54 protein-coding genes and 1 riboswitch (1 of these 55 cut by a window edge) are annotated in these 57,671 nt (G+C 37.6%); of the genes, 16 read left to right on the top strand and 38 right to left on the bottom strand.

Annotated features, from left to right (window positions below):
- From IX38_RS14900 to IX38_RS14860, 9 genes are all read right to left on the bottom strand, one after another.
- Positions 1 to 832, bottom strand: the 5' portion of a protein-coding gene (locus IX38_RS14900; protein ID WP_034706296.1) for an MFS transporter. The gene continues 335 nt to the left of window position 1, outside the view; the window shows 832 of its 1,167 coding nt (coding positions 1-832); the start codon lies at positions 830 to 832; its stop codon lies off the left edge, out of view.
- Positions 829 to 2,361 (bottom strand): GMC oxidoreductase, encoded by a 1,533-nt coding sequence (locus IX38_RS14895; RefSeq protein ID WP_034706295.1) that lies wholly within the window; start codon positions 2,359 to 2,361, stop codon positions 829 to 831. The genes IX38_RS14900 and IX38_RS14895 overlap by 4 nt, the downstream gene beginning before the upstream one ends.
- A 296-nt stretch (positions 2,362 to 2,657) precedes the next feature.
- A complete protein-coding gene (locus IX38_RS14890) occupies positions 2,658 to 4,061 on the bottom strand; it encodes an MFS transporter (protein WP_034706294.1) in 1,404 nt (467 codons plus the stop codon).
- Positions 4,061 to 4,576 (bottom strand): nuclear transport factor 2 family protein, encoded by a 516-nt coding sequence (locus IX38_RS14885; protein ID WP_034706292.1) that lies wholly within the window; start codon positions 4,574 to 4,576, stop codon positions 4,061 to 4,063. The genes IX38_RS14890 and IX38_RS14885 overlap by 1 nt, the downstream gene beginning before the upstream one ends.
- A 106-nt stretch (positions 4,577 to 4,682) precedes the next feature.
- Positions 4,683 to 6,533 carry a glycoside hydrolase family 13 protein gene (locus IX38_RS14880; protein WP_034706289.1) on the bottom strand — a complete coding sequence of 617 codons (1,851 nt, stop codon included), beginning with the start codon at positions 6,531 to 6,533 and terminating at the stop codon, positions 4,683 to 4,685.
- A 157-nt stretch (positions 6,534 to 6,690) separates the two neighbouring features.
- Complete coding sequence (locus tag IX38_RS14875) at positions 6,691 to 8,847, bottom strand: glycoside hydrolase family 97 protein (protein ID WP_034706288.1); 2,157 nt, start codon at positions 8,845 to 8,847, stop codon at positions 6,691 to 6,693.
- 73 nt (positions 8,848 to 8,920) lie between these two features.
- Positions 8,921 to 10,030 (bottom strand): SusE domain-containing protein, encoded by a 1,110-nt coding sequence (locus tag IX38_RS14870; protein ID WP_084680288.1) that lies wholly within the window; start codon positions 10,028 to 10,030, stop codon positions 8,921 to 8,923.
- 19 nt (positions 10,031 to 10,049) lie between these two features.
- The gene (locus IX38_RS14865; RefSeq protein ID WP_084680287.1) at positions 10,050 to 11,651 is read right to left on the bottom strand and encodes a RagB/SusD family nutrient uptake outer membrane protein; all 1,602 of its coding nucleotides are present in this window, start codon (positions 11,649 to 11,651) and stop codon (positions 10,050 to 10,052) included.
- 12 nt (positions 11,652 to 11,663) lie between these two features.
- Positions 11,664 to 14,417 (bottom strand): SusC/RagA family TonB-linked outer membrane protein, encoded by a 2,754-nt coding sequence (locus tag IX38_RS14860; protein WP_034706286.1) that lies wholly within the window; start codon positions 14,415 to 14,417, stop codon positions 11,664 to 11,666.
- Positions 14,418 to 14,743: 326 nt separating this feature from the next.
- Between IX38_RS14860 and metG the strand changes: the two genes are divergently transcribed.
- Positions 14,744 to 16,777 (top strand): methionine--tRNA ligase, encoded by a 2,034-nt coding sequence (metG, locus tag IX38_RS14855; RefSeq protein ID WP_034706284.1) that lies wholly within the window; start codon positions 14,744 to 14,746, stop codon positions 16,775 to 16,777.
- A gap of 73 nt (positions 16,778 to 16,850) precedes the next feature.
- On the opposite strand, the gene IX38_RS14850 is transcribed toward metG, so the two are convergent.
- The 6 genes from IX38_RS14850 to IX38_RS14825 form a co-directional block, all read right to left on the bottom strand.
- Entirely contained in the window at positions 16,851 to 17,555 is a 705-nt protein-coding gene (locus tag IX38_RS14850) for a class I SAM-dependent methyltransferase (RefSeq protein WP_034706282.1), read from the bottom strand.
- A 399-nt stretch (positions 17,556 to 17,954) separates the two neighbouring features.
- On the bottom strand, positions 17,955 to 19,547 hold the full coding sequence (locus IX38_RS14845; RefSeq protein WP_034706280.1) for a transporter: 1,593 nt from the start codon (positions 19,545 to 19,547) through the stop codon (positions 17,955 to 17,957).
- 225 nt (positions 19,548 to 19,772) lie between these two features.
- Complete coding sequence (locus IX38_RS14840) at positions 19,773 to 20,891, bottom strand: HlyD family secretion protein (RefSeq protein WP_034706279.1); 1,119 nt, start codon at positions 20,889 to 20,891, stop codon at positions 19,773 to 19,775.
- Positions 20,892 to 20,914: 23 nt separating this feature from the next.
- The gene (locus IX38_RS14835) at positions 20,915 to 22,225 is read right to left on the bottom strand and encodes a TolC family protein (RefSeq protein WP_034706278.1); all 1,311 of its coding nucleotides are present in this window, start codon (positions 22,223 to 22,225) and stop codon (positions 20,915 to 20,917) included.
- Positions 22,226 to 22,314: 89 nt separating this feature from the next.
- Positions 22,315 to 23,160, bottom strand: a complete 846-nt coding sequence (locus IX38_RS14830; protein ID WP_034706277.1) for a helix-turn-helix domain-containing protein — start codon at positions 23,158 to 23,160, stop codon at positions 22,315 to 22,317.
- Between the two features lie 38 nt (positions 23,161 to 23,198).
- On the bottom strand, positions 23,199 to 24,266 hold the full coding sequence (locus tag IX38_RS14825; RefSeq protein WP_034706276.1) for a DUF2891 domain-containing protein: 1,068 nt from the start codon (positions 24,264 to 24,266) through the stop codon (positions 23,199 to 23,201).
- Between the two features lie 149 nt (positions 24,267 to 24,415).
- Between IX38_RS14825 and IX38_RS14820 the strand changes: the two genes are divergently transcribed.
- Positions 24,416 to 25,300 carry a DUF4349 domain-containing protein gene (locus IX38_RS14820; protein ID WP_034706275.1) on the top strand — a complete coding sequence of 295 codons (885 nt, stop codon included), beginning with the start codon at positions 24,416 to 24,418 and terminating at the stop codon, positions 25,298 to 25,300.
- A 72-nt stretch (positions 25,301 to 25,372) separates the two neighbouring features.
- Here IX38_RS14820 and IX38_RS14815 read toward each other — a convergent pair whose 3' ends face one another.
- The 5 genes from IX38_RS14815 to dnaA all read right to left on the bottom strand — a co-directional run bounded on the left by IX38_RS14815 (position 25,373) and on the right by dnaA (position 29,317).
- Positions 25,373 to 25,750, bottom strand: a complete 378-nt coding sequence (locus tag IX38_RS14815) for a hypothetical protein (protein ID WP_034706274.1) — start codon at positions 25,748 to 25,750, stop codon at positions 25,373 to 25,375.
- A gap of 327 nt (positions 25,751 to 26,077) precedes the next feature.
- On the bottom strand, positions 26,078 to 26,776 hold the full coding sequence (locus IX38_RS14810) for an SAM-dependent methyltransferase (RefSeq protein ID WP_034706273.1): 699 nt from the start codon (positions 26,774 to 26,776) through the stop codon (positions 26,078 to 26,080).
- A 1-nt stretch (position 26,777) separates the two neighbouring features.
- Positions 26,778 to 27,281 (bottom strand): nuclear transport factor 2 family protein, encoded by a 504-nt coding sequence (locus tag IX38_RS14805; protein WP_034706485.1) that lies wholly within the window; start codon positions 27,279 to 27,281, stop codon positions 26,778 to 26,780.
- Position 27,282: 1 nt separating this feature from the next.
- Positions 27,283 to 27,732: a low molecular weight protein-tyrosine-phosphatase gene (locus tag IX38_RS14800; RefSeq protein WP_034706272.1), complete on the bottom strand. Its 450-nt coding sequence runs from the start codon at positions 27,730 to 27,732 to the stop codon at positions 27,283 to 27,285.
- A 130-nt stretch (positions 27,733 to 27,862) separates the two neighbouring features.
- Positions 27,863 to 29,317 (bottom strand): chromosomal replication initiator protein DnaA, encoded by a 1,455-nt coding sequence (dnaA, locus tag IX38_RS14795; protein ID WP_034706270.1) that lies wholly within the window; start codon positions 29,315 to 29,317, stop codon positions 27,863 to 27,865.
- A gap of 136 nt (positions 29,318 to 29,453) precedes the next feature.
- On the opposite strand from dnaA, the gene IX38_RS14790 reads away from it, so the two are divergent.
- The 5 genes from IX38_RS14790 to IX38_RS14770 all read left to right on the top strand — a co-directional run bounded on the left by IX38_RS14790 (position 29,454) and on the right by IX38_RS14770 (position 34,946).
- Positions 29,454 to 29,864, top strand: a complete 411-nt coding sequence (locus tag IX38_RS14790; protein ID WP_034706268.1) for an acyl-CoA thioesterase — start codon at positions 29,454 to 29,456, stop codon at positions 29,862 to 29,864.
- 111 nt (positions 29,865 to 29,975) lie between these two features.
- Positions 29,976 to 30,824, top strand: coding sequence for a prephenate dehydratase (pheA, locus tag IX38_RS14785; RefSeq protein WP_034706265.1), 849 nt, complete (start codon positions 29,976 to 29,978; stop codon positions 30,822 to 30,824).
- Positions 30,825 to 31,190: 366 nt separating this feature from the next.
- Positions 31,191 to 31,898 carry a hypothetical protein gene (locus IX38_RS14780; protein ID WP_034706263.1) on the top strand — a complete coding sequence of 236 codons (708 nt, stop codon included), beginning with the start codon at positions 31,191 to 31,193 and terminating at the stop codon, positions 31,896 to 31,898.
- A 102-nt stretch (positions 31,899 to 32,000) separates the two neighbouring features.
- Complete coding sequence (locus tag IX38_RS14775; RefSeq protein WP_034706261.1) at positions 32,001 to 34,208, top strand: DUF2339 domain-containing protein; 2,208 nt, start codon at positions 32,001 to 32,003, stop codon at positions 34,206 to 34,208.
- 297 nt (positions 34,209 to 34,505) lie between these two features.
- A complete protein-coding gene (locus IX38_RS14770) occupies positions 34,506 to 34,946 on the top strand; it encodes a hypothetical protein (protein ID WP_034706258.1) in 441 nt (146 codons plus the stop codon).
- 54 nt (positions 34,947 to 35,000) lie between these two features.
- Here the strand turns inward: IX38_RS14770 and IX38_RS14765 are convergent, their stop codons facing one another.
- On the bottom strand, positions 35,001 to 36,278 hold the full coding sequence (locus tag IX38_RS14765) for a replication-associated recombination protein A (protein WP_034706484.1): 1,278 nt from the start codon (positions 36,276 to 36,278) through the stop codon (positions 35,001 to 35,003).
- Positions 36,279 to 36,381: 103 nt separating this feature from the next.
- Between IX38_RS14765 and yidD the strand changes: the two genes are divergently transcribed.
- Both yidD and lgt read left to right on the top strand, forming a co-directional pair.
- Positions 36,382 to 36,633: a membrane protein insertion efficiency factor YidD gene (gene yidD / locus IX38_RS14760; RefSeq protein ID WP_034706256.1), complete on the top strand. Its 252-nt coding sequence runs from the start codon at positions 36,382 to 36,384 to the stop codon at positions 36,631 to 36,633.
- A 424-nt stretch (positions 36,634 to 37,057) separates the two neighbouring features.
- A complete protein-coding gene (gene lgt, locus IX38_RS14755) occupies positions 37,058 to 37,924 on the top strand; it encodes a prolipoprotein diacylglyceryl transferase (protein ID WP_034706483.1) in 867 nt (288 codons plus the stop codon).
- Between the two features lie 56 nt (positions 37,925 to 37,980).
- Here the strand turns inward: lgt and IX38_RS14750 are convergent, their stop codons facing one another.
- The gene (locus IX38_RS14750) at positions 37,981 to 39,498 is read right to left on the bottom strand and encodes a bifunctional ADP-dependent NAD(P)H-hydrate dehydratase/NAD(P)H-hydrate epimerase (RefSeq protein ID WP_034706254.1); all 1,518 of its coding nucleotides are present in this window, start codon (positions 39,496 to 39,498) and stop codon (positions 37,981 to 37,983) included.
- A 242-nt stretch (positions 39,499 to 39,740) separates the two neighbouring features.
- Here IX38_RS14750 and mscL point away from each other — a divergent pair, with 242 nt between their 5' ends.
- The gene (gene mscL / locus IX38_RS14745) at positions 39,741 to 40,121 is read left to right on the top strand and encodes a large conductance mechanosensitive channel protein MscL (RefSeq protein WP_034706252.1); all 381 of its coding nucleotides are present in this window, start codon (positions 39,741 to 39,743) and stop codon (positions 40,119 to 40,121) included.
- Between the two features lie 47 nt (positions 40,122 to 40,168).
- On the opposite strand, the gene IX38_RS14740 is transcribed toward mscL, so the two are convergent.
- The gene (locus IX38_RS14740; protein WP_034706251.1) at positions 40,169 to 41,128 is read right to left on the bottom strand and encodes a D-2-hydroxyacid dehydrogenase; all 960 of its coding nucleotides are present in this window, start codon (positions 41,126 to 41,128) and stop codon (positions 40,169 to 40,171) included.
- A gap of 99 nt (positions 41,129 to 41,227) precedes the next feature.
- Positions 41,228 to 41,632: an LNS2 domain-containing protein gene (locus IX38_RS14735; protein WP_034706249.1), complete on the bottom strand. Its 405-nt coding sequence runs from the start codon at positions 41,630 to 41,632 to the stop codon at positions 41,228 to 41,230.
- A gap of 951 nt (positions 41,633 to 42,583) precedes the next feature.
- Between IX38_RS14735 and idi the strand changes: the two genes are divergently transcribed.
- From idi to gcvT, 3 genes are read left to right on the top strand one after another with little or no spacing between them, the layout of a single operon-like run.
- The gene (gene idi, locus IX38_RS14730; protein WP_034706482.1) at positions 42,584 to 43,093 is read left to right on the top strand and encodes an isopentenyl-diphosphate Delta-isomerase; all 510 of its coding nucleotides are present in this window, start codon (positions 42,584 to 42,586) and stop codon (positions 43,091 to 43,093) included.
- A gap of 3 nt (positions 43,094 to 43,096) precedes the next feature.
- On the top strand, positions 43,097 to 43,567 hold the full coding sequence (locus IX38_RS14725) for a hypothetical protein (protein WP_034706246.1): 471 nt from the start codon (positions 43,097 to 43,099) through the stop codon (positions 43,565 to 43,567).
- Between the two features lie 9 nt (positions 43,568 to 43,576).
- A complete protein-coding gene (gcvT, locus tag IX38_RS14720; RefSeq protein ID WP_034706245.1) occupies positions 43,577 to 44,653 on the top strand; it encodes a glycine cleavage system aminomethyltransferase GcvT in 1,077 nt (358 codons plus the stop codon).
- A gap of 59 nt (positions 44,654 to 44,712) precedes the next feature.
- On the opposite strand, the gene IX38_RS14715 is transcribed toward gcvT, so the two are convergent.
- The 3 genes from IX38_RS14715 to IX38_RS14705 form a co-directional block, all read right to left on the bottom strand.
- On the bottom strand, positions 44,713 to 44,901 hold the full coding sequence (locus IX38_RS14715) for a hypothetical protein (RefSeq protein WP_131368689.1): 189 nt from the start codon (positions 44,899 to 44,901) through the stop codon (positions 44,713 to 44,715).
- 96 nt (positions 44,902 to 44,997) lie between these two features.
- On the bottom strand, positions 44,998 to 45,342 hold the full coding sequence (locus IX38_RS14710; RefSeq protein ID WP_034706243.1) for a hypothetical protein: 345 nt from the start codon (positions 45,340 to 45,342) through the stop codon (positions 44,998 to 45,000).
- A 4-nt stretch (positions 45,343 to 45,346) separates the two neighbouring features.
- Positions 45,347 to 45,694, bottom strand: coding sequence for an arsenate reductase family protein (locus IX38_RS14705; RefSeq protein WP_034706242.1), 348 nt, complete (start codon positions 45,692 to 45,694; stop codon positions 45,347 to 45,349).
- Positions 45,695 to 45,815: 121 nt separating this feature from the next.
- Between IX38_RS14705 and IX38_RS14700 the strand changes: the two genes are divergently transcribed.
- The 3 genes from IX38_RS14700 (at position 45,816) to IX38_RS14690 (ending at position 48,572) form a co-directional block, all read left to right on the top strand.
- The gene (locus IX38_RS14700) at positions 45,816 to 46,283 is read left to right on the top strand and encodes an acyl-CoA thioesterase (RefSeq protein WP_034706240.1); all 468 of its coding nucleotides are present in this window, start codon (positions 45,816 to 45,818) and stop codon (positions 46,281 to 46,283) included.
- 2 nt (positions 46,284 to 46,285) lie between these two features.
- On the top strand, positions 46,286 to 47,155 hold the full coding sequence (locus tag IX38_RS14695) for a sugar phosphate isomerase/epimerase family protein (protein WP_034706239.1): 870 nt from the start codon (positions 46,286 to 46,288) through the stop codon (positions 47,153 to 47,155).
- Positions 47,156 to 47,168: 13 nt separating this feature from the next.
- A riboswitch (Fluoride riboswitch) is annotated at positions 47,169 to 47,236 on the top strand.
- A 31-nt stretch (positions 47,237 to 47,267) separates the two neighbouring features.
- Entirely contained in the window at positions 47,268 to 48,572 is a 1,305-nt protein-coding gene (locus IX38_RS14690; protein WP_185097682.1) for a voltage-gated chloride channel family protein, read from the top strand.
- Between the two features lie 137 nt (positions 48,573 to 48,709).
- On the opposite strand, the gene IX38_RS14685 is transcribed toward IX38_RS14690, so the two are convergent.
- The 11 genes from IX38_RS14685 to rny all read right to left on the bottom strand — a co-directional run bounded on the left by IX38_RS14685 (position 48,710) and on the right by rny (position 57,466).
- On the bottom strand, positions 48,710 to 49,516 hold the full coding sequence (locus tag IX38_RS14685; protein WP_034706238.1) for a GLPGLI family protein: 807 nt from the start codon (positions 49,514 to 49,516) through the stop codon (positions 48,710 to 48,712).
- Positions 49,517 to 49,523: 7 nt separating this feature from the next.
- The gene (locus IX38_RS14680) at positions 49,524 to 50,180 is read right to left on the bottom strand and encodes a hypothetical protein (protein ID WP_034706237.1); all 657 of its coding nucleotides are present in this window, start codon (positions 50,178 to 50,180) and stop codon (positions 49,524 to 49,526) included.
- A gap of 1 nt (position 50,181) precedes the next feature.
- Positions 50,182 to 51,036, bottom strand: coding sequence for a vitamin K epoxide reductase family protein (locus tag IX38_RS14675; protein WP_034706233.1), 855 nt, complete (start codon positions 51,034 to 51,036; stop codon positions 50,182 to 50,184).
- Between the two features lie 27 nt (positions 51,037 to 51,063).
- Positions 51,064 to 52,062, bottom strand: a complete 999-nt coding sequence (locus IX38_RS14670) for a hypothetical protein (RefSeq protein ID WP_034706232.1) — start codon at positions 52,060 to 52,062, stop codon at positions 51,064 to 51,066.
- Entirely contained in the window at positions 52,037 to 52,237 is a 201-nt protein-coding gene (locus IX38_RS14665) for a hypothetical protein (RefSeq protein ID WP_034706230.1), read from the bottom strand. The genes IX38_RS14670 and IX38_RS14665 overlap by 26 nt, the downstream gene beginning before the upstream one ends.
- Positions 52,234 to 53,199, bottom strand: coding sequence for a grasp-with-spasm system ATP-grasp peptide maturase (gene gwsG, locus IX38_RS22025; protein ID WP_051884779.1), 966 nt, complete (start codon positions 53,197 to 53,199; stop codon positions 52,234 to 52,236). Before gwsG ends, IX38_RS14665 begins: the two co-directional genes overlap by 4 nt.
- Before the next feature lie 79 nt (positions 53,200 to 53,278).
- Positions 53,279 to 53,467, bottom strand: coding sequence for a hypothetical protein (locus IX38_RS14655; RefSeq protein ID WP_034706227.1), 189 nt, complete (start codon positions 53,465 to 53,467; stop codon positions 53,279 to 53,281).
- 278 nt (positions 53,468 to 53,745) lie between these two features.
- Positions 53,746 to 53,925: a hypothetical protein gene (locus tag IX38_RS14650; RefSeq protein ID WP_034706224.1), complete on the bottom strand. Its 180-nt coding sequence runs from the start codon at positions 53,923 to 53,925 to the stop codon at positions 53,746 to 53,748.
- 327 nt (positions 53,926 to 54,252) lie between these two features.
- Positions 54,253 to 54,438, bottom strand: coding sequence for a hypothetical protein (locus IX38_RS14645; RefSeq protein WP_034706221.1), 186 nt, complete (start codon positions 54,436 to 54,438; stop codon positions 54,253 to 54,255).
- Positions 54,439 to 54,583: 145 nt separating this feature from the next.
- Positions 54,584 to 55,825, bottom strand: coding sequence for an MFS transporter (locus IX38_RS14640; protein WP_034706219.1), 1,242 nt, complete (start codon positions 55,823 to 55,825; stop codon positions 54,584 to 54,586).
- Between the two features lie 75 nt (positions 55,826 to 55,900).
- Positions 55,901 to 57,466, bottom strand: coding sequence for a ribonuclease Y (rny, locus tag IX38_RS14635; RefSeq protein ID WP_034706218.1), 1,566 nt, complete (start codon positions 57,464 to 57,466; stop codon positions 55,901 to 55,903).
- Positions 57,467 to 57,671: the final 205 nt, after the last annotated feature.

The following is a 57,671-nucleotide window of genomic DNA, read 5'->3' as shown; positions in this document are numbered from 1 at the left end:
AGAATAGGAATAGGTAAGACAGATCGTTATTTTTTGAGAAAATTCCGAAAAGCAGACGGTTTAAAGCTATTCCGCCCCAGAATAATGACAGTCCCAAACTCGCTTTATTATTATCCAATCCTTGATTTTTAAGAATTATCGCTCCAAAACTTCCGAAAGTTCCTTCAATAAAGCCGTACAGAACGATTGCGATAAAGAAAATCCACAACTTGGATGGAATTTTAAAGTGTTTGGGAAGCTCGAAAAACGTTCCTTTTTCCAGTTTTAAAAATAAAAAAAGGACAAAAATTATTGAAACTAAAACAAAGATACTTACAGGAACGTACATCCAGTTTTTTACATTTCCAATTAAATTCATCATCATTGGAGAAGTTGAAGTTCCCAGTCCGACTAAAAACTGTAATATTAAGATCGCAGAAGATTTATTATTTTCAAATAAACTTGCGGCTAAAGGATTTAAAGTTGTGATTGACAGTCCAAAACCCGAACCCGTGAACGCCACCAGAATCATTAAAACCGGAAACAGCAACGATTTATCATTCATGAAAAACTGAAGCATCCACAAAATTCCTGTTGAAGTAATCATTAATAATAATCCGGCCACCAAAATGATCTTCGGACCGAATTTATTCACCAAAAAAGGAGCTCCTAAACACGAAATGATAATACAAATCACCTGCGGAATGAATAAATTCCCGAACTGCGAAGATGAAAGCCCAAAAAGCGAAGAATCTGTGAAAGCCGTTCCCAGAGCTGGAAACACGACAAAATTAACTCCCGTAAAGAAAGCTAATAAAAAGATGATGACGATTTGAACTATTCTGGAATTCATGATTTCAGAACATTATTTTTAAGATGATCTCCCACCTTTAAAGCCATTGCAATAATTGTCAAGGCAGGATTTACAGCTCCGCTTGAGACGAAAAATCCGCCATCGACAATGTACAGATTTTCTAAATCGTGCGCTTTACAATTGGGATCTACCACCGAAGTTTTGGGATCAAGTCCCATTTTTGTGGTTCCGTTTTGATGGGCAGGTGACGCGATATCCATTCCTTTGCTGAAATAAATTCCTTTAAATAAAAAGCTTTCAAATTTACCGGAAGCTTTGAGGGCTTTAATGAGTTCCGCTTTTAACAATGCATGTCCTTTTTCATTATTTGGGCTGTAAGTGATTTTAATTTGTCCGTTTTCAACCGTTACTCTATTTTCAGGATCAGGGAGATCTTCTGAGGTCAGCCAAAAATCTACGGCGTGTTGTGCCATTAATTCAAACGTAAAACCGGGTGCGGCAACGGGGCTGTCTGCTTTGATCTGATGCTCGTCCGATTTTCCGAGCATCTGGATGTGTCCCAGCGGAAATTCATAATCTTTACTGGCGTGGTAAAAATCATTAATTCCGAATGTTTTTCCGAATTTTGTATGATTGGATTCTGTGTATAATGCGACCAATGCGGTGTTTTGATGAAACATATAATTTCGCCCGACCTGATCTGAAGAATTAGCAAGTCCATTGGGGAATTTATCATTTTCACTTTCTAAAAGAAGTGCAGCAGAATTGATTGCACCTGCCGAAAGAACAATCAAATCTGAGGTCAGGGTTTTTGTTTCACCATTTTGTTCAACAACAATATCGGTGATCTTGGTTCCATCTTCGTTTGTATTTAATCGCAACACTTTTGTATTGACCATTAATTCTACATTCGGATATTCCAATGCTTTTGTTAATGAACAAAGATGGGCATCGCCTTTTCTTTCGGCTGCATCGGGAAAACCATCGAAACGGTCTAATGTGTAAGGTGCATTTGCGGTTTCATGAGGTTTAAAATTAACTCCGACCGGTAAATTAAACGGATGCCATCCGTAATTAATCAATTCATCAACAACTTCCTGAATTCTCGGCTCATGCGGTAAGGGCGGATTCGGATAAGGCTCAGAATCAAAAGGTTCGGTAGGATCTGAGCCTCTTTTACCATGAACGTGAAACAGCTTTTCTGCTTCGAGATAATAATCCTTCAAATCCTGATATTGAATGGGCCAAGCCGGAGAAATTCCGCCATAATGCTGTATTTCTTTAAAGTCCTCTTCTCTCAAACGAAATAAAGCGGCTCCGTAAAATTTGGTATTTCCGCCGACGTTGTAATGCATTCCGGGACGAAAAGGTTTATTGTGTTTATCAAGCCACAAATCTGTCGTTGTATATCTGTTTTTCTCGAAAACTTCTACAGAATCCCAGTTTTCTTTTTCTACGGGCACAAAATCTCCCCTTTCAATGACAAGGATTTTTTTTCCTGTATCTGCCAGCCGATAAGCCATTGTTGCGCCTCCTGCTCCGCTTCCTATTATAATGATATCGTACATTTTTCTTAATTTGATCCATCTAAATTAAAGATTTAAAACTTTGACGAGCTTAATAAAAAATTAAATTTCAATAGATTGTGTGAATAGATATTGAAAAATGGTATCGTAAATAATATGAAATTTGATATATGAGTTTGGGCTAAAGCCTTCGTTGGGATTCATGAAAAAGCGGGCTAAAGCCCGCTCCTATTGATGTTTAAAAATTTTGGTTAATCTTAATGAATTTTTAGTATTGATTCTATTAATTCTTCAAGAAGGGGAATTTTGAGTATTATCAAAACCCTAATTCCTAAAAATTAAAAATGTACCTGCTGAATTTCCTCTTCGATTTCTTTCGGTGTTTCGTCTTCTGATTTAATGAAAATCATGGTAACGACTGCTCCGATCAGCATACAAACACCACCGACCACTACATAATCCATTGCCTGATTTCCGAAAATATTGCTTACGATCGGACCGCCGAAAATTCCGTTAATAATTTGTGGAATGACAATAAAAAAGTTGAAAATCCCCATATAAACTCCCATTTTCCTTTGCGGAATCGAGTCAATTAGCATCGCATAAGGCATTGCTAAAATGCTTGCCCAGGCAAAACCCAAGCCGACCATTGAAATCCAGAGATTGTTGATATCTTTAATGAAATACATTGAAATCAAGCCCAATCCGCCACAAGTTAAAGCTAATGCGTGCGTTTGTTTTTTACCTATAAATTTAGCAATCGGCGTCAAAGCAAAAGCAAAGAAAATGGCGTAGAAATTATAGCTTCCGAATAAACTTCCCGTTAAATCTCCAGCTTTATTAAACTCTGCGGAATGTGTATCATCAGGCGAAAGCATGAAATGATGAGTCGCCAAAGCACTTGTCGTAAAAACCCACATCGTAAACAAAGCAAACCAGGAAAAAAACTGTACAATTCCCAATTTCTTCATTTGAGAAGGAGCATTTTTAAAATCTTTAAAAATATCTGAGAATTTCGATTCATTTTTTACGATTGGTTTTCCGCCTTCAAACGAGGCAAATTCTTCCGGTGAATATTCCTTGGTGGTGATAATTGTGTATAAAATTGATAAAATTAAAACCGCCGCGCCGATGTAAAAGGCATAAATTACATTATCTGCCACAAAGCCTTTTGGAGCAACGTTTGAAACGCCCCATTTTGTTAACCAATTCGGTAAATCAGAACCGATAACTGCCCCGATTCCTATTAAAATAGTCTGAACGGAAAACCCGATTGTTGCCTGATGTTTTGGAAGCATATCTCCCACCAAAGCACGGAAAGGTTCCATTGCAACATTGATGGAAGCATCCATCATGGCCAGAAAAATTACCGCCAACAATAACACATTGGCCGCCATCATTTGGGTTGCAGAAGCTGCATTTGGAAGCATAACCAAACCAATCGCGCACAAAACTGCACCAATTAGAAAATAAGGCTTTCTTCTGCCAAGCGGACTCCAGGTGTGGTCGCCCATATGACCAATGATCGGCTGAACAATCAAACCTGTAATTGGAGCAACCAGCCAAAACCATGATAATTCGTGCACATCTGCTCCGAAATTAGCTAAAATCCTACTCGCATTTCCGTTTTGTAAACCGAAAGCCATCTGGATTCCCAAAAATCCCATGCTCATATTAATGATCTGGGCCATAGAAAGATTCGGTTTTTTTCTTCCTGAAAGTGAACTGTGTGACGGCTCCATTATTCTGATCTTAATTTTTCGATTAATACATCTTCAATCTTAGTTTTTTCCACAACCACTTTATCCACAATTTCATTGGGAACGGTTACAGAAAGAACATACTGCTTCACTTTCCAAACTCCGCTGATTTTTTCAACGACCCCTGAACCGCGACAGATTTTCATTTGAGTATCCAATAATTCGTCAAACCAGGCCAGTTTTCCGTCTTTGCTGAAATAGATATTTCTTTTAAGGGAAGTGAAATTCCAGGTTTTCTTTTTATCAAAATAAGGTTTTGCCCAAACCATAAAAGCTTTTTTATCCCAAACTTCTGTGGCATCTGTTCCTATAAATGTGGATTCGTCGGCATAAAAATTAAAATAAGCCGTAAAATCAGCTTTGGCGGCAGCGATATTGAAATCATCCAGCATTTTGCTGATTTCTGTTTTTTCTTTTTCAAATTTTGACTGAGCTGATAGGGTTGTAAAGCTCCATACAAATAAGATGAAGGTAAATAATATTGTAGTTTTTTTCATGTTTAAATTAATTTTAACGCAAAGTTTTTCTTTTTACTACTAAGCTTTTTTAAGTTCGCAAAGGCATTTCACTCAGCAAATTTCAAAGGAGAAGTATGTGTGCTGTTTATTTTAATTCGATAACCATCGAAGTTTTTGAGGGTATTGTCAAACTATTTTGTAAAGTCAGTTCTTTTCCTGAAATGATATCTTTTCCTTTTTTTATGTTACTCAAAGATTCAGCAAAACGTTTTAAATCTAAAGACTGTTCTTTTTCATTATTGTTAATTACCACCATCACACTCTCTTTTTCATTGTAGCGGAAATAGACATATACATTATTTTCGGGTGCAAAATGCTTTGTTTTTCCGGTATGAATAACAGGTTTATTTTTTCTCCAGTTCAAAAGTTTTTTTGTAAAATCAAAATAATCTTTCTGAACACCTGTTCTGCCGCTTTCGGTAAAGGCATTTTGCTTATCGTCTTTCCATCCTCCGGGAAAATCTCTGCGGATATCTCCGTCTCCAACTGTTTTGCTGCCCTGCATTCCTATTTCGTCTCCGTAATAAATTTGTGGAATTCCTCTCATTGTGGCAATCATTGAAAGCACAAGTTTATACTTTCCAATATCACCTTTAAAGGCATCATTTATCCTATTGACATCATGGTTTCCTACTAAAATCAAGAGGTTATTGATATCGGGGTATAAAAAATCGTTGGTCAGCACATCATAAACTCTCACGAGTCCTTTATCCCATTCTTCTTTTGATTCGTTAACTGCAGTTGCCATGATATCGTGTAACGGAAAATCCATGACAGAAGGTAAATATGAATTGAATCCTTCAATCGCTCCAACTTTACTGTCTTTCTGCCAATAGGCAATATGAGCAGGACTGTGCATCAGTGTTTCTCCTACGATATTAAAACCAGGATATTCATTCATTACACGTTTTGTCCATTGGGTAACGCCTTCACGGTTATTATACGGATAGGTATCAACACGGATTCCGTCGAGATTGGCAGCTTCCGTCCACCAAATTGCATTTTGAACCAAATAATTGACTACTAATGGATTACTGTCATTCATATCCGGCATCGTAGTATCGAACCAGCCATTGACACATCCTTCTATATCTGATTTTGATGCATTGGGATCAAAATGTGCAGCCTGTCTGTAATTGCTTCTTTTGAATCCTTTTTCACCATCATTCCAGTAATGAATCCAGTCTTTGGAAGGCAGATCCTGTATCATCCAATGATGCAGCCCCCAATGGTTCGGGACAAAATCCATAATGAGCTTCATATCTCTTTTGTGAAGCTCATCGGAAAGACGGAAAAAATCTTCATTGGTCCCAAAACGTGAATCTATTTTATATAAATCACTTGAGGCATAGCCGTGGTAAGAATAGGTTTTCTCATTATCCTCAGTTAATGGAGTCGACCAAAATGTGGTAGCCCCCAGTTCTTTTATATAATCCAGATTCTGAATAATCCCCTGTAAATCTCCGCCGTGTCTTCCACCGTCAAAATTTCTGTCGGCTTTTTCAAAAACATCGGGCTGGCTATCATTTTTAGGATTTCCGTTCGCAAAACGATCCGGAACAACAAGATAAATCACATCTGAACTGCTAAATCCTTTTCGACCGGCAGAATTTGCATTTCTCTGTTTCAGTTCGTAAGGATAAGAATCAATGATTTTGTTTTTATTTTTGATATTGATTTTAAATTTCGGAACATTGATCTCACTTGTGTTTACCGTAAGAAAAACATAGTTTGGATTTTCAACTTTCTGAATATTTTTCACTTTGATTCCGTCTGAAAGCTCAATGTCATTACCGGCGATATTTTTTCCGTATACTAAAATCTGAAGCTCAGGATTTTTCATTCCTTTCCACCAAAAGGCAGGTTCTACTTTCTGAATCTGGGAAAAAGCGACAGAAGCTGCTGAAAGGGCAAAAATTGTGTATATTTTTTTCATTTGTAATTGTATTCTGATTTAAAAACCTTACAGAAAAGCTTTATCTGTAAGGTCTTATAAGTTTTGGCTAAAGCTGTTCTACATTTCGTTTATTCTAAAGTGGGCTAAAGCCTACTCCTATTGATTTGTACTGACTTAATAGAGATTCAAAACAAAATTATTTTACAGGTTTAATAGAAACAGCGAAACCGCCGCTTCTTACCATTTTAAAATTAATTTTAGACTTGCTTGTGATCTCCTTTTTGTAGATGTTATAGCTTTGAGGATTGTCGATATAATCTGCATCTTTTCCATCTTCGTAAACGGTGATCTCATATTTTTTGCCTTTATCTAAGAAAGAGAAATCTACGGTATATTCACGTTTATTTTCATCGGTAATACCTCCTACAAACCAATTGTCAGTCCCTTTCGCTTTTCTGGCTGTGATGACATAATCTCCGGGTTCTGCCGATAAAATTTTTGTATCGTCCCAGTCAGCTGCCACATCTTTGATAAACTGGAAAGCATCCATGTGCTTTTTATAGTTTTCAGGAAGATCTGCCGCCATCTGGAGAGGCATGTACATGGTTACATATAAAGCAAGCTGTTTGGCAAGTGTAGTTTTCACGAAACGCTTATCTCCAGGGAAATAATAGTCTAATTTGGTCTGGAAAATTCCCGGCGTATAATCCATAGAACCACCCATCCATCTTGTGAACGGAAGAACGGTCTGGTGATCGGGTTTATTTCCCCCGAATGCTTCATACTCCGTTCCTCTGGCTGCTTCTGCAGAAATGTAGTTCGGATAGGTACGGCTTTCTCCCGTCGGACGCACAGATTCGTGAGAATTGACCATGATTTTATACTCATTTGCTTTTTCAGCAATTCTGTAGAAATGATTGATTGTCCATTGAGAATAATGATGCTCTCCTCTTGGAATGATGTCTCCAACATAACCTGTTTTAACTGCATCGTAACCGTATTTGTTCATCAATTGGAATGCTTTGTCTGCCCATCTTTCATAGTTCGTTGCAGAACCCGAAGTTTCGTGGTGCATGATGAGCTTAATTCCTTTAGAATGAGCATATTCATTTAACATTTTAATGTCAAAATCAGGATAAGGTGTAATGAAATCGAAAACAAATTCTTTGGAATGACCGAACCAGTCTTCCCAACCGATATTCCAGCCTTCAATTAAAAGACCCTGAAAACCGTTTTCAGCCGCGAAATCAATATATTCTTTAACTTTTGTATTGTTAGCAGCGTGTTTTCCGTTCGGGGTAAGTTTTGAGAAATCTGTTTTGTCCAGATGTACATTTTCCGCGGTAGAATAAGCCCACTGGGATTTCCCGATGATCATTTCCCACCATACCCCCATATATTTTGTAGGGTGAATATAGGAAGTGTCTTTATATTTTGTAGGTTCATTAAGATTAAAGATCATTTTGGATTCCATCACCTCTTCTGCTTTCGGGGAAACGATAATGGTTCTCCATGGCGTTACTGAAGGGGTTTGGATATATCCTTTTGCTCCCTGCCTGTCTGCAGTAAGGTGTGTTTTGAATTTAAAATTCTGAGCATCCACTTCAAGATGGGAAGCGGGATAATCTAAAACAGCTGCTTCTGCAACATTAACATACAAAGGATCTTTACCTTCTTTTTTAAGCATCAATGGAGACTGTACAGCATTTTTAACGAGAGCCTGTGAGGCATTGGCATCGAATGCTTTATCCCATTGGGAAGGAATTTCAGAGATCTTCGTTTCCTGGTATTGGTATTCCTGGGAATCATAGTCTGCAACAATCCACCATGCTTTCATGTCCGTAGGAAAGTCGATTTCGGAATCTTCTTCTCTGATCACGAAATAATTCAGGTTTTTCTGCTGCGGAAATTCATATCTGAACCCAAGACCATCATTAAAAAGCCTGAATTTTACAACAATACTTCTGCTTGTAGAAGCCTGATCAAGGGTAACCGCCAGTTCATTGTAATGATTGATATAGTTTTTCTTTTCCCCGAGCACCGGCTGCCAGGTTTCGTTTTTGGAGTCACGTTTTTCATCTGTTTTCGTGAACCCTTTGTTCAGGTCAAATTTTGCATCTTCAGCTTTCGCAATTTCGGAAGCAAATTTGATGGCTGAGTCTTTAAATAATCTTAATCCTAACTTAGAATCTTCTACCACTACAGCACCATTATATTTCAGATTGTAATAAGGTACTCCCTGTTTCAGCTGGAAATTCATTTCAAACTTCCCATCCGGTGATTTCAAAGACTGTGCATGTACACCTACAAACATCATTGAGAGCAAAAGTGCTCCAACTGTAATTTTCTTCATAATGATTATTTATAAACTTAAAAATAGATAAAGTGCTGCGGTAAAGCAACACTTTATCAAATTATTTTATGTCTTACAACTTTGTAATAGTCAGCTTGTAATATGCTGAATTATGCAAATCCAATTCTATTTTATAATTTCCTGCTTCAGATACTTTATAGCCCGGATCACCATCTACTGTATTTTCAGCATTGAAGTAGCTTTGCACAGCTTTTCCTGAAACCAGAGTCTGATCATCTTTTTTAGGCTGGAATTTCAATGCCCAGTCATCGTTTGCCCTGAATTTAAACAGTCCTGTACTGTTCAGCATAATGGAATTGATCACATAAGTTTTGGTAGCCGGATTATATACAAAATCTGTATCTGAGTTCCATCCAGTAGGAGTAGCATCTCCAATAACCCCAAATTTGGCAAGAACTGAGGAATAGGTATTGGCAGCCCAATCCACTTTAACATAGTATGTTCCTGCTGTTGCCGCTTTTACATTCACTTCTCCTGTTTCTAATAACTTTCCTGTGAAAGTTCCGTCGTCTCCTTTATCGCCTGCCCAATCCTGATTGATGGTGAATTTATACTCGCTGTTAGGTGCTGTTACATAAATAAATCCTCTGTACTGATCGTTTTTAGCAGGTGAGAATAAATTTGGAGAATTTCCCGGAGTCCAATCTGCATAGCCCGCTGCTCCTGCATAACTTCCAGGTACATTGATTTTAGGATAGACTAAATCCGGGTTTGGAGTATAAGGTGTTACTTTAAGTGCTATAACATTTGAATAGAAAGCTGCTGATCCTACTGATGTTTTTAGTCTTGCTTCAATATCATTTACAACATCCGGCACTGCTCCAATATTGAACATTGCTGCATTCATTGCTGCATGGGTAACCGCTACCGATTTTACATCATTGGAAAAATTGACAGCAGCAGTTTTTTTAAAATTGTCTCCCTTGATTCCAAATTCTATTTCCTGACTTGGAACTACAGCAATATTAAACGTCGGCTTTGTCCATGTAAAATTGATTACAGCATCGTTGGCAATGAGCTCATTAAGAATTATTGTGTTTTTGTCGGAAGAAATTTTACCGGTGGCTGTTTCATTAATAACCGCCTGATCTTCATCTTTTTCGCAGGAAACCATCAATACCCCGATGCAAGCTACAGCTAGTATTTTAAATAAATTTTTCATTTTTTAACAGTATTAAAAGTTAGTAACCAGGATTCTGAATCAGATTAGGATTGGCTATAATATCTTTATTTGGAATAGGGAAAAGATTTCTATAGCTTTCTACAGCTTTTCCATCTTTTACATTTCCTTTCCATGGCCATAGGTAATCTCCTGTGGTATACTTGTTGAAACGGACTAGATCTGATCTTCTGGTTGTTTCCCAAGACAGTTCTCTTGCTCTTTCATCTAAAATGAAATTCAGATTTATTGAGGTTACATTTCCACTTGTATTACCGTAAGCACGTTCTCTTAACTGATTAACGTAAGTGACTGCCGTCGCCTGGCTACCACCGCCACCGCCTCTAAGAACGGCTTCAGCATACATCAGATAGATATCTGCCAATCGGTATAGAGGAATATCAGCTTCTACCCAGTTGTCATGTGCACCAACTGTTCCGGTACTTTTAACATTTTTATATTTGATAAATGCATAACCATCAGTAAAAGATCCGAGATCATTAATTTCCAAATTCTGTCCTGCTGTAAAAAATCTTCCTCTTTTATCAGTTCCATTAATTGGAAACAGGTTTACAAATGCCTTGGTAGTTCTGATACCACTCCAGCCTCCGTTGATTCCAAAATCAGAAGCCTTCATACCTCCGCCTACTGCTGCGTGTACCAAATAGGTTGTTCCGCCATTGGTCTGAGTATTGATCCCGTCAAAATTTACACTTAGGATTTGTTCAGGATTACTTATATTATTATCAGCAAGAAACAGATCATCATATTTTGGCTTTAAAGAATAGCCTGCCGCAATTACTTTGTTACAGTAAGTAATACAATCGGTATTTCTCTGTGTTCCTGTATATACTTCTGCATTTAAATATAATTTTGCCAATAATGACCATGCAGCCGCTTTATCTGCTCTTCCATACTCATTGGTTTTAGGATCTTTCAACTCTGCTGCTACCGCAACCAATTCAGATTCAATAAAATTAAATAATGATTTTCTGTCTATTCTCTGTGGTGGATTTGCTGATCCCGGAAGATAGGTTTCATCTACAAAAGGAACATTCCCGAACATATCTATAGCATGGTAATAGGATTGTGCTCTCAGGAAACGGGCTTCTGCTCTCATTAATTTTGCCTGAACAAGGTTATCTCCGGTAATATTATTTGCAGCTAATTTTTCGTCTGTAACATTTCTCAGGAATTCATTACAAAAAGCAATTTCCGTGTAAACTCTGTAATACATGGCTGCAATAAATTCATTGGAAGCATCCCATGTCATTTTATGAAGCGTATGCAGGTTTCCATCATTCCAGCCTATTACAGCTTCATCGGTAGTGATTACATTAAGGGTATATAATAACCTTGTATATTGTGAAAAACCTCCGTTAATCCCATTAATATCACTATCCGGCTGATCACCATCCCCACTTATCTGTCCCCCCATAGCAAGACCTCCATAAAGTTTTGCTAAAATATTTTTATAGTTTGAAAAATCCTTATAGATACTTGCAGAAGTAACATCTGTTATTGGTTCTCTTTCCAAATCATTAACGCATGACGCTGTAGTCAGTAAAAATGCGGCAGAAAGAGGCAGTACTATATTTTTAAGTTTGATTGTATTTAGTTTCATCGCAATTATTATTTAAAATTGAAAATTAAAGCCTAAAGAATATATTCTAGGCATCTGATAATATCCGTTGTCTATATTTCCAAAAACTTCAGGATCTACTCCTGTATATTTGGTAACTACAAAAACGTTCTGAGCCATACCGTATACTTTCAGATTGCTTCCTTTAGAGAAAATTTCCCCGAAATTATAGCCAATATTGATATTATCCAATCTTAGGAACGAAGCATTTTCAACATAAATATCTGATTTATATTGAGGTAAAGAGAATTTATATTCCGGAGCAGTGGAGAATACATTTTGAAGATATTCATTGCTAGAAGAAGACTGTAAGGAGCTATTGGATGCCATATTGTTATAAACATAGTTTCCTATTACTGCTCTTGCACTAAGCGCAAAATCCCAGTTTTTATGAGATACTTTAGTGGAAAAACCTAAAATCATATCCGGAGTAGTGGACTTGTAATAGTACATATCTTTTGTATTGATTACGCCATCTGAATTTCTGTCTACAAACGCTCCGTCTACAGGCTTTCCGTTAGTATCATATACCTGCTGATACACCCAGAATGAATTGGGAGCATATCCCACAGCATTTGCCTGAATCCTGTTTCCGGCACCTCCCTCAATACCGCCAACTTCCATATTGAATGATTCATCTGCTCTGTCTTTCAATTTAGTTACAATTGGTTTGTAATGGGTTGCATTAAAGCTTACTTCCCATGTAGTTTTTTCATTTTTAACAGGAATTACGGTGATACTTCCTTCAATACCTTCATTCTTCATATCTCCTACGTTCTGCCAGCTGGCATTACTTAAGCCTCCAGCCGCTTCATCAGCATATACCAATAGATCCTTAGTGTCTTTTCGGAAAAGGTCGATAGATCCGGTAATTCTACTTTGAACAAAACCAAAATCCAATCCTATATTTTTCGTAGTGGTTGTCTCCCAGGTAAGATTAGGATTATAATTAGCAGGTCTGAACATAAAATAGTACTCATTCCCAAATTGATAGCCAGCTCCCGGATAACTAGGATTGTACGAGGCAAACGCAGGATAATTATTGGGCTTATTTCCATTAACTCCCAGTGCAGGAAGCTCCTGCTGTCCTGTTTTCCCCCATCCTACCCTCAGTTTCAACGTACTGATTGCGGAAATATTTTTGATGAAATTTTCTTCGTTAAGCTTCCAGGCTAAAGAAACCCCTGGAAAGACACCCCACACATTATCTCTTGTCCCGTTAAAGAATCTGGAAGAACCGTCTCTACGTGCAGATCCTGAAATAATGTATTTGTTGGCTACCGTAAAAATTGCTCTTCCATAAAAAGAGACCAGTGTGTTTTGTGTTTCAAAATTCAGGTCCTGCGCATTGATTCCGGTCCCTTTATAGGTAATAGCTCCTGGAATATTCAAACGGAAATCCTGATAAGCATATCCTGCTGTAATGTCAACACCAGTATTGATTGCACTTATATTTTTAACATAATTAAAGTAGGTTTCCAAGAGTTTGTTTTTCTTTTCCATCGAGTAGAAATTCGAACTTCCCTTATCGCCATAACCAGGTCTGTAAATTGCATCTTTAAATTTATGTCCTTCACTTTTTGTGTAATCATAACCTGCATTTACGTTAAAATGCAGATCAGGAAGAAAGTGGAGTTTATAATCTAACTGAATATTTCCCAATCCTCTCGTCACAGATGATACATCTCGTACACCGTTAATTAATCCAAGAGGATTGGTATTGGCATTCACATTATATCCTGTTGCTGATCCTGAATCCAACCATTCATAATATCCTCCGTAGTTGGAATTCCCTGAATACACAGGCTGTGTAGGATCAAAATAAGTAGCGGCTTTGATGACTCCGCTGTCTACAAATCTGTTATCTGTAAAAGTTCCCTTTGCATTCACATTTACTGATAAATGATTATCTAAAAATTTAGGATTTAAGTTCAAGCCTACTGAGGTTCTGCGGAAAGAATTTGATCTTACAATACCATTCTGCTCATTATACCCTAATGATAAACGGTAAGGCAAACCTTTGATACCTCCTGAGAGAGCTACGTTATTGTCTGTTCCCCATGCTGCCTGGTATATTTTGTCCTGCCAGTTAGTATCTGCATTTCCAAGTTTAGTTTTATAGTTTGCCGGTGCATAGGTATTAACAAAGTCTCTAAACTCCTGTGCTGTCAGTACATCTACATTTCCCATTTTGGTAGAAACCGAGGTCACCGTTGAGAAATTTACCTTAAACTTTCCTGCACTTCCTTTTTTGGTTGTAATCAGGATAACCCCGTTGGAAGCTCTGTTACCATAGATAGCGGTAGCGGAAGCATCCTTCAGAATATCAAATGTTTCAATATCATTGGGATTGATCAGGGATAGGGGATCGGAAACCCCATTCATTCCTACAAAATCCTGAGGAACTCCGTCAATAACAATCAATGGAGAGTTTTCACCACTTAAAGAAGATGTTCCTCTGATCCTGATTTTGGTTCCTGATCCCGGAGCACCACTGTTGTTGGTGATCTGTACACCAGGTGTTTTGCCCTGAATCAGCTGACCTGCAGAAGTGGCCCCTCCGTTGAAGTCTTTTGCACTAACAGAAGTAATGGAACCTGTAAGATCAGACTTTTTCTGCTTACCGTATCCGATCAATACAACTTCCTCTATTTTCTTTTCTTTGGTTATAGAGTCCTGCGCATGCATTATTGAACTGGCCAATAAAAAAGCGGGAGCAATTTTTAGTACCGTTGTAAAATTTTTCACAATATCATTTTTTAGTTTCGTTTTTTTAAGTGCTGTACAACCAGCCTTGCAATTTAAAAAAAAATCAGAATTAATATAATATTATCGAAATTTTAGATAATTTTACGTAAATTATAGCTCTGTTATTAACCAAACGTCTGTTTTTCATAACATTACGTTAACATATGCGAAACATAGCATATTGAGAAAACTGACGAAAAGTTAAACAAATGCTTAACCGGATATAATGTCTCAGCCTTTCATACCGTCTTATAAAGTTATTATAACCGGATATGAGACACTTTCGTGAGATAATTCTTATCTTTGTACTTAAAACTTTACTATAAATGTCAAACAGAAAAATGATTACGGCAGCTTTGCCTTATGCAAACGGACCGGTTCATATAGGGCATTTGGCAGGTGTTTATATTCCTGCGGATGTTTACGCAAGATTTCAGAGAAGATCAGGAAAAGATGTCGCGTTTATCTGTGGTTCAGATGAGCACGGAATTCCTATTACCATAAGAGCCAAAAAAGAAGGAGTTACTCCACAAAATATTGTAGATCAATATCATGAGGTCATTAAAAAATCTTTTTCAGATTTGGGGATTTCTTTCGATGAATATTCGAGAACGACTTCTAAAAAACATTATGCAACAAGTCAGGACTTCTTTAGAACCCTTCATGATAAAGGAAAATTCACGGAAGAAGTTTCTGAGCAATATTTTGATGAACAGGCCAATGAGTTTTTAGCCGATAGATATATCGTAGGAACGTGCCCGAATTGCGGTAACGAAAACGCTTACGGAGATCAGTGCGAGAGATGTGGCTCTACCCTTTCACCGTCAGAACTGATCAATCCTAAATCAATGTTGAGCGGAAATGTTCCTATTTTAAAAGAAACAAAAAACTGGTATTTGCCATTAAATGAATACGAAGACTTCCTGAACGAATGGATCATTGAAGGTCATAAGGATGACTGGAAACCCAACGTTTACGGGCAGGTTAAATCGTGGTTAAATGATGGTTTGAAGCCTCGTGCCATGACCAGAGACCTGAACTGGGGAGTTCCTGTTCCGCTTCCGAATGCTGAAGGGAAAGTACTTTACGTTTGGTTTGACGCGCCAATTGGATATATTTCGTTCACCAAAGAATGGGCAGAGAAAAACGGAAAAGACTGGAAAGATTACTGGCAAAGCGAAGAGAGTGACCTGGTTCATTTTATCGGAAAGGATAATATTGTTTTTCACTGTATTATTTTCCCTGCCATGATGAAGGCTCACGGAGATTATATCATGCCGAAAAATGTTCCTGCTTTTGAATTTTTAAATCTTGAAAACGATAAAATTTCAACGTCAAGAAACTGGGCAGTCTGGGCACACGAATATGTTGAAGATTTTCCGGGACAGCAAGATGTACTGAGATATGCTTTATTATCTTCTGCTCCGGAAACAAAAGATAATAATTTTACGTGGAAGGATTTTCAGACTAAAAATAATTCTGAATTGGTTGGGATTTTTGGAAATTTCATCAACAGAGTTGCGGTTTTAGTTCATAAATATTATGACGGTGTAATTCCTCAGGGTGATGTGAATTCGCCTGAATTAAAAGAAATTAATAAGTCGGCAAAAGAAATTTCAGGATTCCTGGAAAATTATGAATTCAGAAATTCTTTAACGGCTTTAATGAATCTGGCTCGTTTCGGAAATCAATATCTTCAAACGGAAGAACCCTGGAAAACAATTAAAGATAATCCTGCAAAAGCGGCACAATCTTTATTTGTAGGATCTCAGATTGCTGTTGCTTTAGCTCAGTTATGTGAACCGTTTATGCCTTTCAGCTCTGAAAAGCTATTGAATATGTTCAATGTTGAAAAATCAAACTGGAGCGATGTTGAAACAAAATCTGTTTTAATTGAAACTGGACATAAAATCAACGAATCATCCCTTCTTTTCTCAAAAATTGAAGACGAAGTAATCGAAGCCCAAATCCAGAAACTGGAAAATACAAAACAAAACAATAAAAAGACAAACCCTAACGCAAATCCTATGAAAGAAGAAATCTCTTTTGATGATTTTACGAAAATCGACCTGAGAACGGCTACCATTTTAGAAGCTGAAAAAGTAGAAAAAGCTGATAAGCTGCTAAAACTTAAAGTAGATACAGGTGTAGACGTAAGAACGGTTGTTTCAGGGGTTGCAGAAAGCTTCACTCCGGAAGAGGTGATCGGAAAGCAGGTAATGATCTTATTAAATCTTGCTCCAAGAAAAATCAGAGGAATTGAATCTCAGGGAATGTTATTATTAACCACAAAAGCAGACGGAAAGTTATCTTTTGTAACTCCTGATGAAACCGTGGAAAACGGTATTGAAATAGGATAATTTTTCAACATTTCAGATATAAGAAAAGACGCATGATTTATGCGTCTTTTTGTTTTTTATTGCGAACAGACAGTTATTTCTTCATAAGTTTTGCCAGATAAGAATCTTCATCCTGCAAAACTTTTTCAATCGCAAAACCATTATTTTCTGCTGCATTTTTTAATGTATCAAAATCGAGATACAGCCATTTTATAGGATCTTCCGACTCACCTTTGTAATGAACAATATAATCCAATTCACCGTAATATCCGCCTGCTGGAATTAAAACTCCGCCGTCTTCATCGCGATCGAACATATATAAAATATCTGTACTGTCAATTAAAATCTGACCGTTTTCATTTAATAAAGAATATAATTTTTTAAGATAAGCATCAATTTTCGTTAAGCTTTCAAAAATTCCTGTCCCATTCATCAGGAGTAAAACAGTATCGAAAGCATCGCCTGAAAAATCAAGAATATTTGTGCAGATTGTTTTTTGAACACCTCTTAATTGACAAACCTCAATAGATTTTGGTGAAATATCCAGTGCCAAAATATCCAGATTCCTTTCATTCTGAAGATACAGAGCATGGGAACCCGCACCGGCACCAATGTCCAGCACTTTTCCCTGAGCAAGCTCCAGCGCTTTCTGCTCAATATCATTCATATCTTCAAAATCTCTGAAAAGATAGTCTACCGGAAGCTCGTCCAGTTCGGAAATTGAAGTTTCTGTCTGCAGATCTTCAGGATTTTCGTTGTGAAAATAATCCCGGACCGCCTTACCCATTAAATCTTTCATTGCTGTCTTTAAAAGTGCAAAGATAAGAGTTTTCTGAATGATGAAGTGATGGTTGATACAGATAAACCCTGATTTAATGGTCAGTAATGCGTTCTTTCTGATGACTTCCGGAACAATTCGTCCTTTTAAAATTTAGAGGCTGTTTAAATTTTTAAAATCTCGCTGATTTGACAGATTATGCAGATTTTTAAAACTGAAATAGATCTGCGAAATTTCCTTAATCTGCGTGACAAATATTAATAATTATTTTTCATAATTATTTTCATTAAATATGAATTTAAACAGGCTCTTAGCTAAAACTAATCAATAAAGGCCTGTAATTTCTTGTTTCTATCCATAAAACGTAAGACCCCGGACTTCGTAAAGCCCAGGATCTTACTCGTGAAAAACAAGGTATCTTTATATCGCAGGTCCGGCTGCGTCTTTTATTTCTTCTATTATTTTTTTTCTTTCGCGGAGTCTTCTTCTTGCAATGACAGACTTACCGCCAAGAACTCTGATGAATCTCAAATACTGGAATCTCTCCCTTCCGAAATGATGCGTCATTACATAAAGCAATACTCCGAAACCTGTCAAAATAATATATCCGAAGATCTTTTTGCCGGATATGATAATGGCATTCAGCTGAAGCAATTTCATATTCGCTGCTAAAGTCTGGGGTGTAACCGTCATTCCATCAATATAAACCGCGAGATCTCCTACCGCTGTTACCTGGAAACGGTACTGAAACCATGAATACAATGCTGAAAAGAATCCCACCGCCAGAAAAGTTCTCCATACAAGCACCAATCCAATGGCAGCCAGCATGTTATCCAATTCAAGTTTGTCCAGGGTATAGAACCACACTGAAATGAACAGTGAGCCCATTCCGTATCCTTTTAAAAACATGGGCAGATACCAGTTCTCATAATTGAATTCCAAAACCATCGAAAAGTACATAATCAATGCATACCCCATCATCGCCGAAAACCCCGAGAAGATGTACATTTTCAATGGTATTTCTTTTTTGAACCAGAATACGGCAAGCACTCCTGCCAGGATAATTCCGGGAATCATGAGCATATTCAGTCCTGCATTCGTAAGCTGATCATATCCCAGCACTCCTACTGCAAAGATATTCTGAAGTGAAGTCGTTCCCAGGAACATTCCCAGCCACAACAGCATAAACAGACCATGCTGCACATTATTTTTTGTAAAGATCTTGAATGATAAATAAGGCCTTTTTAAGGTAAACTGGCGGATCACCAACAAAGCAAAGCTTACAAAAGCAGCCATACTTGAATTGATAATATTCCTTGAATTCCACCAGTCCTGCTGTTTCCCGAAAGAAAATACATAAGCAGAAAACATAAACGTAGAAACGAATAACATGATACTCATCCAGTCGATATAATGCAGCGGAACTTTTAAGGCAAAATACTTATCATGCATAAAGATCCAGTGGATCAGGGCAAGGATAAAACACAATACCGCTGCAATTACATAGAAATGCTGCCAGTTATAATTAATGGAAACTACTACTGCATAATACGCCACCACCTGATTCATCACCAAAACAAAGGTGTAAAACAGCCCGTAAAACATCCCCCTGTTCCCAATCATCATCATTAACGGAAGGAACAGCTCTATTGTCACCATCATCTTTAAAAAGCCGATAAATAAAGCCGTAAATACGAAAACCATTGGCTGCATCGTAGTTCCGTTGATATAGCTCAGTATTCCCAGAAGAACAAGCAATACCGTCATTTTATCTCTCACCTTGAATCTCATCTTCATTCTGAGAACGATCGGCATACAGGCTCCCATTCCTATTGTTGTGGCATAATTCGCCCACATAAAATATTCTGTCATGGCCCCGGTACCGTTCACCAGATAACTGATGTTTCCGGTATACACCCCGCCAAGCGGCATCACCACTGCCAATAGCAGTACGATGAGCAGCAGCTGTACGGGTTTGGGTACCCAGTCGTTATATAATCCTTTGTTGTACATGAATTTAGAAATTAGATATTAAAGGTTAGAGGAAGGACTAAAGCCAGAGGATAGGAGACGGAAGTTTCTCTTTGTCAGCATACTTCTGCATTCCAAATAAGTTCTGTTTGAAAAATTAAAAATTATCCGGGAGGAACCGGAAGTGATTTCCGCCTGCATCACCTTCCATTTTCTGACCTCCGGTTTCCCTTCTAAAATCTTTCAATCATTAAATTTTTAAATCTTTCAATCCTGATTAATATTCACATTCATATTCATCCCCGCGCTCAGTTTTTCCAGGTCTTCTTTTTTGTTGGAAGCTGTAAATTCTATTCTTACGGGAATTCTTTGCTGTACTTTAATGAAATTACCCGTGGAATTATCTGTAGGAACACTTGAATATCTTGAACCTGTCGCCGCGGAAATAGCTGTTACAACGCCTTCAAATTTCTTTCCTCCCAAAGCATCAGCGGTCATCATCATCTTCTCCCCGATCCTAATATTCGGCATCTGGCTTTCCAGGAAATTGGCCGTTACCCATTTCTGACCGTTCAGAACGATGGTGGCTACCTGCTGGCCCGGCTGTATCAATTGGCCTTCAGAGATTGTTCTGCGTCCCATAATTCCGTCATACGGCGCTGTGATCACCGTATAGGAAAGATTGATCTTTGCCATATCCAGTGCAGATTTTGTTCTTTTGATCTCTGCATCATTAATTCCTAATTTGCTTTTAACCTCAGTTGTGGAAAGATTAGCAGACTGTTTCTGATTCACTAAGGTCTCATACGATGCTTTCTGGGCATCATATTCTGTTTTGATCTGATCGTATTGCTGTCTGGTCACCGCTTCTGCCGCAAGAAGATTTTTATACCTGTTTAAATTCTGTTCTGCATTCCATAATCTGGCTTTGGCACCAGCTATATTAGATTCCATGACACTGACATTGTTCGAAACAGTATTAACAGACGAACTGGTTGCCGATCTCTGTGCCATTGCATTCTGATAAGCAGCTTCCGCCTGGCCTAACTGGGTTAATAATTCATTTTTATCCAGAATAACCAGGGTATCCCCTTTTTTAACCTTCTGGTGTTCGATGAATTTTATGTCTTTGATATAAGCTGAAACCCTTGTATTAATTGGGTTGATGAATTCCTCTACCTGTGCTGCTTCCGTATACGTTTTGTCTCCGATGTGGAAATATTCGCGGACCAGCCAGAAAAGCCCGAATCCTATGATCAAAAACACACCAATATTAGAAATTACGGCCCTGATCTTATTCTTTTTATTCTGTTTTTTTTTAACGGCTACCCCTGACTGTGCCGGTGCGACCTGAGTATTTTGAGTGGTTTGTTCCTTGTTTTCCATTATCTTGATTTTCAGTTTTAAAATTAAAGCGTCCCTGCAGCTTTCAGCAGGTTATAATATTGATACAGTACATTGATCTCTGCATTGGCATAATCCAGTTCCGACTGGAGCTTCTGATTCTGCGCATCTATCATTTCAGCCTGTACCGCCAGTTGGTTTAAATACTTGGCTTCTGTGATCTTGTAGTTTTCTTCTGCCAGTCTCTTTGAATCATTAAGAATGTCGGCTTGCTGAATAGATTCCTGATACTTTACATAAGCTGCATTTACTGCCATATCTACGTTCTGCTGAACCAGTGTCACGGCATCACCTGCCTGTGTTTTCTGCAGTTCACCAAGCTTTACTTTTTCTTTTGTTTTATATAAATTATCAATATTATAGCTCAGTGAAACGCCTGCCTGCCATCCTCCTGAATACATATCCAAAACAGGATTTCTTGTCGTAACCGGACGCTGTAAAGTATATCCTCCGAATCCGGAAAGTGTAGGCAGCTGATCCGTTTTAATGATCTCTATGTTTTTATCAGCAACATCAATGTTTTTCTTTGCCGATTTCAGCTGAGGATTGCTGTCGTGGGCAAGATCCATATAGTAATCCATACCGATACCGGATTCTTTATCCTCCAGGCTTTCAACGGGAACGATCTCTGTATCGGAAGGAAGTCCTAATGCGATATTCAAATTATAATTAAGAATCTTTTTATTGTTTGTAAGGGTCAGAATTCCCTGATCCAGATTTTTAATGGCCAGTTCTCCACGGATGACCTCGTTACGGGTTACCATGCCCTGCTGGTAGAACTTCTGGATATTTTTCAGCCGTTCCTGAGCCAGTTTTTTGTTATTTTGAAAAACAGTTTCCTGATTGACCATTTTGTAGACATCCAGATAATTGGAAATCACGAGAAATTTCACATCAAGCTTGTTTTTTTCCAGATCCAATTCTGAAAGCTGCTCACGAAGGCCTGCCATTTCAATGGACTTGTTCACCAAACCTCCTTTAAAGATCAGCTGGGTTGCCTGTACAGCATATGAGCTTCCGTAATGAGGCATTGGAATATTGGTTGAGTTTGAAAAATCTTTATCTATGGCTACAGCGTCTCCTAAATAGAACTGGCTTGTAGAAGCTGTAATATTGGGAAGCTTTTGAAGTTTTGCAATATTTGTATTCTGTTTTGCAATATCAATATTCTGAGCAGCCACTTTCAACTGCTGGTGGTTTTTCACGGCCATATCGGCAGCTTCACCTGCGGTCATCTGTTTGATCTGTTGAGAAAAAAACAGCGCAGGGAATAGAGCTATCACGATTGACAGTGCTGTTTTTATGTTATTTGTCATTTTACCTTGTTTTACGAAGGCAAAGTTATAGCATCAACGAATTCAAACAAATGTTTGAATTTTGGAAAAAGATGTTCAAATGTAAGATTTTAGCTTTCGAACTGATGTCTGTACTGTCTCGGGCTCAGTTCAAGATGCTTTTTGAAAAAGTGGGAAAAAGCATACTGATCGCTAAAACCCAGGATTGAAGAAATCTCCGCAACAGGTTTATTGGAGGAGTTCAAAAGCACTTTTGCCTCATTCATCACAATTAAAGCAATGATCTGGCTGGCAGATTTTCCGGTAATGGATTTCACTACCGAGGAAAGATGTCTGGTTGTAACTGACTGCCGTTCGGCATAAAACTCAACGGTTTTTTCTGTGAGATGATGTTCCGCAAGATCCGTCAGAAATACAAAAACGATCTCTTCCTGCCTGGACATCTGGTTCATGAAATTATTATCCTCCTTGGAAATAATTCCCGCCATCTGATAGCAGAAAACAGAGAAAAGATGTTCTACCATCTCTTTTTGATAGAGCATTTCCGTATCCGAATCCAGGATATATTTAAGGAAATTGACGCTTTTCCAGACTACCTCCATTTCATTTTCAGGAAAAGGAACACCTTTGTTCATCTGCTGGCGGAAATAGCGGTAGGTAATCAGCCTGTTGAATTTCAGTGACAGTGCAGAAATAAATTCTCTTTTGTAAGATACCATCCTCGACTGGAAATCACCACTTACGGAAACCATTTCATACACTGTCTGCGGGTCGGTCACCATAAACATATTGGCGGAAAGCTCCAGATCGCTGAAATGCTGACGGAGCTTTATAGTACCCGATTTAATAAAGATAAAAGCAGGATTTTCCGGACGGAAAGGTTTATCCGCAGAAATTCTCTCGAAAATATTATGCTGGGTAAAAATTTCAACACCAAATTTTTCTAAGGCTGACATAACACAAATGTAGCCAATATATTCTGTGCTTACAACCTTTAATCTTCCAGGGAATAAACCGCAAAACTCGCCAGCCAGTGGTCTCCGCCATAGTTCCCCTGAAACAATAAAGGAAGTCCGTTAGCCAGAAATACATCTGCCGTTTTCTTAAAATCTTTTTTTAATGGATGGCCCTCCGGAAGAGCCTTTGATATTCCTTTCATGCACCATGCCTTGGAGAAAGAAAGCCCAACCAGGTGAACGGTCTGATAATCGCTAAGATCACTTACAACAGGGATTTTTTCAATATTCTCCAAACTTCTTTTCTCATAAAAACTGTTCAGCCACAGGACAAATTCTTTTTGCGGCAGTACTCTTCTCATCAGATCTGCAATTTCAAGGCTGGGCGAAAAGAAGTCTGATCCGTCAGGTTCCAGGTAAGCAGGCGTTTTCTCATCTTTTCCATAAAAATATTTTGCTTTTTCTTTCAGCTGGTTCTCGAATTCCTTATCATGATTTGCGACCGCCCAATCGATGGCGAAGGCCAGGCCAAAGGCTGTATTCGGGTGAACTCCGGTTCTGTTCGGATACGTCTGTTTCGGAAGATAGACTTTCCAAGATTTCAAAATCTGATCGGTAAGAGGTTTTATGTTCTCGTGCCAGATCTTAGCTTTGGGATGATTCCATGTTGTCAGCTCTTCATCAAGCTTCAGCAGCCAGGCCCAGCCATAGGTTCTTTCAAAAGTGGTTGTAAGCTGATATTTTGTGAAATAATCGGCCTCAGCCTTCAGATTTTCTTTACTTAACGAATGGTCAAGAATCTTTTCAATCTCTTTTGCATTAGCCAGATTGGGTTTAGTTTTCAGAAGCCTTACCAACATCCAGTGTCCGTGAACGGAACTGTGCCAGTCGAAACAGCCGTAAAAGCTTGGGTGAAGATCTTTTGGCGTCAAAGTAACTTCGCCGGCATTATTGATGATGTGTGCCGTTTTATTTGGATATTCCTGGCTGATGCAGTGAAGCGGCTTTTCCAATAGTTTAGCTGCCATTTCATCGGTAAGTTTCGGGACTTCCTGGGCGTATATTAAAAATGGAGAAAACACGAATGCTAAAAGACTTTTTTTCATTCATTAAAAATAGAAAATAATTTAGATTTCATACTGTTTTCAAACCTATTAAAAATAAATAAATCCCAATCATTTCTAACAAATCATATCAATTTATAACAAAATGGAGATTTAAGCATAATTTTTGATAAGATTCAAGAAAAATATGTATGACCAAATTATTTCTACCTTTATGCCTGGTTCTTTTGATGAGCGGATGCAAGAAATCCGAACCGGAAGCTGTTAATTCCTCTCCGGCAGCATCTGCTGATAAAGCTGTCGCTGTCGCTGAATATGAGATGGTTGCTCCTCCGAATACTATTACTGAAAAATTACTACCGGAAGAAAATAAATCGCCTCAACCTTCCATAGCTCCAAAGAAGATCGACACTATTGCTAAAAAGATCATTAAAAACGGGAACATGAAAATCCAGGTTGGGGATATTAAAAAAGCCCAGAATCAGGTTGGAGATATTCTGAAGAAGAATGATGCTTATATCCAAAATGAGCAGTTCCAGAATACAGATATGGATGATAATCTGGATCTTGTTATCCGTGTACCGCATAAAAATTTTGATGCATTGGTCAATTCATTTTCTGATGGTGTGGGTTCAGTCTTGTCCAAAAATATTTCGTCCGATGATGTTACTGAAGAATACACTGATGTTTCTATTAAATTAACCAATAAAAAGATCTATCTCGAGAAATACCGCGATATGCTCCGAAGTGCTTCTACCACGAAAGATATGATTGAAATTCAGGAAACCATCCGCGAACTGGAAGATGAAATTGATGTTGCTGAAGGCAGGCTCCGCGTCATTGATGACCGTGTGAAATACAGCACTCTTAATCTGAGTTTATATAAAGAGAAAGTGAGAAGCTCTGCAACTTCAAAGATCGGTTTTGGAAGCCGCTTTGCAGATTCTGTGACAGAGGGCTGGAACAGTTTTATGAGTTTTCTGCTGGGAATTATTTCTTTATGGCCATTCTTACTTATTATTCCTGTCATCTTCTTCTTATGGAGAAAATGGAAACCGGGAAGAACAAAAAAATAATATACCTTTGAATAGATATAAAAATCCGGATACCATTGCTGATATCCGGATTTTTATTGCATGATCAATGATTTAAGAATTATAAAAACCTTTTACGGTCTCTAACACCTCCTCGTCCGACATTTTTTGTGCCGTATCCAATGTTATCGTCAAATTTTTAAATTGGGCGGTATCATGAAGATATTTTTTAAGTTCCTCCTGAATGGTTCCGGGGCCTGTAATATAGACTTCCTGAGAATTGGTCAGAAGGTGTTCTATTTCTTTAAAGAACTTTACCTTGTTGGTACGTTCGGCATTATTGGCGGCATTTTCACTTGAGTTTCCATGCTGTATTTCTGCTTTAACCGGACTACAAAGGAAAAACATAAATGCATTCTGAGCATCATGGTTTTTTACAACCACTGCTTTTTCCGTATCGATCCAAAGTCCTGCTAATTTCTTGTCAGACATAATTTATTTTTTTGGTGTTATAAACTGTATAGAGCAAGAATGATGCAAAGGGCATGTTAAGGGCTGTTAAATGTTTTTCATGGGTAGAGCCCTATTACGAATGGCAGTAGGAAATTGAGATAAATGATTTATTTATCTCGCAGATTTAGCAGATCGGGCAGATTTATAATAATTATGCAAAAGGATCTGCTTGATCTGCTAAATCTGCGAGAGTAAAAACGCTTGAGTAAAGAAAATGTAAGACTCAATAATGCAACAAAACAATCTCTACAATATAGAAAAATTACTGTAGGGATTGCTTTATGGTTCACAATGATGTCAGAGAAACTATTTCCCCAGGACAAATACCGCAGGAATTTTGTGAAGCTCCGGTTTAGCTTTTTTCCAGTCGTTGATGGTTTTTGTCTGAATGAATTCATGCTCCGGATCGTTGATATTGGCTGCGATGCAAAGCTTGGTATTCGGTGATAAAAACTTGGTCAGGTCTTCAAAAAGCGGATTATTTCTGTAAGGGGTTTCCATAAAGATCTGGGAATATCCGGTTTGCTGTACCAGGCTTTCCAGGCGCTGGATCTGTTTTTTCTTTTCTCCTTTATCTATCGGAAGATATCCATGAAAAGTAAATTCCTGCCCATTAAATCCACTCGAAATCAAAGCAAGAATGATGGATGAAGGTCCTGAAACAGGAATCACCCTGATATTTTTCTCGTGACACCATTTCACAATCAGGTTTCCGGGATCTGCGATGCATGGAAGGCCCGCCTCAGAAAGCAGTCCGAAGTCCTGTCCCTGCAGCATCAGGCTCTGGGCTTCTTTAATATCAGCATTTTCCGTGTATTTGTCCAATAAAAACAGTTTCAGATCAGACTGTTTCTTTTCGGGAGCAAAGAATTTAATAACCTTTCTGGCGGTTTTTTCATTTTCTACAAAGAAATAATCCGTCTGCATGATATAATCTTTCAGAACAGGTGAAAAATGAGTAATAGAAGTGTTTTCTGATAAATAGGCTGGGAGTAAAAAAAGCATTTTATTGTTTTTTAGTTCTTTCTTTAAGTGAAGGCTGAGGGAAATATTTCGCGAGATCCATGGAGAAGGTCACCGAAGTAATTTTCCATGTTCCGTGGATCTTCATCAGGGTCCAGATCTCTTTTCCCCAGTTCTCCATTTTTCCGTCGTACCAGAAGCTGTAATCGAAGCTGGCAGAAGCTATTGCTCCATCTTCAATGATTTTGATATTGTCAAATCTTTCTTCAGATTTATCATCTTTAAAACTTCTGATAAAGGCTTTATAATCATCCGTAAAATAATATTCTGCCTTAGGATCTTTTTCCAGACGTTTTGCCTGGGTCCTGTCGGTATAAATTCCGGTCCAAAGCACAGGTTCCTGAAATAAAGAAGAAAATCTGGCTTCATCCCGGGTCCTGATGCACTGCATGAATTCATCCATCAGTTTACGGATCGCAGTTTCATCACGGATTTGGGCAAAAGAAAAATTAAAGCTTAAAAAAAGCAGGAGAATTAATGGCTTCATATTATGACAGGATTTGGTTCTTAATAGCATCACAACCTCTGTCCAGCAACTGGAAAACCGCTTCAAAATCATTCATATCTCCCCAGTACGGATCCGGAACTTCTGCATTTTCATGATCCCCTAATGCAGACATAAATAATGATACTTTCCGGCGCTGTTCTTCATTCTGTGCTTTTGAGATCACATCTTCATATACGTCAATGTCCATACAGAATATCTTATCAAAAGTATCAAAATCCGCCTTGGTAACCGGTCTCGATTTCTGTTTTGAAATATCAATATTATGGTTCGCAGCTGTCTTTATCGCTCTTTTATCCGGATGTTCCCCTTCATGCAGGGAGATCGTTCCCGCTGAGTCTACAAAAAAGCTTTCAGGAACTTTTATCTTCATAATACCTTCTGCTAAAGGGCTTCTGCAAATATTTCCGAGGCAGACCATCAATATTTTCATATCACTTTTCAATTGAAAGATTAAATGATTTAATTATTAAAAGATTTTGCAACTTTCATCTGGAACAAAACTAAATAAAAAATGAAGAATACAGCTATTCTCCATTTCAATATTCAGATTAAATTATTTTCTATTTTTTGATTCTTTCCGCAAGGTCTTTAACGTACTTTTTGACTTCTTTATCAATTTTCGATACATCTTTAATGGTATCACAGGCATACATTACCGTTGAATGGTCTTTTCCGCCCATTTCCTCACCGATCTTTGTAAAGGTAGCATTCGTTAACTCCTTTGAGAAATACATCGCCAATTGTCTTGGAAGAGCGATTTCTCTTTTTCTGGTTTTGGAAAGAAGCTGTTCTTTTTTGATTCCAAAATAATCGCACACCACTTCCTGAATGTAAGGGATATTGATGACTTTCTTCTGGTTGGCAGCAATCTTATTGATCGTATCTTTCAGCAATTCAAGGCTTAAGTCTGTTTTATAAACCGTAGAATAAGCAATGACAGAGTTAATTACCCCGATAAGCTCTCTTACATTGGTCTTAGCTTCTGCCGCAAGGAAATCAAGCATATCACCGGGAAGAACGATTCCGTCTCTGCTTAACTTGTCTACGATGATCTGTCTTCTTGTGGAAAGATCCGGAGATTTGATTTCAGCAGAAAGCCCCCATTTGAAACGGGAAACAATTCTTTCCTGAATATCCATAATATCAGCAGGCGCCTTATCTGATGTAAGGATGATCTGTTTTCCGTTCTGGTGCAGATGGTCAAAGATGTGGAAGAAACTGTCCTGTGTGGCAGATTTACCTGACAGGAACTGAATATCATCAATGATCAGAACATCCACCATCTGGTAGAAGTTGGCAAATTCAGTCTGTTTATGAGCTTTCGCGGCAGAAATGAACTGTTGGATGAATTTTTCAGAAGACAGATAAAGAACTACTTTATCGGGAAACTGACTTTTCACTTCAAGGCCTACAGCCTGCCCCAGGTGTGTTTTTCCAACCCCGTATCCTCCGTGAAGAAATAATGGGTTGAAAGCCGTTGCTCCCGGTCTTTTAGCAATAGATCTTGCTACCGTAGCAGCAAATTTATTACTTTCTCCTTCTATATAATTATCGAAAGAGTAGTCAGACTTCAGGTTAGAATCTATATTTACTTTTCTGATTCCTGGCACTACAAAAGGATTAACAATATTGGCAGAGAATCCCTGCGGCATTGTTTCCTGCATTTTCGGGGTGGGAACGCTTTTCCCCTTCATGTTCATTGTCACTGGCTTTTCCTCTCCGGTAGGCCTGTTTTCCATTACTGAGTACCACAATTTCACTCCTTTTCCAAGATTTTTCTTCAGGGCAGCAGAAAGCAGGGACAGGTAATTATCCTCAATATATTCCTTGTAAAAATCGCTCGGCACTATAAGCGTAAGGTTATTGGCAACCAGCGAAAGCGGCTGTACCTTATCGAATAGCATGTCGAAGGATTTTTCAAGCTTCTTAAGATCAGAATTGTCTTCAGCTGCGTTCAAATTATCCCGCATGAACTGAATGCATTTCTGCCATATCATCATTAAATTTTCATCCATATTTATGCCCCGATTAAATCTTTGTTAGTACTTTTTGTAGAAGGGAGACAAAGGTCCAATTTTTTCTTTTCAAAAAAAAATATTGCGGGTATTGATTATTTAAAAATATATTTGTATGTATAATTAAAGACTAAAAATGATACATACAACACACTCATTAAGAGTACGTTATGCTGAAACAGACCCTATGAAATATGTGTACTACGGGAACTATGCACAGTACTTCGAAATTGGCAGAGTAGAACTCTTCAGAAGCATAGGAATCTCATACGATGAAATTGAAAACCAAGGAATTTGGCTTCCGGTTTCCGACTATAAAATTAAGTACATCCGCCCGGCGCTGTATGATCAAAAATTAGAAATCCATACGTATGTAAAAAAAATACCGGGAGTAAGAATAGAGTTTGAGTATGAAATTTTCAACGAAGAAAAGGTTAAAATCACCGAAGCATCCACTACTTTGTTCTTTTTAGATGCAAAAACCAATAAAATTATAAGGTGTCCTGATTTTCTTATGAAGCTTATTGAGGAGAACTGGGAGAGGTAAGACTTCAGCAGAAAGTAAAGGTTAGAAAAAGGACAGCATGAAAGATGTTGTTTTTAAACTAATTTGCATCTTTGCACTTCCAATATCATTTACAATTATAAATAATAAATTATGAAGATTGCTTTTCTGGGGCCTCATGCAAGTTTCACACAGCTTGCCGCTACACAGCTTTTTCCGGGGGAAGAACTTTTACCACAGGCTAATATCCTGGACTGCTTTAATGCTGTTCAAAGCGGAGAAGCCGAAAAAGCCGTAGTCCCTTTGGAAAACTCTATTGAGGGAACCGTTTCTATGACGCTGGATTATTTATACAAAACACCCTCCATCAAGATTGAAGCGGAAGGCGTGATGCCTATTGCCCATCACCTGATGATCCATCCTGAGAATACTGTGGATGAAGTGGAAAAAATATACTCGCATCCGCAGGCTTTGGCGCAAAGCTTCCATTTTCTGGACACTCAATATAAAGAAATAACCAGGCAGGATTTTTCTTCTACAGCAGCTGCAGCAAAATATGTTTCCGAAAATAGGGATCTCAAAATTGCAGCGGTCGCCAATCAGTTTGCAGCCAATTTATACGGGCTGAAAATCGTTAACAGAAATATCCAGGATTTTGAGCAGAACCACACCCGGTTTATTGTGATATCCAAAGATCACACAAAATACCATAATGACAGCCTTGAAGTTTTGGGTGAAAAATCCGGTATGCTGATCAATCTTCCGGAAGATCATGCCGGTGGACTTCACCAGGTACTTTCTGTTTTTGCCTGGAGAAAAATGAACCTCAGCAAAATTGAATCCCGAACGCTGAAAACAGGTCTGGGCAATTATTTCTTCTTCATCAATGTCGTTGGAAAGTGGGATGAGGTACTTCACGGAAATGCATTACTGGAACTAAAATCTATCAATGCAGAAGTAGATTTTCTGGGAAATTATAAAGAATTTCTTCTCGAAAGTTAAAAAATATTCACCTGAATCAATTGACACTGCTCTTAAGGCAGTGTTTTTTTGATTATTATCCAGCTGATACAACAAACAGGTTTAAATACTATAAATAATTACAGATCAAGCCGTCCCTAATGTGGGAATTATAAATATTGATGAAATAATTAATTATGAATATACATAAATATTAAAATAAATAATTTACTTTTGTTTCATGCAATTAAAAAATAATGATATGTAAACTACTACAGAGATTTATATATTAAAATAATAAGCCTATGTTTAAAACATTTACATTATCATCAACAAATGTATGTAAATGTCATAATACAAGGTGTGTTTTTTGCATTACTTACCCGAAAACTAATTAAAAAATTAATTATGAAAACCAAACTTTACAGCCTGTTTCTGGGATTATCTTTTATTCCCACATTTTCCCAAGTTGGGATTAATACATCTGCGCCAAGTGCTACATTAGATGTAAATGGAACGATGAAGGTGCGTGATACACCTGTTACCCCAACCCTTCCGGGTTATGAACTTTTAGTAGTTAATACCGGAACTGCACAGGTTTCTAAAGCCGATCCGCAACTACTTTACGATTCAGCTGTCAACTCTTCCGTATACGCAGCGAAGAAAACCTCAGGGCTCACCCTGATCAGTCTGGGGCTTTTCCCGACGGGATTCAGATCTGTCAACTTCTTAGCTTCTGAAAGATCATTGGGATCTGCAGCTTTATTCTCCGATACTGATCATACGTATACCGTACCATCTAATGGTGTATATGCTGTAGGATTTTCTTTCCGTTATGGTGCAGGCCTTCAGGCAGCTGTTCTTACCAATACGCCGGGGATAGGTATCTTAAGGGACAGAGCAGGAGTAGCTACTCTTATTGACAACCGTGTATTCAGCGGGATTACAGTTCCACTTCTCTTAAGCTTGACGATTTCTGAAGGCTCCCTTAATTCACTTTATACGTTTCAGGCTGGAGATAAAATCTCATTCGGGCTTACGGGATCTTCTCTTTTGGATGGATCAATACTGAGCACCAGTATAGGATCTTTTTATATTTACAAAGTATCCAATTAACAGATCAATTTAATCACTCTGCATAGTTAATCCATCACAGAATATGTGGTGGATTAATTTTTTATACTGTTACATTTATTTATATTTGATAAAAACTAAAGAATGAGTGGATTTCTTCTGACCATACTGATTATAGTTATTATCTTTTTTATCTTCAGCAATCTTAATAATAAAATCAGGAGGCTTGAGAAAGAAGTTCATGATCTGAATTTAAAAATCAACCAGCCTCAACAGAATACAGTTATCCACCAACAGCCTGTTTCAGATATACCAGCAGAACTTCATCAGACACAGGAAACCATAATCCCTACAACCAATACTCCTGATCAGCTTCCTTTGCAGCCTCAAAAGGATTGGCTGGAACCTGTTTTTGACTTTTTAAAGCAAAATATCCTGACCATTATCGGTATTTTCACGCTTGTTCTGGGAATTGGTTATTTTGTAAAATATGCTATAGACAAAAACTGGATCGGGGAAACCGCAAGAGCTGGAATAGGCCTGGCTGTAGGAGCAGGAATTATGCTGGCCGGACATTTTCTCAGGAAGAATTATGCTGTTTTTGCATCCATCATTACGGGAGGTGGAATTGCCGTTTTATATTTCACCACTACCATTGCTTTCCGGGAATACCATCTGTTCAGCCAGAATACGGCTTTTATCATTACGACTCTTGTCACGGTAGTTTTTATCGCTCTGGCTTATTATTATAAAAGCGAGGTGCTTATTATTTTTGCAATGCTCGGAGGATTTTCAGCTCCTTTGATGATCAGTACAGGACAGAGTAATTATCTTTTCCTTTTCACTTACCTTACACTCCTGAATGTCGGCATGCTGACGACCGCATTTCTGAAACACTGGAAAAGTGTGGGATGGACCTCATTTGTTTTTACCAGCATTTACCTCTTCTTTTGGACTTTACGACAGCCTGAGCTGCTCAGTATTGTTTTTTATATCATCAACTATATTATTTTTTACATTTTCGCGCTTCAGGATCATATCAAAAGAAATATACTTTCGCCCTGGGATACTTTAATGCTTGTGCTGATTAATTTTTCCAGCATTATCGGTTTAATCTATATATTCAACACGTTAAGCTATGAACCGGTTATTATTTTCCCGCTGCTTTTTGCCGGTGTAAATGCACTGCTGCTTTTAAGGGAGTACGGGAAAAAGAATTTTGGATACAGCTACTCTATTTTTGCTGGGCTTACGATCAGCCTTGTTACGATAGCTGTCGCTCTTCAGTTCAAGAGTCATCTCATTACAAGTGTTTGGGCTGTGGAGGCATCACTTCTGCTTTACATCTGGAAAAAAAGCGGACACAGTATCTTCAAAACATGCTTTTATGTTCTCTTTCCTCTCGTGATCATTGCACAGATCCTGACCTGGTCGGAATATCTGGACAAAGATAATATGGGCATTGTATTTAATCCGGTATTTTTAACCAGCCTGGTGACTGTTACTACAACAGTTGTCAATCTTTTTTTACTAAAAAATATCAACAAAATCCAGAAACCGGAAGACGGCTTTTTTGAAAACGTTTTTACAATTGTAAGCTACAGCATCATATATATTGCTCTTCTGCTGGAGATTATCTATCATATTTCAGATATGCCATGGCCGGCTGTTACAAGTATTGGGCTGCTGTTCAGCATTTATTACATTTTTGTACTATTGGTATTGAAAAGAAGACTGGGTATTGACGGTATAATCCAGACAGGACTTATTTATCTGCTCCTTATCCTGATTGCTTTAAATGCTTCATTTGCAGCATCAGCGGTCGTTACGGCAGTTTTACAGAAAAAGCTTACATCCGGATTCTATATGATCCACCTTCTTCATTGGGTTCCTTTTACATATGTGCTGTGGAATACAGCTTCCAACACGGATTTCTATAAAACAAAGATCTCTTACTGGGTGATTTCGGTAACGCTTGTTATTGCTGTAAGCTGTGGATTCTACCATACTTATATTCTGAATTCCGTGAATGATACTTCACTTATCTATAAAACAAAAGAACATTTTACCATTCTTTACCTTCCGATTATATGGACTGTTCTTGCGAGTATTTTTATTTATACAAGCTTAAAAAAGAATATCCCGGAGTACGGTAGGATCGGCTTTGTGCTTACAGGGATCATGGTTCTGAAGCTTTACAGCTACGATGTCTGGCAGATGGATAATATTTCGAGAATTACCGCATTTATTATACTTGGAATCATTCTGCTGCTAAGTTCTTTTACTTTCCAAAGGCTGAAAAACATTATCAAAAACATGGTTGATAAAAAGGAGGATGAGAAAGAGGGTTAAATTTCAAATTTCAAAGGCCGGAAGAATTTATCTCCGATAATTTGGTTTGTAATTCAATGACTGGATTATCATTTCTTGTAAATGGAATTATTAAAGCCAACTTAATGGTTGACTTCTCTCCGCCTCCAGTTTGTATTCTAAAATCCATCAGCAGATTTTCTTATTAATCTCCATATATAATTTTCTTTCCTGAAAGCCGTTATTTCAAAACAATATTTAAAATATCGTAAAAATTAATTCACATTCTGTAAAAATTAATTATATTTATCAAGTTTTTAACAGTTACATAGTCTGGTTATGAAAAAAATACTCTATTCTTTTTTAATATTATCATCCGCAGTATTATCTGCCCAGAAGAATCCTTCTGTCAAGTTTGCTGTTGCCAATGATATTGTAGGAACAATGGGCATGTTTAATGCAAGAAAAGCTGTTGTTCAGAGCTCAAATGTTTATAAAGGTCCTTCAGCACTGCCTCAGGATTTAAAAAAATACAGCTTCATTGCAGAAAAAGGCCTGACGGAATTTAAAATTAAAAACGGCTATGAAGGTTTGGACAGAGTTTCTCTGGCTCAGCTGAACTCACAGTACGGACTTCCTGAAAACACACCGGTTTTTATTGAGGGGTATGAGTTTTCTGACAGCAGCATGAAAATCTATGGTGACATCATGGGCAATGTAGAAGTTAAAGACCACAACGGACGTAAAACGATATTCCTAAGCACAAGCGCTTTAAAATAGAATATAAAATTATATCATATTAAGAAAGGATACCTTCAGGGTATCCTTTTGCTTTTAGTATCTGTTATTCCATTTTTTCTTAAGCTCTTCATAAATTTTCTTTTCTGTAGCATTATTGCCCGGCTGGTAAAGCTTCGCATTTTTAATTTCCTCGGGGAGAAATTCCTGGTCTACAAAATTACCTTCGTATGAATGAGCATATTTATATTCCTTACCGTAATCAAGATCTTTCATCAGCTTGGTAGGAGCATTTCTGAGATGTAAAGGCACAGGAAGGTTTCCAGTTTGTTTTACAAGGGCCAATGCATCATTAATTGCCATATAGGTCGAATTGCTTTTAGGAGATACGGCAAGATACACTGCTGTCTCACTTAAAATGATCCTTGATTCCGGATTACCTATCACATTAACTGCCTGGAAGCAGTTATTGGCGATCACCAAAGCATTGGGATTTGCCAGTCCGATGTCTTCAGCTGCAAGAATAAGCATTCTCCGTGCGATAAACTTGATGTCCTCGCCTCCTGCAATCATTCTTGCCAGCCAGTAAACAGCTCCGTTCGGGTCACCTCCCCGCATAGATTTTATAAAAGCAGAAATAATATCATAATGCTGCTCACCGTTTTTATCATAGAGCGCCATTGTTTCCTGCAGAATCTCCAGGACATCAGAGTTATTGATTTCTTCTTTATCTGAATTCACATATTGATTAAGAACAAGTTCAACAGAATTGATCAGCTTGCGGGCATCTCCTCCTGAATACTGAATAAATGCTCCTTTTTCAGCAATCTTAAAAGAGGTTCCTTCATCATTATTGAATCGTTGAGTCGCAGTATCGACTAATTCTTCAAGCTTTTCATAGCTTAACGCCTTCAGAATATAAACCTGGCTTCTTGATAAAAGTGCGGACACTACTTCAAAGCTTGGATTTTCTGTAGTGGCGCCAATCAGTACGATCCAACCTTTCTCAACGGCATGCAACAACGAATCCTGCTGGGATTTATTGAACCGGTGGATCTCATCTATAAACAAAATAGGAGATTTCCCAGAAAACAGGTTCTGCTTTTTGGCATCTTCAATCACATCACGTACATCTTTCACCCCGGAAGAAACCGCTGAAAGCTTATAAAACTTCCGGCCTGATTGCTCTGAAATGATTTCAGCCAGCGTGGTTTTCCCGGTACCCGGAGGTCCCCAAAGAATCAGTGAGTTGAGTGCATCGTTTTCGATCATCTTCCTGATCGTGCCTTTTTCGCCGGTAAGATGTTCCTGCCCGAGAACTTCATCCAGGGTTTTCGGTCTTAATTTTTCGGCTAATGGTGTATTTTGGCTCAAGATAATTTTATTTTTTTTGATAAACGGATTCAGGCTTTGAATCCCTGAAACTTCTAACAAAATTAAACTAATTTTAATTTTTTTACCCTATTTTTGCATTGTTTTGAAACTTACATTCAATAAAATCATCAGTTTTCCTTTGGTAATTTTAATAAAATTTTACCAGTGGTTTATTTCGCCCCTGCTTCCCAAAAACTGCCGTTATGAACCTACCTGCTCTCATTATATGGTGGAAGCACTTCAGGTGCATGGTGTTTTCCGGGGATTATGGATGGGTGTAAAAAGAATTTCAAAATGCCATCCTTGGGGAGGCAGCGGCTATGACCCGGTTCCACCGAAAAAATTAAATCAGTAATAAACTATTAAATCAATAGAAAATGAGTAATCTAGTTTTCAGAATTTACCTCATCGTATTTGCATTCATTACACAATCTGCATTTGCCCAGAATTACCCCGGAGGTTTATCCGACGGAACCCTGAAAGTCAATGAAAGCAGTGTTCCTGTAAAGATCTATGCAACCACAGAAATAGGCGACCTCAATGCTTTTCCGGAAAAGGCTACAGATAAAAACATTTTAGTCATTCTGAATGAGTCAAATTTTGAACCGGCTTACTTTAATTACAGTGTTACCACCTTAGAGAAATATAAGAGCTTTCACTATCAGTTTTTCGATAAAAATTTTAAGCTGATAGAAAGTCCTGCTACAAAAGATAATATTACTGATTTTAAATATGCCGTAAAGACAGCAAAACCGATTAACGGGTCTGAAAGTATAGCACTGGAAACGCCTTTTAAAATCTGGGATCCGTCCAAAGGCATTCAGCTGGGCCCGGTTACGCTTCATTTCTATAGCTTAATGTTCGTTTTTGCTTTCGGTCTGGGCTATATTTTAATGCTAAAGATCTTCAAAACCGATAATGTCAATCCAAAATACCTGGATCCGCTTTTCACATGGACGCTGATCGGAACTATTTTAGGGGCAAGATTGGGCCATGTTATTTTCTATCAGCCTGAATTATTCAAAGAAGATTTCTGGAGCGTATTTCTGCCGATAAGCACTAAAAACGGGTTTAAGTTTACAGGATTCTCCGGGCTGGCAAGTCATGGAGCAACCATAGCTTTGATCTTTACTACCTTATATTATTCATTTAAGATCATTAAGAAGAATCCGTTCTGGGTATATGACAGAATTGGGATTGTAGTTGCTTTGGGAGGTGCATTTGTAAGAATAGGAAATTTTTTCAATTCGGAGATTATAGGAAAAGCAGTTGATCCCAATTCTCCTCTTGCTATTCTGTTCCCACAGCAAAGCAGTGAATATGGCCCTACAGTTCCCCGATATCCCGGTCAGCTTCTTGAAGCTATCGGATATTTCCTGCTATTTGTACTGTTATGGATATTATACAAAAAAACCAACAAAAAATATCAGCAGGGATGGCTGTTCGGACTGTTCTTTATTGTCCTTTGGGCTGTAAGATTCTTTGTAGAATTCCTGAAGGAACCCCAGGGAGACGAGTTCATCCATATCGGGGGGCTGAATACGGGACAGGTACTTTCCATTCCGTTTATGATTGCAGGAGTTGTTATCATGATTATTTCTAAAAAATTCAGAATCACTCAGGCGGAGAACGAAAAGCCGGAGTAATTTCAAAAGCGGAAAGGGCAAATTTGCAGATCAGTGAATTTGCCCTTTTTATTTTATCACAGTTTGACCTGAGCTATTTTATTCAATTCTTCAAATACATCTCCGAATGTATTGATCACATCCGTAGGAAGCATCGATTCTTTGGAATATTTTTCAGCGGCAAGGTCAGCGGCTCTCCCATGAAGCCAAACTCCCAGGATACATGCGTTTTCTCCAGAATAGCCCTGGGCAAGCAATGAAGCAAGAATACCGGTAAGAATATCCCCGCTACCGCCTTTTGCCAGCCCGGAATTCCCTGTGATATTATAGAATATATTCCCTTCAGGGGTAACAACCTGGGTGTGATGGTCTTTCAACACCATATAAATATTGAATTCCTTTGCTTTTTCACGGGCAAGCTTCAGTCTTGCGAAAGAATTTTCCGTACTTCCGAATAACCTTTCAAATTCTTTAGGATGCGGGGTAATAACAGAGTATTTTGGAATCAGGTTTAAGTTTGTTTGATTCTTTGAAATAATATTCAGAGCATCGGCATCTAAAACCACGGGATTATGATGTTTTTTTAAAAATTCCAGCAAGCCTTTTTCTGTCTCTTCATGAGTTCCCAAGCCGGGGCCTATACCATAAACGGTGGTATCTTCTGATCCGAAATCTGTAATCATTTTACTTCCTCCTTCAATAAACATAGCTTCGGGACATGAGATCTGTAGGATTTCATATCCACATTCCGGAGCGATTGTAAAGGTAAGTCCTGCACCCGTTTTTAAGGCAGACCGTGTAGCCAATACCGCTGCGCCTATTTTTCCATAGCTTCCGGCTGCAATTGTCACTTTTCCATAAGTTCCTTTGTGGGAGAAATCCTGTCTGGGCTTAAAAATATCACTGATAAGCTTTTCATCAATAACAAAATTTTCAGTGGTTTCCGATTCTAAATACTGTGCATGCAATCCTATATCCAGGATGATTACTTTCCCTGCATACCGGCCTGTTTCGGGATGCAGAAAGCTTTTTTTCCAGCATTGAAAGCTTAATGTATAGTCAGTCTTAAATATGATGGGTTCTTTTTCAAATATCTCATCAGCGGGCAGCCCGGAAGGAATATCAACGGAGATTTTAATACAGCTTTTCTGGTTTAACAAGTCAACTACTTGTTTGTATGCCCCTTCAAGCGGCCGTGACAGTCCGGTTCCAAACAGGGCATCAATAATGACAGTTCTGTTGTCAAAGTTATATTGACCGGCTTCATTGAAGTCTCTGACCGAGATTCCGGACAGATCCCGGAGCCTTTTCAAATTTACCGAAGCATCATCAGAAAATTTTCCTTTAGGATTTTGCACAAAAATGTCTGCATCAAATCCTTTCATATAAAGTATTCTTCCCAGTGCTAATCCATCGCCGCCATTATTTCCATTGCCGCAAAATATCACCATTTTTTTGTGATTTTTACAGTTTTCGGAAATCCAGCCGGCTAACGCCTCTGACGCTCGTTCCATCAGCTGGACGGATGAGACAGGCTCGTTCGAAATAGTAAACTGATCCCAATAGCGTATTTGTTCTGCGGTAAAAACTTTCATAAGATAGTGTCAAAATTTTAACCAAATTACGAAAGTTTTCTTTTACAGCTTATCGTAGTGGTAAAAATTGGCGTTAAATTATTAGAACAGTAAAATATCAATTAAAATAATAAATTCACAGTAAAAGGCAAATAAATTACAGCTGGTAATTCAATAATCATGGCGCAAAAAACGCTGAAAAGTAATGTTTTTACATTTTTAAATTATATTTTTGTGTGTATACTAACTAAAAAATATAAATTATGGGATTTGTTAAAGATTTTAAAGATTTTGCTTTTAAGGGCAATGTACTTGACCTGGCTGTCGGTGTGATCATCGGCGGGGCGTTCGGCAAAATTGTTTCCTCACTGGTAGAAGATGTCATTACCCCGCTTTTACTGAATCCTGCATTGAAGGCAGCAGGTGCAGAAAATATTTCAAAACTTTCGTGGAACGGCGTTACTTACGGAAATTTTCTTTCTGCCGTGATCAGCTTTCTGTGTATTGCTATGGTACTTTTCTGGATCATCAAAGGGGCCAATAAAGTCGTTAAAAAAGAAGAGGCTGCACCGGCCGGGCCTACTGCAGATCAAAAATTACTGGCAGAAATCAGAGACCTTTTGAAAAGCAAAAACAATATATAAATAAAAAGCACCCCGATCCGGAGTGCTTTTGTTCTTATTGGGTTCAATTACTGAATCTGTAAGATACTTGAGATCTGCTCTGCCAAAGAAAGCCCGATCCTGTCCTGAGCTTCTAAGGTAGATGCCCCCGTATGAGGCGTCATGGAAATCTTTGAATGTTTCAGTATTTCTTTAGAAGGCGTAGGTTCATTGATAAAAACATCTAATCCTGCAAATTTTACCTTTCCTGAATCCAATGCATTAATTAGAGCAGATTCGTCGATAACACCGCCTCTTGAACAGTTCACAATAGCAACACCGTCTTTCATGATGTCAAACTCATTTTTCCCGATCATATACCCTTCCTTCTGAGCCGGAACATGCAGCGTGATGAAGTCTGAATGTTTCAGGACATCCTGAAGCGGTTCGGTTTCTATGTCTACATTGATGAACTGATTGTTGTAGAATTTCACTTTGATGCTTGCCTTTCCTACATTATTATCCGCCGCAATCACTCTCATGCCTAATCCCAGCGCAATTCTGGCAACCTCCTGTCCTATTCTTCCCATCCCAACGATTCCGATGGTCTTTCCTCTTAATTCGATACCAGCAGTATATGCTTTTTTAAGACTAGCAAATTCCGTATCTCCTACTAAAGGCATTTTTCTGTTTGAATCCTGAAGGAATCTTGCGCCGGAAAATAAATGGGCAAAAACAAGTTCAGCAACCGATTCTGAAGAAGCAGAAGGAGTATTGATCACATGGATTCCTTTTTCTCTTGCATAATCCACATCAATATTATCCATCCCTACACCACCTCTTCCGATAATCTCGATCGACGGGCATCCGTCAATAATATCTTTCCTTACCTGTGTGGCACTCCTTACCAACAGGGCACGGATCTTATGCTCATTAATGTAATCTGCCAAAAACTCCTGCGGAACTTTTGCAGTGATCACTTCAAAACCTTTTTCAGCCAGAGCATCAATTCCAGATTGATCCAGACCGTCGTTTGCTAAAACTTTCATAAATACAATTGATATTAAAAAGTGAAAAGATTTAAAAATTAAAGAATTTCAGTGTGTACACTTTTATCATTCAATTTTTAAATCTCTGTATATGTTTTCTTAATCTTCTTTGAAAACTTCAATGGTAACCTGCTTTTCTACAAGGTCTGTGAACCTACCTTTGTATCTTGTAGCTCTTACCAGATGATTGTCTATCCAGTGATAGTTTCCTCCTCTCGGTTTTCCGCAGAGCACACTGTGGTATTTGAAGCCGTTGTTATCCAGCCAGTCGATGGTAATCTGTTTCAGGTTTTCCGTTCTTGAAGTGAAGAAACAGATCTGATGTCCTTCGTCATACCATTTGTTGATGGTTTCCAGTGCATCAGGATAAGGTTTGCAGGTAACCATTCTTTCCGGTTCTTCGTTCGGAACATCGTCTGTAATGGTACCGTCTATGTCTATCAGATAATTTTTTACCCCGTCCTTAAGAATAGGACTTATATGCTCTTTATATTCTAATTCCATCCTTAAATTTTGAAATGCAAAGTTACGGTTTTTACCTTTAGGGCCAATATCAAATTTGATTTATGTTAAAAATACACCACAAAAAGCGTAATTTAATGAATAAAATAAACAATATATTATTGTTTATTTAGCTTTAGTTAATTTTATTCCGTTTTTAGTGTGATTTAAATTCTTATACATTGGGTCTGAAATTAAAGTTTATCTCCCAAACTGATCCGTAAATAACTCAGAGGATTCATTAAGTATCAAAAGTGAGTTCTACAATTTCTTTTTTTCTGAGAAGTATTAACTTCAGGTGAAATCCTCATATTGCCATGAATACACTAATATTTTTATCCCGTGATATTTATTTGTGCATTCATTAAGGAAATACCGGAAGTGAGTTCTATATTTTTTTTCTGGGAAGTATTTCTTTAGAGCTTCAATTAAATACCCATATTGCCACGAATACACTAATATTTTTATCCCGTGATATTTATTTGTGCATTCATTAAGGAAATACCGGAAGTAAGTTCTATAATTTTTTTTCTAAGAAACATTTCTTTAAAGATTCAAGTAAAATACCCATATTGCCACGAATACACTAATATTTTTATGCCGTGATAACTTATTTATTTGTGCATTCATTAAGGAAATACCGGAAGTGAGTTCTATATTTTTTTTCTGGGAAGTATTTCTTTAAAGATTCAAGTAAATACCCATATTGCCACGAATACACTAATATTTTTATCCCGTGATATTTATTCGTGCATTCGTGGCAAATACTATCTTATTATAGCATAAAACCTTTATTCATTTTGAGATAATTATTTTTATATCAAAGAACAGTTTTGCATCGCCTTTTAACTGTACGATTCTTTTCATATTGTAAATTTTACAGTGTTCATGGTATGTGATATGATGTTCTCTAAAAATTTTCAAAATACATTTATTAGGCTTACATTTGTAGAAATGGAAGAATTTGTAGTTTTAGTAAATCCTGAAGATGAAGTTCTGGGTCTTATGGATAAACAGCAGGCCCACATCAATGGTGTCCTGCACCGTGCATTTTCTGTATTTCTCTTCAACAGCAAAGGTGAGATGCTGCTCCAGAAAAGAGCACCGGGAAAATACCATTCTCCCGGTAAATGGACTAATGCAGTATGCTCCCATCCAAGAGAGAATGAGACCTATCTTCAAGCTGCCGGACGCAGGATAAAAGAAGAACTGGGCATTGAAACGGAGCTTTCAGAAAAGTTCTACTTTATCTATAAAGCAGATGTAGGAGGAGGTCTTTGGGAAAATGAACTCGACCACGTGTTTGTAGGAAATTATGAAGCTGATTTCGATTTGAATAAGGAAGAAGTGGAAGAAGTAAGATTCATTTCCATGGAAGAACTTGATAAAGAAATCACTAAAAATCCTGAAAATTTCACAGAGTGGTTTAAAATTATCCTTGAAGAATATAAACACCATTTTTAAGCGATGAAAAAAATATTATGGGTATCCGCTTTTTTATCGGCAAGTCTGTTTTTTGCCCAAAAAGCAAAGGTTTATGACAGTCCCGGCTACTCTATCAACGTCCCCGAAGGCTGGAGATCTACCAATGACAGCGATATTGTCAACATTTTCCCTTCCAGCGAAATCGGTGCCATTACCATTTCAGAATACCACGATCTGAATCTTCCAAAGGCGGAAATGAAAAAATTCATTCTGGACCTTTATAAGTCCCGGGATCAGGAGAGCAAAATAAAAGAAAGCAATGGCAGAAAAGGATATACAGAATATTCTTACGAGTATTTTGATGAAAAAGAGAAACTTTTCTGGGTGACCAGGGCTTTCCATAAAGACAAAAACCTCTATCTGGTTTCCATCAACTGTGGCCAGAAATTCTGGAACGGAAATTATATGAGTCTTTTTAACGAAACTTTCAACAGCTTTAAAATAAAGAAATAAGAATTAAAAATGAAGAAAACAGCCTTATACGATAAACACGTTTCTTTGGGCGCTAAAATCGTACCTTTTGCAGGTTTTGAAATGCCTGTACAGTATTCTGGTGTAACGGAAGAACATTTTGCCGTAAGAGAAAAAGCAGGATTGTTCGATGTGTCGCACATGGGACAGTTTTTTATTGAGGGACCGGGATCCAAAGACCTTTTACAGTTTGTTACAACCAATAATGTAGATGCCTTGGAAAACGGGAAAGCCCAATATTCATGTCTCCCTAATGAAAACGGAGGAATCGTGGATGACCTTATTGTATACAAAATGGAAGACGATAAGTATTTTGTGGTGGTAAATGCATCAAATATAGATAAGGACTGGAACCACATATCCAAATACAACACTTTTGGTGCTAAAATGACCAATGCATCCGATGATATGTCATTATTAGCTGTCCAGGGGCCTAAAGCTACGGAGATCTTACAGAAGCTTACGGAAACTAATCTTTCTGAGATTCCTTACTATAACTTTACGGTGGGAAGCGTTGCCGGAGTAAACAATGTGATTATTTCGAATACCGGTTATACGGGAAGCGGCGGTTTTGAGATCTATTTCAGCAATGAAAACGCTGTACAGCTTTGGGATGCGATCATGAATGCCGGTGAAGCAGAAGGAATTATTCCTGCCGGACTTGCCGCAAGAGATACTTTAAGATTGGAAAAGGGCTTCTGCCTTTACGGAAACGACATTGATGATACCACTTCGCCTATTGAAGCAGGATTAGGATGGATCACAAAGTTTGATAAGGATTTTGTTTCCAAAGATACATTTGCAAAGCAAAAAGAAGAAGGTATTACGAGGAAATTAGTAGGCTTTGAGCTTCAGGACAAAGGGGTTCCAAGGCATGATTATCCTGTAGTGGACGCAGAAGGAAATGTGATTGGTAAAGTAACATCAGGAACACAGTCACCAATGAAAAAGATCGGTCTGGGTCTGGCTTATGTAGACAAGCCTCACTTCAAACTTGACTCTGAAATCTTTATCCAGGTAAGAAATAAGAACATTCCTGCAAAAGTAGTGAAAACTCCTTTCGTATAATATGTTCAAAAGATATTCAAATAAAAGAGACTGTAGTTTTTACAGTCTCTTTTTAGTTGTTAATAACAGACACAGCAGATAGATCTGTCCGGATTACAGGCATCTCCCATTCCCGGTCTGTTGGAAATAACACCACCTCCAGGACCGCAAAGTGTAAAGCAATTTACAACCAGGACCTTGCCTGCCCCATTAATTTTTTTTAATGCTGATCTGTTAAGATTCTTTGTTTTTAAAAATTTTGTTGTCATGATCATATTTTTTTTGGTAACACTAAATATAAGTATTTAATAATTAAATCATTAAAATAAATCAGAAAATATTGATCACAAAAACTTTAAAAACAATTATTTCCCGGGTACATGCTGAAAACAGTAATCATTTCCAATACGGGTATAATGTTTACATCTTGTCCCTGCTTTTGTTCTTCCCAGGCACTGATTTCCTTTATTTGTGCCGTTTACTTTTTTAGAACCGGAAGCAATTCCATACACGGATGCTTTGGGAGGATTGCAGATTTTACAGGGTTGCAGCCCAATTACCAGTGCTTCACTTATTTCAAGTCCGGATGAAACATTTTTCACCATTCTGCATGATGAAAGATGATACTTCATTCCTGAAGGTGTTTTATAAACCGTTTGCCCCGCAAGGCTGAAAGAAATAAAAAGCAGTATGGAAATCAGGTATTTCATTCACTTACGTAAAAAATTCTCTCAAAGCTTCAAGATTTTTCTTATCATTCCCTACAAAAATTTCATTGTCTGTAAGAAAAACAGGACGTTTTAAAAATGTATAATGGTCCAGCAGCAATTCTTCGAAATCTTTTTCTTCAAGAGATTTCACATCCAGCTCTCTTAATTTGATCTGTGTGGATTTTTTATTGAATAAAGCTTCGTATGATTGTGTTTTTTTATGCATAGCAGCCAGTTCCTCTTTAGTGAGCGGCTCTTTTTTGATCTCCCGGAGTTCCCAGCCGGTAAGGTTAAATTTTGCTAAAATTTTTCTGCATGTATCGCATGTATTGAGATAAAATACTTTCTTCATTGTTACTTTTAAATCTGTTATTTGTTAAATTTCCTTCTTCATTGAAGTTTTGTCTTTCAAAAGTAGGATTTAATCTAAGATTCTGGAAATTATTAAATAACTTTATTCAAATTTTATAAAGATGCAGAACAAGCCTATCACTTTTCAGTTTATTTCAGAGCCTTCAGATGTGAATTACGGGGGAAACGTACATGGAGGAAGCGTCATGAAATGGATTGATCAGGCAGGTTATGCGTGCGCCACGACATGGAGCGGAAATTATTCAGTAACCGTTTATGTGGGTGGAATCCGTTTCTATGAGCCCATCAAGATCGGAGAAGTGGTAAAAGTAGACGCACAGGTTATTTATACCGGAAAATCGAGCATGCATATCTCAATCAATGTTTTTTCAAGGAACCTAAAACAGCCTACTTTTGATAAGAAAACCCACTGTATTATTGTTTTTGTAGCGGTGGATGAAAACGGGAAAAAGCTGCCGGTCCCTGCGTGGGTCCCTGAAACAGACGAGGAAAAACAGCAGGAAGAGTACGCAAAACGACTGATGAACCTGAGAACACAGATTGAGGATGAAATGAAACCCTTTTTGTAAGTATGCAGAGAAAAGACTTCATTAAATTTTCATCATTAGGATTTCTGGGCTTATATTCCTGTGGAATTTCTAAACTCAGCCGTAAGAAACCTTTGGCCATTCAGCTTTATACCATCCGGGATGCTATGTCTGATAACCCGGAGAAAGCACTGGAAAAACTGGCCTCGTTGGGTTTTACAGAACTGGAGATCTATGGATATAACCGTACATTCTTCGGAAAAAACAAAAATGAGTTCAGGACTATCCTTCAGCAAACCGGCTTAAAAGTCATTAGCTCGCACCATACTACAGGTATGTTCCATAAGGATGAGGGAACTTTATTGTACGGCTTTGAAAAGGCTGTAGAAGACATGCATTTTATCGGTTCCAGATATATGGTATGCTCTTATCTTTTTCCTGAAGAAAGAACCATTGAAAACTATAAAAAGCTTCCTGAATTACTTGAAAAATCCGGTGAAATAACCCAAAGCACAAAAATTCAGTTCGCTTATCATAACCACGATTTTGAATTTGAAAAAATGGAAGATCACAAAAGTGTCTATGATTTTATTTTAGAAAACACGTCTCCTGACCTGGTTAAAATGGAACTGGATTTATACTGGATTTCAAAGGCTGGATTTGACCCCCTGACTTATTTTGAAAAATATCCCGGCCGTTTTCCTCTATGGCATGTGAAAGATATGAAAGCGGGGACGAAAGATTTTACAGAAATCGGAAGTGGAGTGATTGATTTCAAAAAAATATTCAGCGCAAAAGAAAAGGCAGGCCTTCAATATTGGTTCCTAGAACAGGACTTAAGTGACAAAGATATTTTTGAAAGTATCCAAATAAGCAAAAGGTATATTCTTGAAAACAGTTTCTTTTTGAAATAATGTTTATATTTGCAGGACAAAAGGAAATGGTGCTCTTCCTTACCCAACCGCTTTACAGAAGCTGATGACGCCTGATTAAGAGATTATTAACGAATAACTTATCAGGATTATTATGTCGAAACCACAACGAACATTATCTAAAAAAGCAATTTTTCACATCCTGTTTTTTTTCAGAAAATACCCTGCCCTGCCTTATATTATAAAGTGGCTGTGTATCAGTATCATCATTGGCATTTTGGCAGGAACTGCTTCTGCGGGTTTCCTTGTATCTTTGGAATGGGCAACTCATTTCAGGGAAAATCATATCCGGCTCATTGCCCTGCTTCCTGTTGCCGGTTTTCTTATCGGTCTTTTGTATTATTACTACGGAAAGGATGTAGAAGCAGGAAACAACCTGCTGATTGACAATATTCATGATCCGAAAGAGACTATTCCATTCAAAATGGCACCGTTTGTTTATCTGGGAACTATAGCTACGCATTTATTCGGTGGTTCTGCGGGCCGCGAAGGAACAGCACTTCAGATGGCAGGAGCTATGGCAGACCAGCTTAGCAAACCTTTTAAGCTTGACAAGAGTGAAAGAAGGATTCTTCTCATCGCCGCCATTGCAGCAGGTTTCGGGTCTGTTTTCGGAACACCGCTGGCCGGAGCAGTTTTCGGGCTTGAAGTTTTTCTGGTTGGAAGAATAAGGTATAATGCTATTTTCCCGGCTTTTGCATCAGCTGTTCTGGCTGATTCAGTCACGAACCTCTGGAATGTAAAGCATACGCATTACCACATAGATCTTATTCCGAAACTGGAATTCCTACCTGTTTTATACAGTATCCTTGCCGGAATCGCTTTTGGAATCTGTGCTGCAGGTTTCAGCAGAATGATCCATTGGGCAGGTTCTGTTTTTAAGTCTAAGATCAAATATCCTCCATTCCGTCCTGTAATTGGCGGGATCATTGTTGCTGTTGCCGTTTTTGCCATAGGAACAACGAGATATATAGGACTGGGCATTCCTGTGATTCTTGAATCTTTTGAAAAGCAGCTCCCGTTGTATGATTTTGCTTTAAAAATGGTCTTTACAGTCGTTACACTTTCGGCAGGATTTAAAGGCGGTGAGGTAACTCCTTTGTTTTTCATCGGAGCTACACTGGGAAGTGCTTTATCTATTTTTATTCCGCTGCCGGTTGGACTGCTGGCAGGAATGGGATTTGTCGCTGTATTTGCGGGGGCTACCAATACTCCACTGGCCTGCATGCTGATGGGAATTGAGCTATTCGGGGCTGAATGCGGGGTTTATATCGCTATTGCATGTGTGGTTTCCTATATGTTCTCGGGGCACCAAAGCATTTACACGAAACAGAAAATCGGGGAAGTAAAAAACAGGAGATATGAAAATGAACGGGACGGGTATTTTTCGGATTTGTGAGGATTTGGTTTGAGTGTGGGAGGGTTTGAGAGTTTGAGAATGTTTTTTGGTGACAGATATCTGACGATGATCTATTAAAATGATTTGCATCATTGATTTTAGTTTCAAAGTCTTGGTTGGTCTGTATGTATTACAGATTATTTTGGATAGTGAATGCTATCTGTAAGCTCTATTGGATTATTTTTTTTAATTAAATAGTCCTGCGTTTCTTTCGTCATTTTCCTGAAATCGGGTTCGATATCATTACCACGTTCGTCCTTGAATTTTGCTTTTATATTTCCGGATTTCATTTCTCTATAAGGATCATTAAAATAGTCTAAAAATACTTTATCCAATTTATTTTTTGAAGTCTCCATGGGCTTGGGCTGCATATTTTCAAAGTCTAAAGGATTATATTGTTTCTTAATTCCTGAAAAAGAAAATTCATATGAATTGGTTTTATCTTTCATATAAACAATTAACCCAGGCAGGCCTTTAAAAATATAAGGTCCTTCCTGAATCGGCAGGTCTTGGGTAAACCAGGCTTCCCAACTTCTGCCTTTGTAACTGAGTGTTGCTCTCTGGCAGGTATAATTGTACTTTTTTACGATCTCTTTTTCTATTGTCCAGTTTAGATTTACGGATTCTGTTATTTTATAAGCATCTCTAAATATAAAATAGTATTTTGAAACTACGTTTTGAGGTTTCCTGATCACCATAAAGCTATTATCGCCTACTGCAAAACCTTTGAATCCATTATTTCTAAGAGAGTCTATATCATATTGTTTTTCCGAATAAAATTTTGATTCTTCTCCGTGAATCAATAGTACCATTTTCTTGGTAACAGATTCTTCACTTAATGAATCTTCTCTATAGGTCATATCATAATTTATTCTCATATTCTGAGAATAAAGGTTTTGAACGATAAAGAAAAGCAGATTTAGTATTAATATTCTACGGTGCATATCTTTTTTATTTGTTTTCTATAATTTGTTCTATATAAAAGTATAAATCTTCTTTTTCAAATTCGTAGGGATAGACATACTTATCAATAAAAACTGAAGGTGTGGAGATTATTCCATTCCGGGCAAACCAATCGTTTGAAGATGTAAAGGAATTTTTATTTTCTTCGGTACTGTAATCGGCAGTCTGCCATGGTATAAGGTTCTTATTTTTAAACCAAAAATTGAATGCCTGTAAAAACTCTTTTTCTCCCCGAATTAAAAAAATGGCATGAAGCAGATACAAAGGATGATTTTTTTCCTCTGCATTCTGGGGTTTAAAAAAAATATTTATTTTTATCTGGTCTTCATAGGCAAATATTATTTTATCAATAATCTCACTCATCTCTTTACACATCTCACAGTATAGACTTGTCAATATCGTCAGTTCAAGATCTGCATCCTTATTTCCCAGGACGAATACAGGTACAGGAAGGTCTGCCTTTTCCTGCTTCTGTAAGGTATTCATAAACACATCATGATTCCTGACCACTCTGGTTTTTCTTATCAGCTGGTTTTTGTTCTTCTCACTCCGGATTAGAAATCTCTTGATGTACAGCCACAGAATAAAGATGAGCAAATAAATAAGACCATATAAAACTACCGGAATAAAAGATTCTATATTCATATTACATCATCAAAATATAAGTCTGCAAAATCAAAATAATTATAATTCCTATACATAAGGGGCAGACTTTCTTCATTTTAAACAGCTGATAAAAAAGGGAATAAGCCATCACAGGGAGAATAATGATCAGTAATAATTTCTGTATGCTAACAAAAACATCATGGTTCTGATTATTTGAAAGAAACAGAATGCTTATCATATTGGTAAAAAAGTAGACCAGGCTGTAATCTCCAAAGTTTGAGATAAAATCTGTGTTTTTCGTTTCAGAAAACGAACAGTCTTTATAGGTACCTGAACATACCTTACTTACTATCGAACTTTCAATTCCAAATACTTTTTTTAATGAAAGAACAGACAGGGAAAAACCGCACAATGACAGAAGCAGATACATGAAAGAATTTAAATGAATATAGTAATACAAGCCAATCAATATAATTAGTATTGAAATTCCCACAAAAGGCAACAGATAGGTACTAATGCCTTTCTTTTTAAGATCCGACTGTGTTTCGTCAACTATAACGACAATCTTATTCCACTTTGAAAGCAGGTCGTCTTTACTTATTTTATATTTTCCATTAACCAGGTAGCATTCATTTTTCTTTTCAACATACATAAGTTCCTGTTCATTTCCTGTAAGTGCTACAAAAGTCATAAAATCATCGGGAAGCTCGTCTATTTCGGAATCCTCTATTTCCAGCACATAGTTACAAACACGGTTAATATTCAGAGCACTCACTATGGACAGCAGACTTGGGAATGCCGGATGAGAATTAATCTGGAACGAAAAATCTTTTCCGTCTAAATAAATATTTTTTTTCTCAAGATATTTTAAAATATTGGCTATACTTTCAACCATATACTCCTCAGTTTTTGCTCATTTCTTTTAATTTAATTCGGCATTGTATGGATTATAATTACAGTTCACTGCATAACCGTCATCCTTTTTAAAAGGAATATGGGTCACAGTACAGCAGAATCTAAACTCGCAAATATTACAGGGAGCAATATCGGTCTTTTTAATATTCCAAAGTGTGGAAAGTTCCGGGAATGTCCTGGTTTTTATTTCCTCTATTGAATCCGTGATATTACCATAGCCTGTCTTATCTGAAACATTAAATTTAATTTCCCCATGTTCATCCACAAATACGGTCTTATATAGTGACAGATTATAATTTACGGCAATATTATAAGCCGTAGAATTAACGTCTACGGTATTGATATTAAATTTAGGTATAAACATCCTGGCATCATTCACCATAATAAAAACACTGGTCACTTCATTATTGGTTTCTACTTTTTCTTTAGGAGAATTAAACAGATACAAAGTCTTTAAGCGATTGTTGTTGTATAGTTTTTTATCAATTTTTTGATAAGGAATTGAAAAAGACATATTAGTTACCCTGGAATATTCTAACAAATTCAGGAATTTATGAATTTCCTTCATGCAATCCTGGCTACTCATATGGACGTGCAGCCTTTTCACCCCCAGTTCATTAATATTTTTTATAACGGCATCTAAATTATCATCAATAAATTCCGACAACATGATAGTCATAAACTGTATTACGGAAGTATCTTCATTGATACTCCTGGCAGATAATTCAGGAAAAGAAACAGTATTGGAATAAAATACAAATTCATTTTTTTCTAAAAAATCAAGATACTTTTTAGCCATTGTATCTGATTCAAATTCTTCCAGGACAGAGCTTACTTTTCTGTTTTTAATGTGTTCCAAAAAGTCTATCATGGTATTAGGCACCAATTCAATTTCCTCTCTCTGAAGATCGTATATAGCGCCTCTTTCATGTCCTCTGACAGGTATACAGCAAGAAAACACATGAATATATTTGTCGTTGTTATTCCGTAGATATGTTAATTCCATCTTTGTATATTCTTAGGCAATAGATTTCTGACTGATGAATAGAAGTGTCAACCATTCTGAAAGGACGGTCTCTTTTTATTTTTTTTATGTCCATTGGAGTTGTATGGGAGAAAATAACAGGAAGCAGCTCTTTCTTTTTTTCATATCCAATTTCCTTAAGTAATGTTTTTTTCATGTATTCATTTTTTTTAAACACTGGGCTACCTCATAATGAAGATTATAATTGCAAGGCATTGATGTCATCCTGAATTGGCCTGAAGGATTTATTTCCAAAAAATAATATTCCCCATCTTTACCTTTTATGATATCCAATGAGCCGGTATCGAGTTCCAGGGTTTTCATAAGACGGCATATTTTTTCATCAAGTTCTCCGGGGAGAGAATAAGGAATCATTCTGTTGGGTTTACTGTAATTGTAATGTCTGTAATCTACGCCCGTTTGGGTATCTCTTTGAGAAAAAATGGCCATAGGATAGTTTTTTCCATTCAAATGGAAAATTCTGAGTTCGTATTCTTTGTCTATTTTCTCTTGAAACAAACTTGGAAAAAAATGGTTGTACCCAATCATTGTCCTGGGATTAACTTCCTTTGTTAGAAAAAAGAAAGTTTTTTCTCCCACGTCAATTACGGTTCCGTCTTTTATAGATTTGGTAATATATGATTCGTTCAGGTCTAATGAATCAGCAGTATTGGTTATATTGGTTTTTGGAATAGTTAATCCTATTTTTTGAGAAGCAATGAGAGTGCTTATTTTATTTAATTTTTTAACGCTTAAATAATTGTTAAGCCATTTTTTGTCCTTTAAAAAATCAAAAAAGAGTTCCAGTGTAGTGGTATATTCTAATTTTAAATATTCCAGCATCTCTATATTGGTTTCTCCTCTGATTTTTTTTTTAAACTTATCAAAGAACCCAAATTTTCTATACCATACACATTGAATATCCGAGAGATCTATTCTTCCAAAAAAAATATTCTCCACAAAAAGCCTAGGCTCCGGCGACAGCTCATAATGCATCTTTGTATTTCCGTTAAATAAGTCCAGATCGTTTATTCTTATACACTTTTCACCCAAAAGATGTAAATGCTCCATCACAAGATTTGTATCGTCATCATTGGGAGTTGATAAAATTAGAATCATATTTTTTTATGAATTAATAGATAAAGGAAGACTCTTTATAATATAAAGAGTCTTTAATTTTTTGTAAAAAATCAAGTGACTAGTCACATCCATCATTAGTACCACCTCCACCTTTGATCAGTGTAAGTGTTTCTAATACGTGAGGATCACTGTCTGTACCAGTTCCTCCACATGGACCAGCGAAGCCTAGGTCTAATGATTTTTTTCCAGCAATAATACTTTTCATGTTGCCTAATTTCTTCCCTTTCAGGTTTTCTAATTTTTTCATAGTAATACATTAATTTTTCTCCTACTCTGTTAGCTTTTCGGAATCCGCTTATCACAAATATAGAATAAATATAATTCTCTACAAAGAGATAAATAAATAATTATATTATGTTAAATAGCTTATCTGTTTCATAATAATCTGCCTTTCTTGGATCGCAAAGAAAGACAAACGGATTTCCTTTTTTCAACTTTATTAAAAGACAAAAACCTTTTGGAAGGTCCAAAAGGCTTTTGCGTATTAAATGTGGAAATGTTTATTATTTTCTGACTGAAATCGTCTTAAACTGCAGACTGATCACAGGTATATACCTGAGGACAGGCAATATACTGTACACAGTACCACGGACCTGTAACGGATCCTGAGCAGCTGCATCCGCACTTGGATAAATCTTGTGGTCCGCTGATTCCTCCGATAATGTTTTTCAGATCTGCTTTTCTTAATTTCTTGGCATTTTTCATAGTCTTAAATGATTTGGTTTGAGATTAAACAGTATAGCTTAGTTACTTTCCAAAGTTAAACAAATATTAATTATTCACAACATAATTTAATATAAAATTAAATAAAGCCCTGATTTCATTAGTATTATTAACTTAATAAAGCGGATTAAAACGGAAATATTTATTAAACGATTAAATTATCCTGTTCTTTTAACCTTGCCCTACAGCTGAAAAGAATGGGAACAGAATTGTTTTAAAGGATGTTGAAGTGTTCCGGGATTCTTAAGCTTTACTAAACAATAAAACCTTTCAATTATCCGAAAGGTTTTACTCACTAAAATGTTTCTATTAACAGGTAATTACCTGGAGACACTTTTTATACTTTACACAATATGACGGTCCTGTCACTGCTCCTGTACAGCTACAGCCACATTTTGAAAGATCCGGGGTGACTACCCCGCTTACTCCGCCTATAATGTTTTTAAGATCTTCCTTTTTTAACTTTTTTGCTTTTTTAAAAATTTCCTGTGACATGATGTTTTGATTTTAATTAAACAATAGAATTAAATTCCTTTACTTTCAAAAGTAAACAATTAATGATTATTTGAAGCACAATAAAATGTTAATTTATTCATTTCCTTATACTTAAAAGTACATCAATTCCTGTCAAACCGCTGTATTACTCGGTAAACCCCAGGTCTTTATTATGGGTTTCTGAAATGGTCAGCGATGAATAAAAGGCCAGACCGAATACAACAACTCCCACGACAGCCGCACTTATGATTACCGTGAAATGAGTTTTTAAAAGATCAAAGGCTAAGATCATCACAGGCACCAAACCTCTTACCATATTGGGAACGGTGGTTGTTGCCGTATTTCTGATATTCGTACCAAACTGTTCTGCCGCAAGTGTTACAAACATTGCCCAATAGCCAGTTCCCAAGCCCAGCCAGACACAGAACATATAGTATTTTGTCTCTGTATTGGTATTTCCAAACAGCATTATTGCCACACCCACTATGGTGAAGAGCAGCATATAGAAAATAGCCATTTTACGGGATTTCAATGCATGGGAAATAAAACCGCTCATCAGATCACCGGCGGAGATCCCTATATAAGCCCACATAATTGCTTTTCCCGGATTCAGATCCTTAATCCCCAATTCAGGGGCAAATTGGTTAGCCAGAACCGCCAGAATCCCTATGCAATACCATGTAGGCAATCCTACAGCAATGCATTTGAGATACCGGGTCAAGCGTTCCTTACTGGTAAAAAAGGAAAGGAAATTTCCTTTGGAAACGCTTTTATGCTCTATATTCTTATAAATACCGGATTCTGATACGCTTACCCTGAGAATCAACAGCATGATCCCCATAATTCCGCCGATGATGTAGGAGATATTCCAGCCGCCGGCGAGTTCTACCGTAAGCTGGGCCACTACGGCCCCCATCAGTCCGAAGCCTGCTACTACAGAGGTTCCGATTGCCCTTAGATTCTTCGGCAGGCTTTCAGAAACCAGGGTAATTCCGGCTCCAAGCTCCCCGGCCAGTCCTATTCCTGCAATGAATCTTAAACCCGCATATTGGTACACCAGATGCTCTTTCGGAAAATAGGGAAGAAAACCACAGGCAATATTAGCTAAGGAATATACCAAAATGGACCCGAAAAGTACGGAAAGCCTACCCTTTTTGTCTCCAAAAATCCCCCAGAAAACCCCGCCGATAAGAAGGCCTACCATCTGGCAGTTCAGGATAAAGGTTCCGTCAGAATCAGGATTCAGGCCTAAAGCTTTTAAGCTTGGGATTCTTACAATACCGAATAAAAGCAGATCATAAATATCTACAAAATAGCCCAGGGCCGAAATGATTACGGGGATCGAAAAGATGTACTTCAGTTTTGAAGACAGAGACTGTTCTTGCATTTTTAAGTTTTGATAAAAATAAAAAAACCTTTCAATCTCTTGAAAGGTTTTTTTTAAAATATCTTGACCGTGGTATTATCTTGCAATATTCACCGCTCTTGTTTCTCTGATTACCGTTACTTTAACCTGTCCCGGATACGTCAGTTCATTCTGGATCTTTTCAGAGATGTCATAAGACAGCTGGTTGGCTACTTCATCACTTACTTTTCCGCTCTCTACCATTACCCTCAGTTCTCTACCGGCCTGGATCGCATATGCACTTGATACACCATCGAAGCTTAATGCTGCAGATTCAAGATCTTTCAGTCTCTGGATGTATGATTCAAGCACCTGTCTTCTTGCTCCCGGTCTTGCTCCTGAGATTGCATCGGCAACCTGGATGATCGGGGATAATAGTGACTTCATTTCAATTTCGTCATGGTGGGCACCGATTGCGTTTACAACTTCTGCATTTTCACCATATTTCTCAGCCCACTGCATTCCCAATAAAGCGTGAGGAAGTTCAGATTCCTGTTCAGGTACTTTACCGATATCGTGTAACAGACCTGCTCTTTTAGCTAATTTAACATTTAAACCTAATTCTGCAGCCATGGTAGCAGCAATGTTCGCCACTTCTCTTGAGTGCTGTAGGAGGTTTTGTCCATAAGAAGAACGGTATTTCATTCTACCTACGATCTTGATCAGTTCCGGGTGCAATCCGTGGATACCAAGATCAATGATGGTTCTTTTTCCTACTTCAATAATCTCTTCTTCGATCTGTTTTCTTGTCTTTTCTACTACTTCTTCGATTCTTGCCGGGTGAATCCTTCCATCCGTTACCAACCTGTGAAGGGACAGTCTTGCAATTTCTCTTCTCACCGGGTCAAAGCATGAAAGAAGAATAGCTTCCGGAGTATCATCAACAATAATTTCAACACCGGTAACCGCCTCTAAAGCACGGATATTTCTACCTTCTCTACCGATGATTCTTCCTTTTACTTCGTCAGATTCAATATTGAAAACGGATACTGAATTTTCGATCGCCTGCTCAGTTCCGATTCTCTGGATGGTCTGGATCACAATCTTCCTGGCTTCGTTCTTGGCATTCAGCTGAGCTTCTTCCATAATACCCTGCACGTGTGCCTGAGCTCTGGTTTTAGCTTCTGCTTTCATGGTTTCTACCAATTCTGCCTTAGCTTCTTCTGCCGTATAATTGGCAATTTTTTCAAGGATCTCTACTTTTTTAGTGGTAGCTATATCCAGTTCCTGCTGTTTTCTTTCTAAGATCTCGTTTTTCTTCGCGTAATCTGCAATCTGCTTGTCAAGGTCCTTTTCAAGTTTTCCGGTCTTGCTAAGCTCATCATTAAGCTTGTGCTCCTTGTCTTTAATTCTTTTTTCAATCTCCTGCATTTTTTTCTCACGGGATTGGATATCCGAATCGTGCTGGGATTTCAGTTCCAAAAACTTTTCTTTGGCCTGCAGATTTTTTTCTTTCTTTATGGATTCAGCTTGAACATTTGCTTTTTCTATAAGGTTTTCGGCATTTTTCTTTGCATCATCTATAATGAATTTTCCCTTAGTATTCAATGAGCTTTTAGAGAATAAAATCCCTACTACAGCACCGATTACTAAACAAACAACGCCGATTATAACTTCTATCATAATATATATTGAGTTTTAATTGTCTTACACTTATCTAAATAAAAAAAACCTACAACAATTCAGGGATTGAGAGTAAACTCCTAATCAACACGATTTGAACTGATTTCCACTGTCTGTAATCCGGGAGACCCGGCACGCCATTCAGCGGACATTTGCTCGGTAATTGTTTAGCGTTGAGTTTACCTTAAATGTGTTAGAATTATTG

This window comes from Chryseobacterium luteum (assembly GCF_000737785.1).
Classification (GTDB): Bacteria; Bacteroidota; Bacteroidia; order Flavobacteriales; family Weeksellaceae; genus Chryseobacterium; species Chryseobacterium luteum.
Note: the sequence above shows the minus strand (reverse complement) of the source record. Positions and strands in the feature narration are given on the sequence as shown.

What these genes read in the sequence shown, in the direction of transcription:
- IX38_RS14840 (WP_034706279.1), bottom strand. Translation starts at nt 20,891, where the DNA reads ATGGAAAACAAGGAACAAACCACTCAAAATACTCAGGTCGCACCGGCA.
- IX38_RS14825 (WP_034706276.1), bottom strand. Translation starts at nt 24,266, where the DNA reads ATGAAAAAAAGTCTTTTAGCATTCGTGTTTTCTCCATTTTTAATATAC.
- IX38_RS14770 (WP_034706258.1), top strand. Translation starts at nt 34,506, where the DNA reads ATGAAAAAAATACTCTATTCTTTTTTAATATTATCATCCGCAGTATTA.
- IX38_RS14700 (WP_034706240.1), top strand. Translation starts at nt 45,816, where the DNA reads ATGCAGAACAAGCCTATCACTTTTCAGTTTATTTCAGAGCCTTCAGAT.
- IX38_RS14680 (WP_034706237.1), bottom strand. Translation starts at nt 50,180, where the DNA reads ATGAATATAGAATCTTTTATTCCGGTAGTTTTATATGGTCTTATTTAT.
- IX38_RS14655 (WP_034706227.1), bottom strand. Translation starts at nt 53,467, where the DNA reads ATGAAAAAATTAGAAAACCTGAAAGGGAAGAAATTAGGCAACATGAAA.
- IX38_RS14850 (WP_034706282.1), bottom strand. Translation starts at nt 17,555, where the DNA reads ATGAAAGATTTAATGGGTAAGGCGGTCCGGGATTATTTTCACAACGAA.
- gwsG (WP_051884779.1), bottom strand. Translation starts at nt 53,199, where the DNA reads ATGATTCTAATTTTATCAACTCCCAATGATGACGATACAAATCTTGTG.
- IX38_RS14805 (WP_034706485.1), bottom strand. Translation starts at nt 27,281, where the DNA reads ATGAAGCCATTAATTCTCCTGCTTTTTTTAAGCTTTAATTTTTCTTTT.
- IX38_RS14790 (WP_034706268.1), top strand. Translation starts at nt 29,454, where the DNA reads ATGATACATACAACACACTCATTAAGAGTACGTTATGCTGAAACAGAC.
- IX38_RS14890 (WP_034706294.1), bottom strand. Translation starts at nt 4,061, where the DNA reads ATGGAGCCGTCACACAGTTCACTTTCAGGAAGAAAAAAACCGAATCTT.
- rny (WP_034706218.1), bottom strand. Translation starts at nt 57,466, where the DNA reads ATGATAGAAGTTATAATCGGCGTTGTTTGTTTAGTAATCGGTGCTGTA.
- IX38_RS14780 (WP_034706263.1), top strand. Translation starts at nt 31,191, where the DNA reads ATGAAAACCAAACTTTACAGCCTGTTTCTGGGATTATCTTTTATTCCC.
- IX38_RS14695 (WP_034706239.1), top strand. Translation starts at nt 46,286, where the DNA reads ATGCAGAGAAAAGACTTCATTAAATTTTCATCATTAGGATTTCTGGGC.
- IX38_RS14740 (WP_034706251.1), bottom strand. Translation starts at nt 41,128, where the DNA reads ATGAAAGTTTTAGCAAACGACGGTCTGGATCAATCTGGAATTGATGCT.
- gcvT (WP_034706245.1), top strand. Translation starts at nt 43,577, where the DNA reads ATGAAGAAAACAGCCTTATACGATAAACACGTTTCTTTGGGCGCTAAA.
- IX38_RS14670 (WP_034706232.1), bottom strand. Translation starts at nt 52,062, where the DNA reads ATGGAATTAACATATCTACGGAATAACAACGACAAATATATTCATGTG.
- idi (WP_034706482.1), top strand. Translation starts at nt 42,584, where the DNA reads ATGGAAGAATTTGTAGTTTTAGTAAATCCTGAAGATGAAGTTCTGGGT.
- IX38_RS14800 (WP_034706272.1), bottom strand. Translation starts at nt 27,732, where the DNA reads ATGAAAATATTGATGGTCTGCCTCGGAAATATTTGCAGAAGCCCTTTA.
- IX38_RS14735 (WP_034706249.1), bottom strand. Translation starts at nt 41,632, where the DNA reads ATGGAATTAGAATATAAAGAGCATATAAGTCCTATTCTTAAGGACGGG.
- IX38_RS14835 (WP_034706278.1), bottom strand. Translation starts at nt 22,225, where the DNA reads ATGACAAATAACATAAAAACAGCACTGTCAATCGTGATAGCTCTATTC.
- IX38_RS14885 (WP_034706292.1), bottom strand. Translation starts at nt 4,576, where the DNA reads ATGAAAAAAACTACAATATTATTTACCTTCATCTTATTTGTATGGAGC.
- IX38_RS14650 (WP_034706224.1), bottom strand. Translation starts at nt 53,925, where the DNA reads ATGAAAAATGCCAAGAAATTAAGAAAAGCAGATCTGAAAAACATTATC.
- IX38_RS14880 (WP_034706289.1), bottom strand. Translation starts at nt 6,533, where the DNA reads ATGAAAAAAATATACACAATTTTTGCCCTTTCAGCAGCTTCTGTCGCT.
- IX38_RS14645 (WP_034706221.1), bottom strand. Translation starts at nt 54,438, where the DNA reads ATGTCACAGGAAATTTTTAAAAAAGCAAAAAAGTTAAAAAAGGAAGAT.
- IX38_RS14705 (WP_034706242.1), bottom strand. Translation starts at nt 45,694, where the DNA reads ATGAAGAAAGTATTTTATCTCAATACATGCGATACATGCAGAAAAATT.
- IX38_RS14710 (WP_034706243.1), bottom strand. Translation starts at nt 45,342, where the DNA reads ATGAAATACCTGATTTCCATACTGCTTTTTATTTCTTTCAGCCTTGCG.
- pheA (WP_034706265.1), top strand. Translation starts at nt 29,976, where the DNA reads ATGAAGATTGCTTTTCTGGGGCCTCATGCAAGTTTCACACAGCTTGCC.
- IX38_RS14690 (WP_185097682.1), top strand. Translation starts at nt 47,268, where the DNA reads ATGTCGAAACCACAACGAACATTATCTAAAAAAGCAATTTTTCACATC.
- IX38_RS14870 (WP_084680288.1), bottom strand. Translation starts at nt 10,030, where the DNA reads ATGAAAAATTTATTTAAAATACTAGCTGTAGCTTGCATCGGGGTATTG.
- IX38_RS14845 (WP_034706280.1), bottom strand. Translation starts at nt 19,547, where the DNA reads ATGTACAACAAAGGATTATATAACGACTGGGTACCCAAACCCGTACAG.
- dnaA (WP_034706270.1), bottom strand. Translation starts at nt 29,317, where the DNA reads ATGGATGAAAATTTAATGATGATATGGCAGAAATGCATTCAGTTCATG.
- IX38_RS14775 (WP_034706261.1), top strand. Translation starts at nt 32,001, where the DNA reads ATGAGTGGATTTCTTCTGACCATACTGATTATAGTTATTATCTTTTTT.
- IX38_RS14665 (WP_034706230.1), bottom strand. Translation starts at nt 52,237, where the DNA reads ATGAAAAAAACATTACTTAAGGAAATTGGATATGAAAAAAAGAAAGAG.
- IX38_RS14725 (WP_034706246.1), top strand. Translation starts at nt 43,097, where the DNA reads ATGAAAAAAATATTATGGGTATCCGCTTTTTTATCGGCAAGTCTGTTT.
- IX38_RS14715 (WP_131368689.1), bottom strand. Translation starts at nt 44,901, where the DNA reads ATGACAACAAAATTTTTAAAAACAAAGAATCTTAACAGATCAGCATTA.
- metG (WP_034706284.1), top strand. Translation starts at nt 14,744, where the DNA reads ATGTCAAACAGAAAAATGATTACGGCAGCTTTGCCTTATGCAAACGGA.
- IX38_RS14810 (WP_034706273.1), bottom strand. Translation starts at nt 26,776, where the DNA reads ATGCTTTTTTTACTCCCAGCCTATTTATCAGAAAACACTTCTATTACT.
- IX38_RS14685 (WP_034706238.1), bottom strand. Translation starts at nt 49,516, where the DNA reads ATGCACCGTAGAATATTAATACTAAATCTGCTTTTCTTTATCGTTCAA.
- mscL (WP_034706252.1), top strand. Translation starts at nt 39,741, where the DNA reads ATGGGATTTGTTAAAGATTTTAAAGATTTTGCTTTTAAGGGCAATGTA.
- IX38_RS14830 (WP_034706277.1), bottom strand. Translation starts at nt 23,160, where the DNA reads ATGTCAGCCTTAGAAAAATTTGGTGTTGAAATTTTTACCCAGCATAAT.
- IX38_RS14895 (WP_034706295.1), bottom strand. Translation starts at nt 2,361, where the DNA reads ATGTACGATATCATTATAATAGGAAGCGGAGCAGGAGGCGCAACAATG.
- IX38_RS14815 (WP_034706274.1), bottom strand. Translation starts at nt 25,750, where the DNA reads ATGTCTGACAAGAAATTAGCAGGACTTTGGATCGATACGGAAAAAGCA.
- IX38_RS14750 (WP_034706254.1), bottom strand. Translation starts at nt 39,498, where the DNA reads ATGAAAGTTTTTACCGCAGAACAAATACGCTATTGGGATCAGTTTACT.
- IX38_RS14875 (WP_034706288.1), bottom strand. Translation starts at nt 8,847, where the DNA reads ATGAAGAAAATTACAGTTGGAGCACTTTTGCTCTCAATGATGTTTGTA.
- IX38_RS14865 (WP_084680287.1), bottom strand. Translation starts at nt 11,651, where the DNA reads ATGAAACTAAATACAATCAAACTTAAAAATATAGTACTGCCTCTTTCT.
- IX38_RS14675 (WP_034706233.1), bottom strand. Translation starts at nt 51,036, where the DNA reads ATGGTTGAAAGTATAGCCAATATTTTAAAATATCTTGAGAAAAAAAAT.
- IX38_RS14640 (WP_034706219.1), bottom strand. Translation starts at nt 55,825, where the DNA reads ATGCAAGAACAGTCTCTGTCTTCAAAACTGAAGTACATCTTTTCGATC.
- IX38_RS14820 (WP_034706275.1), top strand. Translation starts at nt 24,416, where the DNA reads ATGACCAAATTATTTCTACCTTTATGCCTGGTTCTTTTGATGAGCGGA.